The organism is Stenotrophomonas sp. LST15-1-1.1, assembly GCF_040815575.1.
In the GTDB taxonomy this organism is placed as follows: Bacteria; Pseudomonadota; Gammaproteobacteria; order Xanthomonadales; family Xanthomonadaceae; genus Stenotrophomonas; species Stenotrophomonas lactitubi_B.
This window is the reverse complement of record NZ_JBFPNJ010000034.1, coordinates 113,424-170,032: the sequence shown is the minus strand read 5'-3', so window position 1 is coordinate 170,032 and position 56,609 is coordinate 113,424. Positions and strand designations below refer to the sequence as shown.

The following is a 56,609-nucleotide window of genomic DNA, read 5'->3' as shown; positions in this document are numbered from 1 at the left end:
TGGTCGGCTGGTTCGGCTTCGAATGCATCGGCTATATCGAGCCGCGCCTGGCCTCGCCGGCCGGCCGTGACGAACTGGGCACCCCGGACATCCTGCTGCTGCATTCCGATGAGCTGGCGGTGTTCGACAACCTGAAGGGCCGGCTGTACCTGATCGTGCATGCCGATCCGCGTGTCGAAGGCGCCTTCGAGCAGGCCCAGGCCCGCCTGGATGCACTGACCGCCAAACTGCGCGCGCCGGGTGCCGGCTATCCGGCACCGCTGACCAGCGACGTGCTGGACGAGTCCGATTTCGTTTCCGGTTTCACCCGCGAAGGCTTCGTCGACGCGGTCCAGCGCAGCAAGGAATACATCCGTGCCGGCGACATCTTCCAGGTGGTGCTCAGCCAGCGCCTGAGCGTGCCGTTCAAGGCGCGCCCGGTGGATGTGTACCGCGCGCTGCGTGCACTGAATCCGTCGCCGTACATGTATTTCCTGGACGTCGGCGACCTGCAGGTGGTCGGCTCCTCGCCGGAAATCCTGGTGCGTCTGCAGGACGGTGAAGTGACCGTGCGTCCGATCGCCGGTACCCGCCCGCGCGGTGCCACGCCGGAGCTGGACCAGGCGCTGGAGGTCGAGCTGCTGGCCGACCCGAAGGAACGCGCCGAGCACCTGATGCTGATCGACCTGGGCCGCAATGACGCCGGCCGCGTGTCCAAGGCCGGCACCGTCGAAGTGGGCGAGCAGTTCGTGATCGAACGCTACAGCCACGTCATGCACATCGTCAGCGAAGTGACCGGGCAGCTGCAGCCGGGCCTGAGCTACGCCGACGTGCTGCGCGCCACCTTCCCCGCCGGTACGGTCAGCGGCGCGCCGAAGATCCGCGCGCTGGAAGTGATCCGCGAGCTGGAACCGATCAAGCGCAATGTCTACGCCGGCAGCATCGGCTACATCGGCTGGCACGGCGATGCCGATACTGCGATCGCGATCCGCACCGCGGTGATCAAGGACGGCCGCCTGTATGTGCAGGCCGGCGCCGGCATCGTCTACGACTCCGACCCGGACAAGGAATGGGACGAGACGATGAACAAGGGCCGCGCGTTGTTCCGCGCCGTCGCCCAGGCCGCCAAGGGCCTGTGAGTTTCCCTGTGCTGTGGCCTGAGCCGCAGCACCCTTCGCTGTTTCCATTCAAGACAAGGAGTACCGCATGAAGCTGCTGAGCGTTCTGCTGTGGTCGTCGCTGCTGGCCACGATGGCCCCGTCTGCGTGGGCGCAGGCCAACACCATTCCCTCGCAGCCGCACCTGCTGGTGAAGGGCGAGGCGCGCCGTCTGGTGATGCCTGACCGGTTCGGCCTGCAATTGAACATCGAAGAGACCGATATGGATGCCGATGCCGCGCGTCGCCGCGTGCAGGACAACGTCGCCCGCGTACTGGCGCTGTTCAAGCAGCACAAGGCCGTGGAAGGCAGCGTGCGTGCGGACAACCTCCAGATTGGTCCAGCCACCCGCTACGAGCAGAGCCGGCAGGTCTTCATCGGCACCCGCGTGTCGCGCCAGCTGCGTGCGAGTTTCTCCAGCGTGAAGGCGATGCAGGACGTGCTGGGTGCGCTGAAGGCCAACGAGAACGTGCAGGTCAGCAGCGTGGCCCCGACCTACTCGGGCGAAGTGGCGCTGAGACGCGAGCTCAAGGGCGAGGCGGCCGCCAAGACCCGCGAGTCTGCGCAGGGCCTGGCCAAGGCCTATGGAACCAAGGTGCGTGGCCTGTACAGCATCTCCGATGTGGCACCGGACTTCGCCTATGGCATCCGGGCCGGGCAGTGGCCACAGCTCGGCGGGGATGGCGAGTACCTCGACCGGATCTCGGTGACCGGCAGCTACGCGCCGGCCTCGGCGCCTGCGCCCGCTGCACCGGAATCGATCGAAGCCGGCCCCATTACCTACACCGAAAACGTGTACGCCATTTTCCTGATAAGCGACGGAACCTGACCATGTTGTGGATGATCGACAACTACGACAGCTTCACCTACAACCTCGTGCAGTACCTGCAGACGCTGGGTGCCGAAGTGAAGGTGGTGCGCAACGATGCGATGAGCGTGGACGAGATCGCCGCGCAGAAACCCGAGCGCATCGTCATCTCGCCCGGCCCGTGCACGCCCAACGAAGCGGGCGTGTCGCTGGAGCTGATCCGGCGCCTGGGGCCGACCACGCCGATCCTCGGCGTGTGCCTGGGCCACCAGGGTATCGGCCAGGTCTACGGCGGCACGGTCATCCGTGCCGGCAACATCATGCACGGCAAGACCTCACCGATCCGGCACGAAGGCAAGGGCGTGTTCGCCGGCCTGCCGGATGGCTACCAGGCCACCCGCTACCACTCGCTGGTAGTGGACAAGAACAGCCTGCCCGACGCGCTGGAAGTGACCGCGTGGACCGAGAACGAGGATGGCTCGATCGAAGAGATAATGGGCCTGCGCCATCGCCAGTTCCCGGTCGAGGGCGTGCAGTTCCATCCCGAATCGATCCTCACCGAACACGGCCACGCCCTGCTGCGAAATTTCCTGCAGCGCCCGGCTGCCTGATCCAAGGAGTATTCCGATGAGCTTCTCCCCCCAGGAAGCCCTGCAACGCACCATCGAGCATCGCGAGATCTTCTTCGACGAAATGGTCGACCTGATGCGGCAGATCATGCGCGGCGACGTCTCGCCGATGATGACCGCCGCCATCCTCACCGGCCTGCGGGTGAAGAAGGAAACCATCGACGAGATCGCTGCCGCCGCAACGGTGATGCGCGAATTCGCGCTGGCCGTGCCGGTCGCCGATACCACCCACCTGGTCGACATCGTCGGCACCGGTGGCGATGGCTCGCATACCTTCAACATCTCCACCTGCGCGATGTTCGTTGCCGCTGCCGCCGGCGCGCGCGTGGCCAAGCACGGCAACCGCAGCGTGTCGTCCAAGTCCGGCAGTGCCGATGCGGTCGAAGCACTGGGCGCGGCGATCGAGCTGCAGCCTGCGCAGGTGGCCGCGGCCATCGAACAGACCGGCATCGGCTTCATGTTCGCGCCGATCCACCACCCGTCGATGAAGGTGGTGGCGCCGGTGCGTCGCGAGATGGGGGTGCGCACCATCTTCAATATCCTCGGTCCGCTGACCAACCCGGCCAATGCGCCGTCGGTGCTGATGGGCGTGTTCCACCCCGATCTGGTGGGCATCCAGGCGCGCGTGCTGCGCGAACTGGGCGCCGAGCGCGCGATGGTGGTGTGGGGCCGCGACAACATGGACGAGATCTCGCTGGGCGCGGGCACCCTGGTGGGTGAGCTGCGTGACGGCAAGGTGCGCGAGTACGAGATCCACCCTGAAGACTTCGGCATCGCCATGTCGGCCAGCCGCAACCTGCGCGTGGACGGCCCGGAACAGTCCATCGCCATGCTGCGTGCGGTGCTCGACAACGAGCCGGGCCCGGCACTGGACATCGTCGCCCTGAATGCGGGCGCGGCGTTGTACGTGGCCGGCGTGGCCAGCGATATTGGCGACGGCCTGGCCCGCGCCCGCGCCGTCATTGCCGATGGCAGCGCCCGTGCCCGCCTGCAGCAGTATGTCGACACCACCCGCGCGCTGGTTGCCTGAGCACGCGGTTCAGCCTGACCCACCCGATGGCCGATAATGGTCGTCCTCACCGCCCCAGCACCGACCCGACGACGATGAGCGATATCCTGCAGACGATCCTGGCCCGCAAGGCCGAAGAAGTAGCCCAGCGCCGCGCCCAGCGCCCGCTTGAGGAGCTGCAGGCGGCGCTGGCCGAGGCGCCGCCGGTGCGCGGCTTCGTGCGCGCGCTGCAGGCTGCCGTCGCCAATGGCGATCCAGCGGTGATTGCCGAAGTGAAGAAGGCCAGCCCGTCCAAGGGCGTGATCCGCCCCGACTTCCGCCCGGCCGACATTGCGGTCAGCTATGAGTTCGGCGGCGCCAGCTGCCTGTCGGTGCTGACCGATGTCGATTTCTTCCAGGGGGCCGACGCCTACCTGCAGCAAGCGCGCGAAGCCTGCACGCTGCCGGTGCTGCGCAAGGACTTCGTGATCGACGCCTACCAGGTGGTCGAGGCGCGCGTGCTCGGCGCCGACTGCATCCTGCTGATCGTCGCCGCGCTGGACGATACGCAGCTGGCCACGCTGTCCGAACTGGCGATGTCGCTGGGCATGGACGTGCTGGTGGAAGTGCACGACATCGACGAGCTGGAGCGCGCGCTGCAGGTGCCGGCGCCGATGATCGGCATCAACAACCGCAATCTGCGCACCTTCGAGGTGTCGCTGCAGACCACGCTGGACATGCGCCTGGCCGTGCCGCGTGACCGCCTGCTGGTCACCGAGAGCGGCATTCTCGGGCCGCAGGATGTGGCGTTGATGCGTGATGCCGGCATCCACTCGTTCCTGGTCGGCGAGGCCTTCATGCGCGTGGAAGAGCCGGGTGAGGGTCTGCGTCAGCTATTCTTCGCAGCATGAAAACGTACTATCCAACGCCGCGCGAGGATGCGCCGCTGGTGGTCTTCGACTTCGACCACACCCTGTATGACGGCGATTCGGGTACCCACCTGTTCGCTTCGCTGATCAAGCGCAACCCGCTGCGGATGCTGGCGGCGCTGCTGGTCACCCCGATTGCCGGGCCGATGGTGGCGATGCTGCCGACCCGCCGTGCAGGCATCTCGGTCTATGTCTGGATCGGCAGCTTCGGCCTGCATCGCGCGCGCGAGTTCAACAAGGTGATCGATGCCTACGTGCTGCGCAACGAGGCGCAGATGCGCGCCAAGCTGCTGCCACAGGCGCTGGAGGTGTTCGCCGCGCACCGTGCCAAGGGCGATCGCGTGGTGGTGGCCACCGGCGCACCGCCGGAGCTTGCGCGCGCGATCCTGGCCTTTGTCGCCCACCAGGACGTACCGGTGATCGGCACCGAAGTGGGGCCGCGTCTGGGCGGGGTAGGGCCGACCCGCCACTGCCACAACGAAGAGAAGATGCGCATGCTGCGCGAGCGCGGCTACGGCGACATCGATATCGCTTACTCCGACAGCACTGCCGACCTGCCGCTGCTGCTTGCGGCGAAAGCGCCGGTGGTGGTCAACCCGAAGCCTGCCAAGGTGGAATTCTTCCGTCGCGTGCTGCCGGCCGGTACCCGCATCCTCAACTGGGGTTGCGTGGACCGCGGTGGCGACAAGGCATAGTCCGGGGTCAGATCCCCGCAGGGGCTCTGAACCCATCGCACTACCGGATCCCGCCCGGCGAACGCTCAGCGGTACAGGTACCCGAACACGGCATGGCCCACCTGGAACAGGCTGATGCCCAGCACCAGCACACCGACCGCGACCAGTACCCAGCGTTCCTTCACCCGCTTCACCAGCACTGCCGCCACTGGCGCGGCCATCATGCCGCCGATCAGCAGGCCGGCGACGATCTGCAGGTGCTGCACCCCCATCGACAGCAGGAAGGTCGCTGATACCGTCAGCGTGACCACGAATTCCGCAGCGTTCACCGTGCCGATCGTGGTCCGTGCCAGGCCGCCGCGGGCGAGCAGGGTGGAGGTCGCCACCGGGCCCCAGCCGCCGCCGCCGCTGGCATCGAGCAGGCCGGCGAAGAACCCCAGCACCGGCACCCGGCGGATCTCGCCCTTGGGCATCCAGCGGCCGGCCGCGCGGGCCAGGATGATGATGGCCAGCACCAGCAGGTACAGGTAGATCAGCGGGCGGATCAGGTCGCCAGGGACCTGTGTCAGCACATACGCGCCGAGTGCGCCGCCCAGGGCGCCGGGCAGGGCGAGGCGAAAGAACAGGCGCTTGTCGACATTGCCGGCGACCAGATGCGACACACCGGAGGCCCCGGTGGTGAACACTTCAGCGGTATGGACGCTGGCGCTGACCTGTGCGGGAGGCAGCCCCATGCTGAGCAGCACAGATGAAGAAACCAGTCCGAATGCCATGCCCAGCGCACCATCGACCAGCTGTGCGCCGAGGCCGATGAGGATGAACCACCAGAATTCGCTGCTCAGCTCCATGGACCGAGCCTAGCGGAAGCGGGTGTGCGGGACATGCGATGGTACGTCGCACGTACGGCGATCCGCCGGGCATGGCCCGGCGCTATCGTGGTGGAGGCCTTGGGGTAGCGCCGGGCCATGCCCGGCGGACATCTGTCGATCAACGGGTGCCGTACAGCACCACGGTCTTGCCGCGGGCGTGCAGCAGGCCATCGGTCTGCAGCTTCTTCAACACCCGGCCGGCCATTTCGCGCGAGCAACCGACCAGACGGGCCAGTTCCTGGCGTGAGACGCGCAGCTGGCTGCCCTGCGGGTGCGTCATCGACTCCGGCTCCTGCGCCAGATCGTGCAGGGTGCGCACGATACGGTCGGTGACATCCAGGAAGGCCAGGCGGCTGGCCTTGCGGCTGGTGTCCAGCAGGCGCTTGGAGATCTGCTGGCCCAGCGCGTATAGCAGGCGCGGGGCATCGGCCGACAGCGGGCCGAGGAACAGCTGATGCAGGCGCTCGTAGCTGATTTCGGCCAGCTCACACGCGGTGCGGGTACGCAGGATCACCTCGCGGCGGTCCGACTCCACGAACAGGCCCATCTCGCCGACGAACTCACCGGCGCCGAAATAGCCCAGCACCAGTTCACGGTCCTCTTCCTCCTCGGCCATGATCGAAACCGAGCCGCTGATGACGTAATACAGGGTGCCTGCCGGGTCACCGGGTCGGAAGACGTCGGTACGGGTGGGATAGCGCCGCCTGTGGCTGTGTGCCAGGAAGCGGTCGATTGTTGCGATGTCCAAGGCCAATGGGCTGCTAGCTAGGCGCACGGTTGACACGATAGGGGCGCTCCCTCTGCGCATGAACGGATTCACGGGGTCGATAGCGGAGCTTAACCAGCGCAATTGTTAAGGGCAAACAGTGTGCCAGAACCTGAGCGTCTTCACGTTCCCCCTGGAGACACTTATGCCGCATAATTCCCCCTTTCCCTTCTTACACAGGAATCGACCGCCGTGGTCAAGCCGTTGCCTCGCCTGAGGTTGCAGGGTTTCAACAACCTCACCAAGGCGCTGAGCTTCAACATCTATGACGTGTGTTACGCGCGCACCGAAGAGGAGCGTCAGCGTTACATTGAATACATCGATGAAGAGTACAACGCCGACAGGCTTACTCAAATCTTGACCGATGTCGCTGAGATCATCGGCGCCAACATCCTCAACGTGGCGCGCCAGGATTACGATCCGCAGGGTGCCTCGGTGACGATCCTGATCTCCGAAGAGCCGGTGATCGACAAGAAGCAGGCCGGCAAGGAGTTGATTTCCGATGCCGTGGTCGCGCACATGGACAAGTCGCACATCACCGTGCACACCTATCCGGAAACGCACCCGCAGGAAGGCATTGCCACCTTCCGCGCCGATATCGACGTGGCTACCTGCGGCGTCATTTCGCCGTTGAAGGCACTGAACTACCTGATCGAGAGCCTGGAATCGGACATCGTGATCATGGACTACCGTGTCCGTGGCTTCACGCGTGATGTGAAGGGCAAGAAGCACTACATCGATCACAAGATCAACTCGATCCAGAACTTCCTGGCCAAGAACATCAAGTCGCGTTACGAGATGTTCGACGTCAACGTCTACCAGGAAAACATCTTCCACACGAAGATGCACCTGAAGGACTTCGACCTGGACCAGTACCTGTTCGAGGAGAAGGCCAAGAACATCTCGTTCAAGGAACGCATGAAGATCGAAGCGCTGCTGCGTCGTGAGATCGAAGAGCTGTTCCACGGCCGCAACCTGGCTGAGTGACCCATGCGCGATGCCGTCAGGCATCGCCACCCAGGCGGGACGCCCCGCCCCGTGGAGCCTGCGCTTGGCGCAATCTTCAGTTCCACGGCGATGTACCGACCTACGGCCCGGTGTGAAAACACCGGGCCGTTTCGTTTTTCTCAAAAAAGGTAAGGAGCCCCCACCCATGCCCTGGATCTATCTGCTGCTGGCCGGTCTGTTCGAGATCGGATTCGCCCTTGGAATGAAGTACTCCGAAGGTTTCAGCAAACCCGTGCCGACTGCCCTGACGGTGGTGTCGGCCCTGATCAGCCTGTACCTCATGAGCCAGGCGATGAAGAACATTCCGGTCGGCACGGCCTATGCGATCTGGACCGGTATCGGCGCCTTGGGCGTGACGGTGCTGGGCATCTATCTGTTCAACGACAGCGCCTCGCCGGCACGCCTGGCCTGCGTGGGCCTGATCGTGGCCGGTGTGATCGGACTGAAGCTGGTGTCACCCAACTGAAAGGTGGCCCGACCAACGGTCGGGCCCCACCGTGTGGTTGGGTCGGGCCCCACCGTGTGGTTGGGTCGGGCCCCACCGTGTGGTTGGGTCGGGCCCCACCGTGTGGTTGGGTCGGGTCCCACCGTGTGGTTGGGTCGGGCCCACCGTTGGTGGGGGCTTCCCCTCAAATGCGGTAGGCAATGGTCTTCATCACCCTGGAGGCCAGCGCCATCGCGCCGGGAATCGGGAACGGCAGGCGGCGTGCGCCGGCCTGCTCGGCATGCTCGGCATGCCGGGCCTCGTCTTCCTTCATCACCCGGATGACCGCGCGGCTGCGCAGATCGCCGGCTGGCAGGTCGACCAGGTGTTCGTCCAGATGGGCTTCCACTTGGCGCTCGGTCTCGACCACGAAGCCCAGGTTCCAGCCGTCGCCGCGCAGCCCGGCCAGGGTGCCGATGGTGTAGCTGCCGGCGTACCAGAGCGGATTGAACAGGCTCGGGCGGCTGTCCAGTTCGCCCAGCCGGGTGGCGCACCAGGCCAGGTGGTCGGTCTCTTCCTGGGCCGCTTCCAGCAGATGCTCGCGGGTCGCCGGATCGCGCGCCACCGCGGCCTGGCCGAAGTACAGGCCCTGGGCGCAGACCTCGCCGACATGGTTGATGCGCATCAGCCCGGCCGCGTGGCGACGCTGCGCGCTGTCCATGCCGGGCTCGCCGGTGTCCGTGGCCGGATAGGGACGGCTGGCCGGCGGGTTGCCGAACACCGTGTCCAGGGCGCGCTGCGCCTCGGTCAGCAGATGGTCCAGCGGGGTGGTCTGGCGAAGCACGGTCATGGCGGCACGGCGTGGAGCGGGGGAGAACCCGATTCTCGCCCGGCCCCGGTCCCCTGCCAACCCGGGGCGGAAGCCGGGTTGCACCCGCCAGCCAAGCTGCGTACAATGCCGCCCCTTACGCTCCACCTTTCACAACGCGTGGCAGAGTTCCGGCGAGTCCTTCGCCGCAATGAGCCCGACCTAACCAAGAGTTCTTCATGAGCACTTTCACTGCCAAGAACGAGACCGTCCAGCGCGACTGGTACCTCGTCGACGCCGAGGGCAAGACCCTGGGCCGTCTCTGCACCGAGCTGGCCCGCCGTCTGCGTGGCAAGCACAAGCCGGTCTACACCCCGCACGTTGATACCGGCGACTACCTGGTCGTCATCAATGCAGAAAAGATTGTCGTCACCGGCAAGAAGCTGCAGGACAAGATGTATCACCGTTTCACCGGTTACATCGGCAACCTGAAGACCGAATCCCTCGCCCAGGCGCTTGAGCGCCACCCGGAGCGCGTGATCGAGACCGCCGTCAAGGGCATGCTGCCGAAGGGCACGCTGGGTCGCCAGATGTACCGCAAGCTCAAGGTCTACGCCGGCACTGAGCATCCGCACGCCGCACAGCAGCCGCAGGTTCTGGATATCTAATCATGGCTATCACTCAAAACTACGGCACTGGCCGCCGCAAGTCCTCCACCGCTCGCGTGTTCCTGCGCAAGGGTTCGGGCAACATCTCCGTCAATGGCCGTCCGCTGGACGAGTTCTTCGGCCGTGAGACCGCTCGCATGATCGTGCGCCAGCCGCTCGAGCTGACCAAGAACACCGAGAGCTTCGACATCCTGGTCACCGCCGCTGGCGGCGGCACCACCGGCCAGGCCGGTGCGATCCGTCTGGGCATCGCCCGTGCTCTGGTCGAGTACGACGAGACCCTGAAGTCCGAGCTGCGCAAGGCTGGCTTCATGACCCGCGACGCCCGCGAAGTCGAACGTAAGAAGGTCGGTCTGCACAAGGCCCGCCGCGCCACCCAGTTCTCCAAGCGCTGATCTGCTGCGCCTGGTTGGGCTCCCTCGGAGGCCCGCTGGCTGGAAAAGCAAAAGCCCGGCTTCGGCCGGGCTTTTGTCGTTCTGGGGGTGTGCATTCCGGGTTGCCGGCCAGCGGCCAGCACTCCCCGTGGTTCCGCATACCCGACCCTGGAGTTCTGTCTGGAGGAGAGCCCCCTTGATGTTCAAGGGGGTGCGCCGACAGGCGCGGGGATAAGGTGGAATGCGTGACCAGATTAAACGCAAAAGGCCAGATCTTTCGATCTGGCCTTTTGCGTTTAATTTGGCTGCCCCTGATGGATTCGAACCACCGATGCCTGAGTCAGAGTCAGGTGCCTTACCGCTTGGCTAAGGGGCAATGTAACGTGTAACTATTTTCTCACTTTTCACATTGAAAAACAACTTCAACGTGGTGGCTATGGGTGGACTCGAACCACCGACCCCAGCATTATGAGTGCTGTGCTCTAACCGGCTGAGCTACATAGCCTTGGTGAGCCCGCTATTCTGCTGATGTGTACGAGGACTGTCAACACCTTTGTATCGTGCTTGTGGCCCGACAGACGGCATGGGATAGTCCCAACCAGTAGATTTTCTTAGGAGTCCGCATCGTGATCGATCCGGACGGCTATCGACCGAACGTCGGCATCGTGCTGATGCGGCAGGACGGGCAGGTGTTCTGGGCACGACGTGTGCGCCGGGATGGCTGGCAGTTCCCGCAGGGTGGCATGAACACCGACGAGACGCCTGTCGAGGCCATGTATCGTGAACTGCAGGAAGAGACCGGGCTGTTGCCGGAGCACGTTGAAGTGCTTGGGGCGACACCGGGCTGGCTGCGTTACAAGCTGCCGGCGCGTGCCATCCGCCGCAATGAACGCCAGGTCTGCATCGGCCAGAAGCAGGTCTGGTTCCTGCTGCGCCTGACCGGTGACGAGGCCCACGTCAGCCTGGACCATACCGACTCTCCCGAGTTCGATCATTGGCGCTGGGTCGACTTCTGGTACCCGGTGGAGCATGTGGTGGTGTTCAAGCGTGGCGTCTATGCGCGTGCTCTGCGACATCTGGCGCCGTTGGCCCAGGGAGTGGCGGGGCAGGGCATCAGTGCCATGCCCAAGAGCGCTGCCGAGGCCTGGATGCCTGGCCACGCCGCCGGCCATGACAGGCCCAGGAAGCGCACGCCCATGCGCGGCGGGTACTGGCCGCGGAAAGCCAAGGGTGAACCGGGGGCGGTTTGACGCGCAGGCTGCGCAATGAGCGGATCGATCGGTCGCAACACAGCGCTGCCGGCTATTTCCGGCAGGGACTGGTTGTCCGCTTGGCAAGCCTCCCCTGGCTGCTGTTGAGCGTGGTGGTTCTCGGCGACATCGCATGGATGCCGCTTGCGCTGGGGGTATGCGTCGCCTTCGCGACCTGTGCATGTGCGCTGTTCCTGGCGGATCACCTGCTTCGGCTGAGAGCAGCAGGTGGGGGCGTGCAGTGGCTGATCGTCTTCTTCAGTGCACCGGTGCTGGCACTTGGCCTGCTGCGTCTGTAGCCCGTTAGGGCGGGCGGGTTCGGCTGGACGCTGAACCATATCGAGAATGGTTCAGGTCTCTGATTGACAACCATTCTCGTTTCCATTGGAATAGCGACCAGGCCGCTACTGGCCTGCTGCCCTGGTTCCCGCCCGTGTACGTCTGCATCTGCAACGGTGTTACCGACCACCAGATCCGCGAAGCCGCCAGCCATGGCGTCACGTCGGTGGCCGAGCTGACCATGCGTACCGGATGCGGCGCTACCTGCGGTTCCTGCCTGGACATGGCCGGCGACCTGCTGGCCAAGGCACGTGCCACCCACGATCTGCCGCTGCCGGTGTTGGGTCTGGCGCAGGTCGCCTGAGTCGTTTCGCGGCGCGTTGACGCCGCGCTCTCCTGGTCTTCATTGCTGGCTGCACTGGCCAATGCGCACGATTCGCGTTCCTTCACGCGCGCGCGCAAGGCGTTACAGTGCCCGCGATTTCAGCGTGCAGGAGCATCCCCATGAAGGGCGACACCAAGGTCATCGAATTCCTCAACAAGGTCCTCTACAACGAGCTGACCGCGATCAACCAGTACTTCCTGCACGCCAAGATGCTGAAGAACTGGGGCATCAAGGAACTGGCCGAACACGAGTACAAGGAATCGATCGAAGAAATGAAGCATGCCGACATGCTCGCCGATCGCATTCTGTTCCTCGAAGGCCTGCCGAACTTCCAGGCGCTGGGCAAGCTGCGCATCGGTGAGAACCCGACCGAGATCCTGCAGTGCGATCTGTCGCTGGAACGCGACGGCGTGGTCACCCTGCGCGAAGCGGTGGCCTACGCTGATTCGGTCGGCGACTACGTCAGCCGCCAGCTGTTCGTGAAGATCCTCGACTCCGAGGAAGAGCACATCGACTGGCTGGAAACCCAGCTGGAACTGATCGAGCGCATCGGTGAGCCGAAGTACCTGCTGAGCAAGCTCGAAGAGTGATTCAGCGCGCCTGGCCGGCGAGGTAGCCAGTCAGCGCCACGCGCGCGCGGGCGAACTCCGCCACCAGCAGCGCCACTGCCACGGCGGGGCGCTGCAGGCTGCCACTACGGGCTTCGTGTTCGATCCGCCGCGCCACTGCCGACAGCGACAGCGCACCGACGTTGGCGCTGGACGATTTCAGGCTGTGCGACAGCGCCTGCAGACGTTCGATGTCGTTGCCCTGCGCTGCCTGCTGCAACTGCTGCACCAGCTGCGGCGCGTCTTCCAGGAACACCGCCACGATCTGCGCAGCGGCATCACCGATCACCGCATGCAGTTCATCCAGCACGCTGCGATCAAGCACCGGCTGTGGAGTCGGGGTCGAGCGTGCCGGGCCATCGTGTGAGCTTTCGCTGTCGACCACGCTCGGCGCTGCGGGCGACCGTGCCGGTTCCGGCAGCGCTGCATGTCCGCGATCCGCGGATACCCGGCCCCACCGTTGCAGCAACGCATGCAGTGCTTCGCGCGCGATCGGCTTGGACAGATAGTCGTCCATGCCCGCCTGCAGGCAGCGCTCGCGATCACCGGCCATGGCGTTGGCGGTCATCGCGATGATCGGCAACCGCGTGCTTCCCGCTTCGGCTTCCTCGCTGCGCCAGCGCTGTGTTGCGCTGTAGCCATCAAGCACCGGCATCTGGCAGTCCATCAGCACGACGTCGATCCCACCTTCGCGCAGCAGTGCGAGCGCCTGCTCGCCGTCCGCGGCGTTGCGCACCTGGCACTGGAAGACCCGCAGCAGGTGCTCGGCCACCATCCGGTTGACCGTGTTGTCCTCGACCAGCAGGACACGCAGATCCAATGACGGCAATGTGGCGGCCGGCGTCGCGTCCTCGGCGTTGGCCAGCAGCGCTGTTGGACGCGCGGTGGCGGTTGGCTGCGCCAGCAGCGCGTGCAGGGCGGCATCAGTGAATGTGCTGTGCAGCTGCTGCTGGCGCGGCTTCGCTGCAACCGCATCATCCTGCAGCCACAGTACCTGCAGTGCATCGTCGGCACCGCGCTCGGCCAAGGCCCGCTGCAGGGCCGCCTCGCCAGTGCGGCGATGGCGCGCGTCCACCAGCAGCCATGCCGGTGTGCTCTGGCCCGGACGTGGCGCCACGCGCAGGCGTTCCACTACTTCATCGATGCTGGCCAGCAGCTGTACCTGCAGGCCATGGTGCGCGGCGATGCGCTCGATGCGTGGCTGCAGCTGTGCATCGGCGGTGTACAGCAGCAGCGCTGCCGGCGCGCGTGCCAGCGCAGGTAGATCGCCGGGGACCTTCAGCAGCGGTATTTCAAACCAGAAGGTGGCGCCCTGTCCCGGGGTGGAACGCACGCCGATGTCGCCCTGCATCAGGTCGGTGATGCGCTTGCAGATGGCCAGGCCCAGGCCGGTGCCACCGTAGATGCGGGTGGTGGACGCGTCGGCCTGGCTGAAGGACTGGAACAGCCGCGCCTGCTGGGCCTCATCGATGCCGATGCCGGTGTCGACCACTTCGAAACGCAGCTGGTGCTGGGCGGGGCCTTCGCCCAGCCGCTGCACGCGCAGCTGCACCTGGCCGCGTGCGGTGAACTTGATGGCATTGGCCAGCAGGTTGCCCAGTACCTGGCGCAGACGTACCGGGTCGCCACGTACCGGCAGGCGCACGGCCGGATCCAGCTGCAGGCTCAGTGTCAGGCCCTTGGCTTCGGCAGCACGCTGCAGCAGCTGCACCACGCCGTCGAGCAGTTCGCGCAGGTTGAAGCTGGTGATTTCCAGTTCCAGTGCCTGTGCTTCCAGTCGCGAGTAATCGAGGATGTCATCGACGATGCGCAACAGCTGCTGCGAGCTGGCCGAGGCAGTGGCCAGCATCTGCCGCTGGTCCTCGCCGAGCGGGCCACGGGCGATCAGCTCCAGCATCGGCAGGATGCCGTTGAGCGGCGTGCGGATCTCATGGCTCATGGTGGCCAGGAACTCGCCCTTGGCCAGCACGGCCGCTTCGGCCGCCTGCTTGGCCTGCAGCAGCTGATGTTCCAGCTGGCCCTGTCGCTCGGTGGTGCGCCGCAGCTGGTCGCGCTCGCTGATCAGGGTGATGCGGTCGCGCTGCAGTGCCGCCAGCGTGTGATTGCGCGAACGCAATCGCAGGCCCAGTACCAGCAGGGCGATGATGGCCAAGGCCAACACCGCCAGCAGCGCGACCGTCGGTGACACTCAGAGCACCGCGTTGTGGAAGTCGAAGTTCAGGTCGCTGCCGGCCGACTGCACCATGTTGCCCTGGATGTAATCGACACCGCCGACCCACATCGCGGCCGCGGCCTGCGGATCCTCGATCTGCTGGCCGATGATCTGCAGGCCGGCGGCATGCGCCTGCTCGATCGATTGGCGCAGTTCTTCGCGCGTATCCGGGTTGGAGTGGCTGCTGGAAAAGCGTGCGGCCATGCGCACGAACGACAGCGGCAGCTGGGTGAGCAGAGCAAGCGCTTCGCTGCCCGGTTCGAACTGGCTCAGGCAGAAGCGCACGCCGACGCTGGCCATGCGCTGGCAGAACTGCTGCAACGGCACGGTGTGGATCAGCGCATCGGGCAGGCGCACGTCGATCACCAGCGCGCTGCCGGGCAGGCGGCGTTGCTGCAGCGATTCCAGCAGCCAGTCAGCGAAGGCATCGCGCTGCAGGGTACGCAGCGACTGCGAAACGAACAGGTTCAGCGGTTGGGTGGCGTGGCGATACAGGTCGAGCAGGCCCATCGCATGCTCCAGCACCTGCTGGTCAAGATCGGCGATGCGGCCGGCAGCTTCGGCCGCCGGAATCACCTGACCGGCGGTCAGCACGCTGCCATCGGCACGGCGCAGGCGCAGCAGCAGCTGGTACTGCGCACTGCTGCCGCCGGCGACGGCGACGATCGGCTGGTAAGCGAGCTCCAGCTGGCCTTCCAACAGCGCCAGGTGTTCCTGTTCGGTCGTGATCTGGCGATGCACGTGGCCGGCCACGCCGGCACTGAGCAGGCGCGCCTGCAGGGTGGTGCGTTCGACCGCTTCCAGGGCGCTGCTGGCATCGTCGAAACCCGGCGACAGCGGCGCGTAGCCGACCACACCACGCAGGTGCACCGATTCGTCATCGCGGATCACGAAGGCGCGCGCGGACAGCTGCTCGCGCAGGGTGCCGGCGATCGCTTCCAGGCTTTCCTCGTCGATGTTGCGCGCCAGCAGCAGGAAGCTGTTGTCGTTCAGGCGCGCCAGCAGGTGCGGATGGCCGGCCTCGGCAAGGCGTTGCCCGGCCTGCACCATCAGCCGTTCGAAGGCCGCGTAGCCGTAGCGCTCGCGCAGGCCCAGAGCGCTGGAGATTTCGACGAAGAACACGCCACCGCGTTCGTGCTGGGCGAGCGTCGCGTTGAGCTGCTGCAGCACATGGTGGCGCGTGGGCAGTCCGGTTTCCGGGTTGCTGGTCGCCGGTGCGCCATTGGCACCCGGTAGGGTGGCGGCCTGCGCGCGTGCGCGGCGGATACGGTTGGCCACTGCGGCGATCAGGTGGCGCGGCCGGATCGGCTTGCTCAGGTAGTCGTCGGCACCGCAGTCGAGCACCTCGAACTGGCGCTCCGGGTCCGGGTCGCCGCTGAGGAACACGATCGGCAGCAGCTGCATGCCGGGCTGCTGGCGGATCATCGCGGTCAGCCGCATGCCATCCAGCCCGGGCAGGTGCAGATCCATCAGGATGAGGTCGGGACGCTGCTCGCGGATGGCCTGCTGCACGCCATCGGCATCGCCAAGCACGATCGCCTGCATGCCGGCGCCGTGCAGCACGCTCTGCGCGAACAGCGCCTGGGCACGGTCGTCTTCGACGATCAGCACGCGGTAGGGCGAGTCGGCGTCGACAGGCGCCATGTCACTGTTGCCGGCCTCCGGCAGTGTCGCGGTGGAGGGCAGGGGCGGCGGCGGAGCCAGCCGGGTACCGTCGCTGGGTGCTGACAGGGTGGATGCCTGTGGCATGGCCGGTACTGCCTCGGCAGGCGTCGCCGCAGCCAAGGGGGCGGCCCAACGTTGCCAATGATCGGCCGGAGGGGTTTCAGCGCGTCCCGGGCGGGGGCCCGCGGCGGATTCGTTTGCGGCCATCGATGCTCCTGGTGTTCGCGGCCATTATGCGACAAGCCTGCCGATCAGCCGGTACGGGGTTGTCGTTGTCCGTCGTCGCTGCCACCACGTGCCAACCAGCGCACGCTTTTCCACAGGGTGCGCCAGACCAGCCAGACCAGCAGTGCGCCGGCCAGGCTGCAGGCCAGCACCACCACCAGCGCGATCCACGGATGCGCCAATGCGAGCGCCAGCCCGCCGATCACCACGGTATCTTCGGCCGCAGAGGCGACCCAGTTGCTGGCCGGTTCCGGCGACGTGTTGAGCAGGGCGCGGGTGCCGGCCTTCAGGCCGTGGCTGGCCAGTGCAACGCCCGCGCCCGCCACCAGTGCACCGGTACCCAGGTCGCCGTCCGGCGACAGTGTCGCTGCCGCGAGGAAGGCGCCGGCGGGCACGCGCGCCAAGGTCTGCACCAGGTCCCAGGCTGAATCCACGCCGGGAATCTTGTCCGCGAAGAATTCGGCGATGGCCAGCGCTGCCGATGTGCCCAGCACCCACCACGATTCGGTGGCCTGCAGCGCCGGAGGCAGGTCGACCCAGCCGAGCAGGCCGGCGATGCCGACGCCAAATACGGTGAGGTAGACGCGGATGCCGGCCAGCCAGGCCAGCAGGATGCCGATCACGAACAGGTGGGCTTCGGTCATGACGGGCTCCGGCGGCGGAACTGTGCGGGGTGCCACACTATCGACGATGGAGTGGCTGAATGCCACCGCCCGCCGCCGGCCGGCACGGGGGAAACCTGCCGTTCCTGTCATACACTAGCCCGTCGTTTGCCCAAGGGGCCGTACTGGCGTCGCCACTGCGATGCCACGGAGACTACCCATGAACAACCGCCCTCCCATGCGTGTGCAGGTCCGCCTTCCCGGTTCGCCGCACCCCCCTGCCGACCGCCGTCGCCTGCTGGTGATCGCGGGCATCTGGCTGCTGAGCCTGGTGCTCGCGGTGCTGGGGGGCTGCTGGCTGGGCGCACCGCGCGGTGAACAGGGACAGCGTGTGCAGGCGGCCGAGAAGCGCGCCGATACCCTGCAGACCCAGCTGACCGAGCTGCAGCAGAAGCAGGCCACGCTGGAAGCGTCGGACCGCATCAGCCGCGCCGCCAACAATGAAGTGCAGTCCTCGCTGGCCGAGCGCGATGAAGAGATCGCCGGCCTGCGCGCTGATGTCGCCTTCTACGAACGCCTGGTGGGATCGACCAGCCAGCGCAAGGGCCTGAACACCCATTCGATTGAATTCAGCCCGGAATCGGCCGGCACCTGGCAGTACAGCGTGGTGCTGACCCAGAACCTCAACCGCGGGGCGATCAGCCAGGGGCAGATGCGTTTCACGGTGGAAGGCGTGAAGAACGGCAAGCTGGCCACCATCAGCTGGGACGAGCTGCACCAGCGCAGCAAGGTGCCGGGACAGGATTACTCGTTCCGGTACTTCCAGCAGCTCACCGGCAGCGTGATGCTGCCGGCTGACTTCACCCCGCAACGGGTGAAGGTGACATTGGGGAGTGGTGCGGGGGGCACCACGCAGGTATTCGACTGGAAACAGGCCGGCGCACCGGCCAGCAAAGGGGAGTAGGCAGATGTTCGGAAGCAGCAAATCGAGCCGTGATGGCCAACTGGTGGTGGATGCCCTGATCGGCAACCAGGTGGTGATCCGTGGCGATGTGGAATTCAGTGGTGGTCTTTACGTGGAAGGTCGCATCCACGGCAAGGTGATCGCCCAGGAGGGCGCCAGCGCGGCGACCCTGACCCTCGCCGAGCACGGCGTGATCGAAGGCGAGATCCGTGCCCAGGTGGTGGTCATCAGTGGCCGCCTGGACGGCGACGTGCATGCCACCGAGAAGGTTGAACTGACCCCGAGTGCCCGGGTCAACGGCAACGTTCATTACCAGGTGGTGGAAATGAATGCGGGCGCCCAGCTGAACGGCCGGCTGATCCATGCCAGCGCCCCGATGCAGGCCCTGCCGGCGCCGGAAGGCGAAGCGTCCGCTGACGGCAAGGGCGACACCGCTGCCCGCCGCAAGCTGGCCGAGGCGATGGCTTGAAAGCCATCGCCCGCGCCCCCATGCTGAGCCCATGAACACGCTCGTCTCCCTCCCCGGCGCCACGCCGGCCGCCGCGCCCGACTACCAGTCGCTGGATCGGCCGCTGAACTTCACCGAGGCCGCTGCGGCCAAGGTCAAGGAACTGATCCAGGACGAGGGCAACCCCGACCTGTCGTTGCGCGTGTACATCGAGGGCGGCGGCTGTTCGGGCTTCCAGTACGGGTTCGAGTTCGATGAGAACCGTGCCGGCGATGACCTGGCGGTGCAGACCAGCGGGGTCACCCTGCTGGTCGATCCGCTCAGCCTGCAGTACCTGATGGGCGCCGAGGTGGATTACACCGAGAGCCTGACCGGTGCGCAGTTCGTGATCCGCAATCCGAACGCCAAGACCACCTGCGGCTGCGGCAGCAGTTTCAGCATGTAACTGCAGGGCGTGGGGCATGCGCCCTGCACGGTGCCGTCGGTAGATCCACGCCATGCGTGGATGGCCTTTTCTGCACCCACAGGCGGTTTTCCGCAACGTCTGCGGCTTGCCACCCGCATCGATTGGCGGCAGGCTAGCTGGATGCTCACTTCTCCTTCGCCGCTTTCCGGTTTTGCCTTCGTGGGTGAACCGTTGGAGCGCGCCGATGCCATGCGCGAAGATGCCGATGCTCTGGCGCGCCTGTGGCCGGATGCGCGCATTCTTGTCCTGGACCAGGACGGCACCGCCTTCACCGGTGACGACGACCAGCCACTGGCGCTGACCGGCGCTGATGTCGGTGGCGGGCCCGGTGTGGCGATCTTCCTCGGCCTGCGTGGCGAGCAGGCGTGGTTCTCGGTGGAAGCTGCCAGCGTGACCGTCACCGCCCCACGCCGCCTCGATCTGCGCCAGGCCGCGTTGCTGTGGACCGTGGCCGATGCCACCGCCTTCAGCTACGCCCGCGGCATGTCCTACTGGCAATCGCGTACCCGCTTCTGCGGGGTCTGCGGCACGGCCGTGACGTTCGCCCGTGGTGGCTTCGTCGGCCGCTGCCCGCAGTGCGCGACCGAGCACTATCCGCGCGTTGATCCGGCAGTGATCGTCGCGGTGGAGAACCAGGGACGGCTGCTGCTGGGCCGCCAGTCCAACTGGGCCCCGCGCCGCTATTCGGTGCTGGCCGGCTTTGTCGAGCCGGGCGAGACCTTCGAGCAGACCGTAGCGCGCGAAGTGCACGAAGAGAGCAAGGTGCGGGTGACCGCCTGCCAGTACCTGGGCTCGCAGCCCTGGCCGTTCCCCGGTGCGTTGATGGTCGGTTTCCGTGCGCAGGCACAGGACGACGTGCCGACCGTGGACGGTGAGCTGGAAGACGCGCGTTGGTTCAGCGCCGAGGAGGTGGGTGCGGCCCTCGCGCGCGACGTTGAGGACGATGGTGAAGGCATCCGTCTGTCACCGCCGATCTCCATTTCGCGGGGCTTGATCGAGCATTGGTACCGCCAGCAACCTGCGTCCGGCGGCGTCAGCATTGCCGCCACCTGAACACGCTGCCGGTTACAGTACGGTTCACCGCTGACGGCGACGCTGCGACAGGTAAGGTAGCGACGCCGAACGCTTGCTCGTAGGGAGACCTGCCATGTTCACCACCCTGGTCGCCGTGTTGGTGGCACTGGCCCTCGGCCATGTCGCCCCGGCCGCTGCCGCGTCGCTGCGCCGTTTCGACGGCTTCCGGCGCTGGCTGGGCTGGCTGGACGCGCACGGTGGTCGGGCCTGGCAGGGGGCCGCCGGTGTGGCGCTGGCGATCGTACCGCCACTGCTGCTGATGGCGTTGGTCGCCTGGCTGCTGCGCGGGGTGCTGTTCGGCCTTCCGGCGCTGCTGCTGGGCGTGGCCGTGCTGGCCTGGTGCTGGGGCCCACGGGATCTGGACCGCGACATTGAAGCGATCATCGATGCCGATGATGCACCGACCCGGCAGGCGGCGGTACGCAACCTGCAGTCGGCCGGTGGCAGCCTGCGCGAGGATGTTCCTTCGCTGGTCGAGGCGACCGTGCTCAACGCACTGCGGCGCTGGTTCGCGGTGCTGTTCTGGTTCCTGCTGCTGGGGCCGGTGGGTGCGCTCGGTTATCGCCTGCTGGCATTGATGGCGGAAAGCCCGATGCGCGCGCGCGTGCCGGTGGAACCGCTGGCGCTGGCGCAGCGGCTGCTGGGCTGGATCGAGTGGCCGGTGGCGCAGTTGATGGCGTTCTCGATGGCCCTGGTCGGCAACTTCGACACCGCCTGGAAGGCATGGCGGCAGGCGCATGGTGAGCGGTTGGCCGGCGGCATTGGTTTCCTGGGCGCGGTGGCGCGTGCCAGCGTCAATGCCGAGTTGCGCGAAGATGCGCATGATTACACCGAAGCCGGCCTGCTGCCGGTGTGGCAGCGGTTGCCGGACCTGCGCGATGCGATGAGCCTGGTGTGGCGGATGCTGCTGCTGTGGCTGGCGGTGCTGGCGTTGCTGGTGATCGCAGGCTGGGTGACGTAGTTGCTTTGCAGGGCTTGCAGCCCTGCACCTGCAGAGGCCAAAGCCAAAGCCAAAGCGGCTCTGGGTTGCTGAGGGTTGGGCGGGGCGGTGTGGGACAGCAGGACACGCCGTGAACCCCCAGACCGGCCCAGCCGCTAGCGGCTGGGCGTTCGGGCGCTTGCGAAGCAGTGCTTCGCAAGCAAAGCGCCCTCACCCATGGGGGCTCGATGGCGCCTTGCTCGTGTGCGCTGTCCTGCGCACACGGCAAGACCGGGGTTGGGCCTCCTGCCCAACCCGCCCGAGGCATGCCTCGGGCCCATGGCGCCAACGGTCCCGCAGCCCCACACTGCCCCACCCCCGACAGGTTCCGGCGGCTGTTGGTAGGTGTCGACCTTGGTCGACACGGTAGATCCACGCCATGCGTGGATGCAGAGCGAAGCGATCCGCTTCCGCTTTTGATCTTCTCTTTCTTTTCCGTGGTGGACGCGCACGGAAATTGTCCGTGGCCGGGCGGGTGGGTTGCGCAGGGGCGTAAGCCGCATGGATGCGGCGACCGAGCTTACATGGACGTACTTGCAGCGGCCCCTGCGCAGCCCACCCGCCCGGCCAACCCCCACGGCTTCTGCCTTCAACGACCACCACGAGGGGCTGCGCCGTTGGCGGGAAACTACACCGGAGCCAGCGCGGTGAACGGCGCCCACGGCAGGTTGCGCAGCACGGCATAGCCCGGCAGCAGCCACAGCCAGAACGTCGGGCTGGCCAGTATCCGCATCAGAGGATCGAGCACGCGCGGGCGCACGCCAGCCATGTTGAGCAGCATCAGGAACAGGAAGGGCAGGCTGATGACCAGCAACGGGTTCATCGCCATCGCGCCGGGCAGGTCGAAGTGGACCAGTGAATACAGGCAGCGCGTGCTGCCGCAGCCGGGGCAGTAGAACCCGGTCAGTGCATATAGCGGACAGCCCGGCAGCGGATTGCCGGAGACGTACGGATTGACGTGGCGCAGGACCACGGCGGCACCTGCCGCCAGGCCGGATGCGGCCAGCAGGGGAGCCCAGCGGGCCAGGCGGGAACGCGCGGGAAGTGCGGACATGCGGGAGCGGGATCCGGCGCGTGGCCGGACCCCGTCGCGGGCATCAGTAGCTGCCGTTGCCGCCGCTCAGGGCGCCCAGGCCGCCAACGGCCATGATCAGGATGACGTACAGGACGCCAACCACGACTGCAGCGATGGCCGACCAGATGGCCCACTTCTTGGCCTTGTCGGCCGATTCACGGGCACCGGCGAGGTCGCCGGCTGCCAGCTTGCCGTTGACCTGGGCGGCGTAGACGATCGACACGATGCCGGCCGGCAGGCAGCAGAACAGGGTGGACAGGATGGCCCAGACCAGATTGTTGGGGACCTGCGGGGTACTGGTGTTCATGGTTCAAGCTCCTCGATGGGTGGTAGTGGTGAATCAAAGGTCGGATAGAGCGCCCAGCACGGCCAAGCCGCCGAACAGCCCGAACCACAACAGCAACAGGACCGGCAGGGCGACGGCCGAAGCCACCGCCCACCAGCCCGCCTTGCGCGACGCGCTGTAGGCCCCCGGCAGGTCACCGGCCGCGCGGCGACCATCGACCTGGGCGGCATACACGATCGACACCACGCCCAACGGCAGGCAGCAGAACAGCGTCGTCAGGATCGCCCAGACCAGATGGTTGGGGATGTAGACCGGACGGCTGAGCGGTGGCGGTTGATTCAAAGCAAGACTCCATTCCTTGGCGGTCGGCGTGTCGTAGACAGGCCGAACCTCCCCCCTGTGGGTGCGTAATCTACCGCAACCTGCGACGCATGTATGCGGTTACAGCCAGATCCCGTCGCCTTTGGCGCTTGACGGGACAAGAAAAAGCCGGCGCTTGGCGCCGGCTTTCAGGGCACGCTTCGGCGTGATCGGCCCCTCAGGCGAGATCGCCGCGCAGGGTACGGACCTGGGCCTCCAGGGCGGCGGCATCGGTGGACTGGCCATCCACCGCCGGTGCCGCGACCACCTCTACGGTCGCCCGGAACCGGCGCGGCACGCGCATGCGGCCCAGGCGGGTGTCGCGGCGGCTCCACATGCTCGACCACATGCCGCGCAGGGCCATCGGCACCACCGGCACCGGGCGGCGTTCGAGGATCTTCTCAACGCCGGATTTGAACGCTGCCATCGTGCCGTCGCGGGTCAGTGCGCCTTCCGGGAAGATGCACACCAGCTCGCCCTCGGCGAGTGCGGCATCGACCTCATCGAACGCACGCTGCATCAGCGCCGGGTCTTCGCGCGCACCGGCGATCGGAATCGCCTTGGCGGTGCGGAAGATCCAGCGCATGACCGGGATGTTGAAGATCTTGTAGTACATGACGAAGCGCACCGGGCGCGGAATCGTCGCCGACAGGATCAGCGCATCCATGTAGCTGACGTGGTTGCAGACCAGCAGCGCGGCGCCTTCATCGGGCACGTTGCCCTCGATGCCATGCGGGCGCAGGCGATACAGCGTGCGCACCATCACCCAGCTGAGGAAACGCATCAGGAATTCGGGGACGATGGTGAAGATGTAGATCGCCACCACGGCGTTGGCGATGGCCAGTGCCAGGAACAACTGTGGGATGGTCCAGCCGAGCAGGCGCTGGGTGAGCAGGCCAAGTACCGCCGCAGCGACGATGAAACCGGAGTTCTGGATGTTCAGCGCGGCGAACACGCGCGACATCTCCGACTTCGGCGTGCGGCTCTGGATCAACGCAAACAGCGGCACCACGAAGAAGCCGGTAAACAGGCCGATGCCGAGCAGGTCGATGATGATGCGGATGCTGCCCGCCTGGTGTACGAACTGGGTGACCGACAGGCCCTGCGCAGTGGCTTCACCGGCGCGCGCGAAGTACAGGTCCAGCAGGAACGCGGTCATGCCGAACGCGCCCAGTGGCACCAGGCCGATCTCCACCGTGCGCGCCGACAGTTTTTCGCACAGCAGCGAACCGATGCCGGTGCCCACCGAGAACAGCGCCAGCGCGAAGATGTACAGGGTGGGCTCGCCACCGAGGTTGGTGACCGCATAGGACGGCAGCTGCGCGGTGAGGATGGTGCCGACGAACCAGAACCAGGACACCCCGAGGATGGCGTTGCGTACCGATTTCTGTTTCCTGGCCATGCGCAGCACCGCCAGCGATTCGGGGATCGGATTCCAGTTGATCTTCAGATCAGGGGCGCCGGCATCGACCTTGGGGATCATGCGCGCGGCGAGGTTTCCGCAGATCGCCAGCGCGATGACCGCCGTGGCGGCCACGATCGGTCCATGAGTGCCGGCCAGGGTGAACACCAGGCCGCCGACGATCATGCCGGTCAGGATCGACATCGACGTGCCCATCTCGACCAGGCCATTGCCACCGGTCAGTTCTTCCGGGCGCAGTACCGAGGGCAGCACCGAGTACTTCACCGGACCGAACAGGGTGGATTGCAGGCCCGTGCAGAACAGGGCCACCAGCAGCACCGGCAGGCTCTCGGTGAGAAAGCCCACCGCCGCCAGCGTCATGATCACGATCTCCATGGTGGTGGTGATCACGATCAGTCGCGACTTCTCCAGCTTTTCCGCGATCTGCCCGGCCAGGGCGGAGAACAGGAAGTAGGGCAGGATGAACAGCGCCGGCGCCAGGTTGGTGTACAGCGTGCGCTCGCTCTCGGCCACGCCGAGGTAGAACAGCAGGCCGATGATCGCCTGCCGGTACACGTTGTCGTTGAAGGCACCCAACCCCTGCACGATGAAGAACGGCAGGAAACGGCGCTGGCGCAGCAGGGCGAACTGGTTGTGACCGGACATGGAACCTCCTTGGACCGGCGCAGCCTAGCATTCCTGCCCATCTGTCGGGACCGTGGCGGCATGCATCCACGCATGGCGTGGATCTACTCAGACCCCATCGGTGGGTGCGGACCGTTGGTCCGCACACCTGAGAACCTCAGACGATATCGTCGACCACGCCGCCATCGACCCGCAACGCTGCGCCGGAGGTGGCAGACGCCTGCGGCGAGGCGAGGTAGACCACCATGTTGGCCACTTCCTCGACCGTGGCCGCGCGCTGGATCACCGACGCAGGGCGATGGGCCATCACGAACTCACGGCCGATCTGTTCCAGCGGCTTGCCGGTGCGCGCGCGTTCTTCTTCGAACATCGTTGCGAAGCCGTCGGACAACGTAGGGCCGGGCAGCACCGCATTGACGGTGACGCCGCTGCCGGCCACGCGCTTGGCCAGGCCGCGCGACAGCGACAGCTGCGCGGTCTTGCTGACGCCGTAATGGATCATGTCGGCGGGGATGTTGCGTGCCGATTCCGAGGAGATGAACAACACTCGGCCCCAGCCGGCGTCGACCATCGCCGGCAGCAGGGCGCGCGACAGGCGCACGCCGGACATGACGTTGGTCTGCCAGTACTGCTCCCAGGTGGCATCGTCGGTCTCGAAGAAGTCCTGCGGGCCGAAGATGCCGGCATTGTTGACCAGGATGTCGACCTTCCCCGGCAGGCCGGCCAGCAGCGTGTCGACACCGCTGGCGTCGGACAGGTCGGCGGCCACGCCCAGCACATTGGCCCCGGGGAGGGCAGCCAGCAGGCGCTGGCGCGCACGTTCCACGCTGTCGGCACTGCGGCCATTGAGGATGACCTGCGCGCCGGCGGCGGCGAGCCCCTGTGCGATGGCGTGGCCGATGCCGGCGGTGGACGCGGTGACCAGCGCGGTGCGGTCGTTGAGTTCGATCTTCATGGGGGAGATCCTGCGTGGGCGACACGGCAGTATCGGCGCCCGGGCGTGATCGGAATGCCTCTGTGGACGCAACACGATGTTGCACGGCCGTCAGCCGCACCCGTAGATCCACGCCACGCGTGGATGCCGTCAGCTCAAACCACGCACGGCACCATTCGCCGCCGCTCTCACCTTCGGCAGCATCCGCAGCACCAGCGCCATCTGCGTGCGGATCAGCTGCAGTTTCGGCGGCATCGTGTCATCGAGCTGCTCCAGTTCCGCAGCCACCGCACGATCGGCGTCGTTGTCCTCCTCCGACACCGGCTGCTGCGCAGTCAATGCCGATGCCAGCTGCTGCAGTGCCTTGCGCACCCGCTCGCCAGCGGCCAGCGCCAGTGGATCGCCCGCGTAGCTGTCGACCTGGTCGCGGTGTGCACCCAACGCCGACAGATGCCCGAGCAGGGTGTTGGACAACGCCAGGAAGTGGAAACCGGAATCGAGGTTGCGGCGCACGTGGCCCGGTTCGCGCAGCATGTTCGACAGGGCGGTGGACAGCGCGGCATCGGCGTTGTGCATGTCGCGGCGGGCGATGCGGTAGGCCAGATCGTCGCGCATGCCGCTGCGGTACTGGCCCAGCACCGATTCCAGATAGCGGGCGGCGGTATCCAGCACCCGCGCCAGCACGCGGTGCAGCTGTCGACCCTGCCAGTCCGGCAGGATCAGGAACGCGGCCGCTGCGGCGATCGCGCAGCCGAGGATCGTATCGACCATGCGCGGCACAATCAGCACGAAGCCGTCGCCGATCAGGTTGAAGCAGGTCAGCGCCATCACCGTGATGGCCGCTGAGGCGACCAGATAGCGGTCGGAACGGGTGAAGAAGAACAGCAGCGCCGACAGCAGCGCGATCAGCAGCTGGATCTCCAGCAGGGGGAACAGCTGCAGCAGCGCCCAGGTCAGTACCAGGCCGGCCAGCGTACCGACGATGCGCTGGGCCAGGCGCTGGCGGGTGGCGCCGAAACTGGGCCTGCACACGAACACGATGGTCAGCAACACCCACGAGCCGTTCTGTGCATTGAACAGATGGACGGCAACGAAACCGGCGATCAGTGCCAGCGCCATGCGCAGGCCATGGCGGAACAGCACCGAGCCCGGGGTGAGCTGCTGGCGCAGGCGCACGCCCATTTCGCGCAGCGTGTGCGGGTTGCTGTCGCGCAGGCGGGTGTCGACGTTGTCCAGGCTGGCTTCGGAACGTTCGGCATCGAGCAGGCGGCGCTCGATGCTGCGCAGGTTGTGTACCAGCAGGTCCAGCGAGCCGAGCAGGCGCTGCCATTGCGGACGTTGCTGGTCGCGCAGGTAGGTCAGCGCATCGGCCAGATCGCGCCCGGCCTGCTGGTTGCTCTCGCCGTAGACGAACGGGCGGCGCAGCCGGATCGCTTCGCCCAGCCGTGCACACGCCTGGCCCTGCAGGTCGAGCAGGCGCTGGCAGCGGTACAGCACGTCGCTGTGGAAGAACGCATCGACCAGCGCGCCGTACGGATAGTGTGAGGAGCTGGCGCGCTCATGGAAATCCTGTGCCATGTAATACAGGCGCAGGTACAGGCCGGAGTTGACGCCGGGCCGGCCGGAGCGACCAAAACGCGCCAGGATCGCCGTCTTAGCCTCGTTCAGCGCGCCGACCACGCGGCGGTTCTGTTCGGCCAGGTCGAGCTGGCGGCGCTGCAGGTCCGCCTCGCGCACGGGTTCGAACAGGGCGGCCTTGAGCTGCAGGTAACGGCCCAGTTCCACGTACAGGCGGGCCACGCGCTCGCGTACCGGCCGGTTGGCGAACAACGTGGTCCACAGGATCGACAGCAGCCCGTACCAGACCGCACCCGCCAGCAGGTGGCTGACCGCGTCCAGCGCACTGTGCAGGTCGTGGGCGCCATGCTGTTCCAGGCCGATCATGGTGTAGATGGCCAGGGTGACGGTGGCCTGGGCGATGGACGCGTAGCGCTCGCCGAGTGCGCCGAGCAGTGTCAGGCCGAACGTGGACAGCGCCAGGGCCGTGATGAAGATCCACGGCCAGGGGAACAGCCAGATCACCGAGGCCGCCGCCAGGCAGAAGCACAGCAGCGACAGCAGCACGGCCTTGGTCCGGCCCCACCAGTTGTCATCGGTCTCGGCAATCGCGCTGGCGATGATGCCGAGGAACACACCGGGCAGTGCAGTCAGCGCATCCAGGTGCCAGCACACGGCCAGGGCCGCTGTCAGGGCAATGAACACCCGCAGGCCATAGCTGGCCTTCTCGTGGGCCCACAGACGACTGAGGCGGGATTCGCGTGCGGACATGCAGGCTCGGCGGAAGGATCGACCACCATTATTGCGGGCCGCGCGTGAAATGGTAGATCCACGCCATGCGTGGACGATTTTCCGTTCGATACCCGGTAGTGCCGGCCGCCGGCGGGCTCCTCTTGAGCCCGGACGAAGGTGCGAGGAGCCGGCCAGCGGCCGGCACTACCGTTTGCCGGTCGCTTACATGTCGAACCGCACGCTCAGCGCGAAGGTGCGCGGCAGGCCGACGCCCGCATTCGACCAGTACCTGCGGTTGGCCAGGTTCTCCACACTGGCACGCAGGGTCACCGGGTGACCGGACGCCAGCAGGCGGTAGCCGATGCCGGCATTGACGAGCGTGTAGTCGGGCAGCTTCAGGGTGTGGTCGGCGTCATACCAGACATCGCCGTAGTAGCGCACGGCGGCGTAGGTCTCCAGCCCTTCCACCCACGGCAGCTGGTAGGTGGCGTGCAGAACGCCGCTCCAGCGTGCAGCACCGACGGTGCGGTTGCCTTCCTGCGCTGCGCTGCCCGGTGACAGCTTGTCGTAGGTCGGGTCAAGCCAGGTCACGCCACCACCGACGGTCAGCGCATCGCTCAGGTGCAGGTCGGCGCTGGCCTCGATGCCTTCGTACAGGGTGATGCCATCCTGCACTAGGCGCTTGCCCGCATCGGTCAGCTGATCGATGTTGGCGCCACGCTCCAGACGGAAGGCAGCGACGTTCGCGTTCCAGCGATCCGCTTCAACCTTGGCGCCGATCTCGTACTGCTTGCTGATGGTGGGGTCGAGCACATCGCCGGCATTGACGTAGCTGTTGCCCACGCGGCCGCCGGCTTCCAGCGACTCGATGTAGCTGGCATACAGGGTGACGGCCTCGCTGGGCTTGAACATCACCGCGTAGGTCGGGGTGACCGGGTAGGTGTGGTAGGCGCCCTTGGTCTCGAAATCGTTGTAGCGCCAGCCGGCCAGCACCGACCAGCCATGGCCGAGGTCGACGGTATCGCTGACGAACACGGCCTTCTGCACGGTTTCGCTGCCACGGGTCATCACCCGCGAACCGACTGCGTCGTGGCGGATGTCATGGCGCTGGTACAGGTTGGCGCGGCCGATCAGGCTGAACTCGTAAGGACGGTCCCAGCCCAGCCCGGTCTGGTGGCTGACGCCGGCCACCAGCTGGTGCCGCAGCGGGCCGGTGCCGAAGCTGCCCTGCACCAGTGCCTGCGCCAGCTTCCACTCGCTCTTGCCGCCGAGCTCGTAGACGTTGACGTCGTAGTCGCCGTTGAGGTCGTCGATGTAGGCGAAGATCTTGTTGACGTCGTTCCACGAGGTGGTGACGCCATAGCTCAGGTTGGCCTTCCAGTCGCTGTTGATCTGCCAGTTCAGTGCGGTGGACAGCAGGCTGGAGCGGGTGTCGTAGTAGGTGCCAGGCACGCTGTTGTCGACATCGCCGGCGATCGACCGCGGCAGCGACGTCAGGCCACGGAAATAGTACTGCGGTGATTCCTCGCGCAGATCGCGCGACTGGAACACGCCGTCGAAGGTCCAGGTGAGCGCATCGCTCAAGCGCGCGTCCAGCGACAGTGCGCCGACCTTGCGATCGACATGGCCACCGTTGAAGGTTTCGCCCTTTTCCTGGTAGGCGTTGAAGCGGTAGCCGAACATCTGCTCGTTGCCGAAGCGGCCGCCGACGTCGATGCCGCCGCTGACGATGCCCTGCTCGCGCCAGCCGAGCTGGGCCGAGAAGGTCGGCACTTGGGTCGGCTTCTTGGTGATGTAGTTGACGATGCCGCCTGGTGCGCCGAAGCCGTACAGGAACCCGCCGGGGCCCTTCAGCAGGTCGACCTGTTCCATCACTTCCAGCGGCCACTCGGTGCCCCAGGACGAGACCTGCAGGCCGTTGACCCGGTAGCTGTCGAAATTCAGGTCGATGCCGCGGTTGCGGATCGGCGAGCTCCAGCCGCTGGCATAGGCGCTTACCTGCGTGGTGACCGAAGGATCGAGCAGGAACGCCTCGCCCAACGACACGACCTGGCGCTGTTCGATCTGTTCCCGGCCGACAGCGGTGATCGCGAACGGGGTATCACGCAGGGCGCGATCGCCGAGGGCGCCAGCCTCGGTGTGGGTACGCTCGGCGATGACCTTGACTGCGTCCAGATCGGTGGTGCTGCGGGATTCGGCCGGGGATTCGGCGTGGGCAGTGCAGGCGGCGGACAGCGCGACGGCCAGCACGGCCATGCGGGGGGAGCGGATGGGCAACATCGATGGAGATCCTCGGCGGGCGGCCACGGGCCATCCGCCCATGCAGGGGGGGAAAGGTCGGTGGCTGGGATCACACAGGCGTGCCGGCAACGGCAGCGGGGCGCCGCAAGGGGGCGCAGGACCATGGCTGGATGAGAATTGTTCTCTTTTCGTTACAGCGCGTCAAATGCCATCGGGGTGCGGACCAACGGTCCGCACCCACCTGAGGCAGGTGTTGCAGTACATCCACGCCATGCGTGGATGGGCCTTGCTACGCCCGCTGCGCGCGTTTGAGCAGCTTCGCTTCACGCCTGCGCGCGCGCCGCGCCTTCCAGCGCTCGGCCAGGCACGAGAAGATCACGTACAGCGCCGGTGTGCTGAGCAGGGTCAGGCTCTGCGAGAACAGCAGGCCGCCGATCATCGCGATGCCCAGCGGGCGACGCAGTTCCGACCCTTCACCCAGGCCGATCGCCAGCGGCACCGCCGCCAGGATCGCCACCATCGTGGTCATCATGATCGGGCGGAAACGCACGATGCTGGCTTCGCGGGCAGCATCGCGCGGGGTCAGCCCATGTTCGCGCTGCGCCACCAGGGCGAAGTCGATCATCATGATCGCGTTCTTCTTGACGATGCCGATCAGCAGCACCAGCGCGATCATCGAGATCACCGACAGCTCGGTGTTGGTGCCGAACAGCGCCAGCAACGCACCCACGCCGGCCGCCGGCAGGGTAGACAGGATCGTCACCGGGTGGATCAGGCTTTCGTACAGGATGCCCAGCACCAGGTAGACGGTGAGGATCGCCGCCAGCACCAGGATCAGCATGTCGCTGGGGTCGGAATTGAAGCCGAAGCCCGCGTCGTCGGCCAGGCGGATGTCGCCGGGCATGCGCATGCCCGCCACGGTGCTGTCGATGATGGCCTTGGCCTCGCCCATGCTGACGCCGGGAGCGAGGTTGTAGCTCAGGTCCATCGTCGTGTACTGGTTTTCATGGGTGATCTGCGAGGGCGCCAGGCCCGGCGCCTGTCTGGCCACCGCCGTGATCGGCACCATCTCGCCATTGCGTGCGCGCACATGCACTTCGTCCAGCGCCGCGGGCGTGGCGGTCTGCGATGGCAGCGCATTGACCACCACGCTGTACTGGTTGATGTCCGAGTAGATGGTGGAGATCTGGCGCTGGCCGAAGGCGCCGTACAGCGCACCGTCGATGGCGCCGACCGAGATGCCCAGGCGCGCGGCCTTGGCACGGTCGATCTCGATGTTCTGGCGCAGGCCGGCATTGTCGACGTCGGTGCCGACATCACGCAGCTTCGGGTTCTTCTTCAACGCCGCCTGCAGCTTGGGCAGCCATTCCTGCAGCGCGGCCAGATCGTTGCCCTGCAGCGAGACGCGGTACTGCGCGCCCTGGCTGTTGCCACCACCATCATTGCTGGGCAGGTCCTGGATCGCGCGCAGGCGCAGCTGCAGGTCCGGGTAGCGGTCGGCCTTCGCACTCAGTCGTGCCAGTGCGTGTGCGGTGGTTTCGCGGCGGCCTTCCTTGCGCGACTTCAGTTCGACGTTGAACTGCGCGCTGGAGCCCTGGCGGCCACTGCCCAGGCGTACGCCCACGGTCTTCACCGCCGGGTCGGCCATCAGCATGTCGGTGATGCGACGCTGGCGGCTGACCATGTCTTCGAAGGACACCGTCGCACTGGAGTTGGCGCGGCCCCAGATCAGGCCGGTGTCCTGCGGCGGGAACGCCCCCTTCTTCACCGCACCGAACAGGAAGATGGTGACGCCGATCAGGATCAACGGCGTCAACGACAGCAGCAGCGCATGGCGCAGCGAAAAATCAAGGAACACGGTGTAGATGCGCAGCATCCGCTCGTGACCGGCATCGAGCCAGCGGCCGAAGCGCGACGGCGCCGCCTTGTGGTCGTGTGCGCTGAGGAAGCGGCTGCACAGCGCCGGGGTCAGCGTCAGTGAAACGATCATCGACACCACGATCGCCGCCACCAGGGTCACGGTGAACTCGCGGAAGAACGCGCCCATCATGCCGCTGGCGAACAGCAGCGGGATGAACACCGCCACCAGCGAGGCGGTGATCGAGACGATGGTGAAGCCGATTTCGCGCGCACCGGCGAAGGCCGCCTGCATCCGCGGCATGCCCTCGTCGAGGTGGCGCATGATGTTCTCGATCACCACGATCGCATCGTCCACCACGAAGCCGATCGCGATCACCAGCGCCAGCAGGCTCAGGTTGTTCAGGGTGAAGCCCATCACGTACATCACCAGCGCGGCACCGGCCAGTGACAGCGGCACGGTGACCGCAGCGATCAGTGTCGGCGCCAACCGGCGCAGGAACAGCGCCATCGTCAGCACCACCATCGCCAGGCTGATCAGCAGGGTGATCTGCACTTCGTGCAGCGACGACCGGATGGTCGGGGTGCGGTCGAAGTAGGGCGTCATCGTGGTGCCCGGCTGCAGGTAATCGCGCAAGGCGGGAATCTGCGCTTTCACCCGGTCCACGGTCTCGACGATGTTGGCGCCGGCACGGGTGAACACATACATCACCACGGCCGGTTTGTGGTCGAACCACGCGGCCTGGTAGGCATCCTGCTGGCCGTCGTAGACGTTGGCGATGTCCTTCAGGCGGATCACCCGGCCATCGCCCTGGGTCTTGACCACCAGATCGGCGAAGTCGGCCGCGCGCGCGACCGAATCGTTGGCGATGATCGCCGTGGTGGTGTTGCCATCGCTGAGGAAGCCGGTGGGCGAGGTCACGTTGGCCGCGCGCACGGCATTGCGCAGGTCGTCGGCGGTCAGTCCCAGCGCGTTCATCAGGCGCAGATTGACGTCCACGCGCACTGCCGGCGTGGAGGCACCAGCGATGTCCACCGAGGCGACACCACCGATCTGGCGGATGCGCTGGGCCAGCAGCGAGTCGGCGACGTTGTACAGCTCATCGGCGGACTGCGTCTGCGACGTCAGCGCGATGGCGATCACCGGGTCGTCGTTCGGGTTCGCCTTCTGGTACATCGGCGAGCCCATGCCCGAGGGCAGGTCGGCCTGCGCCGAATTGATCGCCGTCTGTACGTCCAGCGCGGCTGAATCAATGTCGCGGTCGCTCTGGAAGATCATGAACACCAGCGAGCTGCCTTCCGAACTCGACGAGCGCATGCGGTCGATGCCCGGCAGCTGGCCGAGGTGGCGCTCCAGCGGTGCGGTCACCGTGGACGCCATGGTCGCTGCGTCCGCACCGGACTGGCTGGCGTGCACGAAGATCACCGGGATCTCGATGTTCGGCAGTGCCGACACGCCCAGCCGCAGGTAACAGATCACGCCGACCATGAACAAGCCGATGGCCAGCAGGGCGGTGCCGATCGGGCGGCGGATGAAGGGGCCGGACAGGTTCATCGTGCAGCCCGCCGAAGGTGCGGGACCAGGGTCATGCCTGCGGCTCCTGCACCGTGCCATCGCGCAGCGCGCGCTGTTCACGGCGACGGGCAAGCCATTCCGAGAAGCGCTCCATGTAAAGGTAGATCACCGGCGTGGTGTACAGCGTCACCAGCTGCGACAGCAGCAGGCCGCCGACGATGGCGATGCCCAGCGGACGACGCAGTTCCGAGCCGATGCCGGTGCCCAGCGCCAGCGGCAACGCGCCGAGCATGGCCGCCGCGGTGGTCATCATGATCGGGCGGAAGCGCAGCAGGCAGGCGCGGCGGATGGCCTCGCGCGCGTTGGCGCCGGTGCGCCGCGCCTCGATGGCGAAGTCGACCATCATGATGCCGTTCTTCTTGACGATGCCGATCAGCAGCACGATGCCGACGATGCCATCCACCGACAGGCTCAGGCCACAGACCATCAGTGCCAGCAGCGCGCCGACGCCGGCCGGCGGCAGGGTAGAGATGATCGTGATCGGGTGGATGTAGCTCTCGTACAGCACGCCCAGCACGATGTAGATCACCACCAGCGACGCCAGCAGCAGCCACACCACGTCGGTCTGGCTGCCGGTGAACTCGGCGGCCTTGCCGATGAACTGCGCATGCACGTGCGCCGGCATGTCCAGGCTGGCCTTGGTCTCTTCGATGGCCTTGACCGCATCGGACAGCGAATAGCCCGGGGCGACGTTGAACGATACCGTCACCGCGGGCAGCTGCTGCTGGTGGCTGACCAGCAGCGGCGCGCTCGACACCTTGGCCTCGGCCAGCGCCGACAGCGGGATGATGCTGCCGGCACCGACGGTGATGCCGGTGTTCTGCGCACCGATACCGGTGGCCGTCGACGAGTTGGACGAGGTGACCTGGCCGAAGCTGGTCGCGTTGGTGCCGGTCAGTGCGCCGGCGCCGTTGGAGGCGACCGCCAGCTGCTCCATCAGCGCGGTGCTGGTGCGGAACTGCGGCGCCACTTCCAGCACCACACGGTATTGGTTGAGCTCGGTGAAGATGGTCGAGATCTGGCGCTGGCCGAACGCATCGTAGAGTGTGTCATCGATGGTCTGCATCGGCACGCCGAGCACGCTGGCCTTGTCGCGGTCGATGTTCAGTTCCAGTGCGCGGCCCTGGTTGGACAGGTTGTTGTCGACGTCGGCCAGTTCCGGGCGCTGGCGCAGCGCCTGGGTCAGGCGGTTGGCCTGCAGTGCAACCTCCACGCTGTCCACGTCCGACAGCGAGTACTGGTACTCGGTGGCGGCCACGCGGGTGTCCAGGGTCACGTCCTGTACCGGCTTCAGGTACAGCGCCACGCCGGGAATGCCAGCGACTGACTTCTGCAGGCGCGGCAGGATGTCATCCAGTCCATCGCGCTCGCCGCGCTCTTTCAGCACGATCGACAGCTGGCCCTGGTTGAGCGTGGGATTCATGCTGCCGGCACCGATGAAGGCCGACACGCCGGTCACGTCCGGGTCCTTGCGCAGCGCTTCGGCCACCTGCTTGGTGCGCTGCTCCATCTGCGGGAACGCGATGTTCTGGTCGGCCTGGACCACGGCGGTGATCAGGCCGGTGTCCTGTTCGGGCAGCAGGCCCTTGGGAATCAACACGTACAGCAGCACGGTCAACACCAGCGCGGCAGCGGCCACGGCCAAGGTGAGGGGCTGGTGTTCCAGCACCCAGTCCAGGCTGCGCTCGTACAGGCCGACGGTGCGCGTCCACAGGTTCTGTTTGCCGGCCGCAGCGGCACGTTCGTGCGCGTCCTCGCCCTCCGGCAGCGCATCGGGCTTGAGCAGGTAGGCGCACATCATCGGGGTGAGCGTCAGCGAGATCAGCATCGACAGCACCACGGCGATGCTCAGCACCCAGGCGAACTCGTGGAACAGGCGGCCGGTGACGCCGGGCATCAGCAGCAGCGGCAGGAACACCGCCACCAGCGAAACCGTCAGCGACAGCACGGTGAAGCCGATCTGGCGCGCGCCGATCTCCGCCGCTTCCTTGCCACTCTTGCCCTGCTCGATGTAGCGCACGATGTTCTCGATCATCACGATCGCATCGTCGACCACGAAGCCGGTGGCCACCACCAGCGCCATCAATGAGAGGTTGTCCAGCGACATGCCGGCAAAGGCCATCACCGCAAAGGTGCCGGCCAGCGACAACGGCACCGCCACCGAGGGAATGATCGTGGCCCAGAACCGGCGCAGGAACACGAAGATCACCGCCACCACCAGGCCGATGGTCAGGATCAGGGTGAACTGCACTTCATGCACCGAGGCGCGGATGGTCTCGGTGCGGTCGGAGAACACGTCCAGGTGCACGTCGGCCGGCAGCACGCCCTGCAGCTGCGGCAGCAGCGCGCGGATGCGCTCCACGGTCTGCACGATGTTGGCGCCCGGCTGGCGGCGCACTTCCAGCAGCACCGCCGGCTTGCCATCGGCCCATGCGGCCAGCTGGTCGTTCTCCACGCCATCGATCACTTCGGCCACGTCGGACAGCCGCACCGGGCGGCCGTTCCTGTAGCTGATGATGGTGTCGCGGTACTCGGCGGCGCTGGCCAGCTGGTCGTTGGTGCCGATGCTGTAGGACTGGGTCTTGCCGTTCAGCGAGCCCTTCGGCGCGTTGACGTTGGCCTGGGTGAGCGCGCTGCGCAGCTCTTCCAGGGTCAGGCCCATGTTGGACAGCTGCGCCGGATTGACCTGGATGCGCACGGCCGGACGCACGTTGCCGGCGATCGACACCAGGCCCACGCCCTGCACCTGCGACAGGCGCTGGGCGAGGATCGAGTCCGCGTAGTTGTTGACGTCGCGCAGCGGCCGCGTATCGGAGGTCAGCTTGAGGGTGACGATGGCCGCGTCGGCCGGATTCACCCGGTTGTAGACCGGCTGGTACGGCAGCGACGAGGGCAGGGTGGCCTGGCGGATCGCCGCCTGCACGTCCTGCGCGGCGATGTCGATGTCGCGGTCCATCGAGAACTGCAGGATGATCGTGGACAACCCCGCCGAGGAATCGGAGGTCATCAGTTCCAGCCCGGAGATCTGCCCGAACTGGCGCTCCAGCGGCGTCGTCACCAGCGAGGCCATGGTGGTGGCGTTGGCACCGGGGTACTGGGTAGTCACCACCAGGCTGGGCGCATCGATTTCCGGCAGCGCCGACACCGGCAGCTTGCGGTAACCGAGGATGCCCAGCAGCAACAAGCCCGCCATCAACAGCGAGGTGGCAATCGGGCGGCGGATGAAGATCGTCGAAAAGCCCACGGACTGATCCTTGCTGGCACTTCAATGGCAGCGCCGGCGGGATCGCCGGCGCGGGGAAGAGCAGGGGCCTGCGCTCAGCGCGGGCCACCACCGCGGCGACCGCCGCCACTCTTCTGTTCGGCGGCCTTCAGTTCGGCCTCGGTCGGTGCAGCCGGCGTCTCGCCCGGCTTCAGCGCGGTCACCTTGCTGCCCGGCTTCAGGCGGAACTGGCCTTCGCTGACCACGCGCTCGCCACCTTTCAGGCCTTCGGCGATCTGCACCTGGCTGTCGCCCACTTCCACGCCACTGCGCACAGTCTGCATCTTCACCGTGTTGTCGCCCTGCACGACGTAGACGTACTCGCCGTCCGGGCCACGCAGCACTGCCTGGGTGGGGATCACCACGCCGCCGCCGATGGTGCGCAACTGCATGCGCACATTGACGAACTGGCCCGGCCACAGGCCGTTGTCGGTGTTGTCGAACACCGCACGCGCCTTGAAGGTGCCGCTGTCGGCGCTGATCAGGTTGTCGACCACGTCCAGCTTGCCGTCGCCGCTGAGCACGTGCGAATCGGCGCGGTCCAGCGCGGCGACCGGTACGCTGCCGGCGGCCTGCGCCTGGCGCACGTCGCCGAGCTGGCGCTCGGGCAGGTTGAACAGCACGTGGATCGGATGGATCTGGGTCAGGGTGACCAGTGCGGTGCCGGCGTTGACCACATTGCCGGCGTCGACCGCGCGGATGCCGGCGATACCGGTGATCGGCGCGGTGACCTTGGTGTACTGCAGCTGCACCTGCGCCGAACGCATGCTGGCTTCATTGGCCGCCACTGCGCTTTCGTACTGTGCCACCTGGTTTCGTTGTGTATCCAGATCGGTCTTGGCCACGAACTGGCGGTACTCCGGCGCGTTCGAGCGCTGGTAGTTCGAGCGCGCGGTGGCCAGCAAGGCTTCGTTCTGGCGCTTGGAGGCGACGGCCTGGTCATAGCTGGCCTGGGCGGTGCGCGGGTCGATCACCGCCAGCACGTCGCCCTTCTTCACTTCCTGGCCTTCGCGGAAATTGAGGCTCATCAGCTGGCCGCCCACCTGCGGGCTGACCGTCACGGTGTTCATCGCGGTCACCGTGCCCAGCGCGCTGGCATACACCGGCACGTCCTGGCGCGCGGCATCGACCACGGTCACCGGCACCGGGCCGGCATCGGGATCTTCACCGCCCTGGCGGGCGCCTGCTTCCTGCCCGGCGGCCTTGTCCTTGCCGCCACCGAGTACGCGCAGGCCGACCACGGCCAGCACCAGTACCGCCACGACCAGCAGCACGATCTTCCAAACACGTGACATTCAAGACTCCAAGAGGGCTGGACGGGGTGGCACCCCGGGTGGCAATGCGCAAAGCATACCTGTGGCCCACCGGGTTTCCTGCATGACGGATGGGACGGGCGCTCAGACCGGCGGGCGACGGTGGAGGTTCCCGTAGCGACGAGGTTGCCCTACATTCAGGTGCAGACCCCTTCCGTGGAGATCGAGATGCGCCGTTCGTTGCTGCTGTCCGCCCTGCTGCTGGCCCTGCCGGCCCTTGCCCATGCCGAGGACGCCCAGCGCCCGGAAGTGACCGCTGCCGCGCAGCGCCTGCAGGCCAAGGTGGTTGAATGGCGACGCGATTTCCATCAGCACCCGGAACTGTCCAATCGCGAGGAGCGCACCTCCGCCGAGGTCGCCAAGCGCCTGCGTGCGATGGGCCTGAAGCCGAAGACCGGCATCGCCCACCACGGCGTGGTGGCGATCATCGAAGGCGGCAAGCCCGGCCCGAAGATCGCCCTGCGCGCGGACATGGACGCACTGCCGGTGACCGAGCAGACCGGCTTGCCGTTCGCCTCCAAGGCCACTGCGCAGTACCGCGGGCAGACCGTAGGCGTGATGCACGCCTGTGGTCATGACGCGCACACCGCCACCCTGCTGGGCGTGGCCGAAGCGCTGGTGGCGATGAAGAAGGATCTGCCGGGCCAGGTGATGCTGATCTTCCAGCCGTCCGAGGAAGGTGCGCCGCCGCCGGAAGAGGGCGGTGCTGCGCTGATGCTGAAGGAAGGCCTGTTTGCAGACTTCAAGCCGGAAGCCGTGTTCGGCCTGCATGTGTTCTCCAGTGTGCAGGCAGGGCAGATCGCAGTGCGCGGTGGCCCGCTGATGGCCGCGTCCGATCGTTTCGGCATCAAGGTGATCGGCCGCCAGACGCATGGCTCGGCACCGTGGAACGGCGTTGACCCGATTGTGGCCACTGCCGATCTGATCGGCACCGCACAGACCATCGTCAGCCGCCGCGCCAACCTCTCCAAGCAGCCAGCGGTGCTGACCTTCGGCGCGATCAACGGCGGCATCCGTTACAACATCATTCCCGATGAAGTGGAGATGGTCGGCACCATCCGCACCTTCGATGAAGGCATGCGCCAGCAGATCTTCGCCGACCTGCGCAACGTGGCCGAGCATACGGCTGCCGCGCACGGGGCCAAGGCGGTGACCGACATCTACGAATCGGAAGGCAACCCGGCCACGGTGAACGACCCGGCGTTGACCGCGAAGATGCTGCCGAGCCTGCAGGCAGTGGTGGGCAAGGACAACGTGTACGAGCCGCCGCTGCAGATGGGCGCGGAGGATTTCTCGCTGTACGCCAAGGAAGTGCCGGGCATGTTCTTCTTCATCGGCTCGACCAGCGTGGGCATCGACCCGGCGACGGCGCCGGCCAATCATTCGCCGAAGTTCCTGCTGGATGAGAAGGCGCTGGATGTCGGATTCCGCGCGCTGCTGCAGGTGAGCCTGGATTATCTGCACGGCGGCGGCACCCCGGCTGGTTGAGGGTTGCAGGCAGGGCTTGCAGCCCTGCATCCGCCGAGGCAACGGCAACAGCCGGAGCAACGGCAAAAGCTGGCTATTCGTGGGATGGCGGGGTGGATCCGGTTGCGGGGGACGCCGTAAACCCATCCCTGGGGGCTTGGCCGCGGCATCCATGCCGCGGACACCCCCGCAACCGGACCCACCCCGCCTTCGACAGATTTCCGCGATCTGTCCGAACGGCATCACTGCTTTGGTAGGTGTCGACCACGCGGCTGTTGGTGGGTGTCGACCTTGGTCGACACGGTAGATCCACGCCATGCGTGGATGGCAGGCATCTGGAAGGTCTGAAGAATCAGCTTTTGATTTTGATTTTTCTGATCTTTCCCGTGGTGGCGGCTGCGCGCAGGAAACTGTCAGAGGCCGGGTGGGTAGGCGGGGCGGGGGTGTCCGCGGCATGGATGCCGCGGCCAAGCCCCCAAGGACGGGTTTACGGCGTCCCCCGACCCGTCTACCCACCCGGCCAACTCCCAGAACTGTGCTTTGGGGTCCACCACGGAGGGGCTCCGCCGTTGGCCGACCCGGCCGAAGGCCCGCCCTGCGCGCGATACAATAAGCACCATGAACACCCCACAGGATTCCAGCCTCGGTCGCGAGGTCAGTTACCCGTCGCAGTACGATCCCGGCCTGCTGTTTCCCATCCCCCGCGTCGGCGCCCGCGCCGAGATCGGTCTGGACGAGGCCGCGCTGCCGTTCGTCGGCCACGACCGCTGGCACGCCTTCGAGCTGAGCTGGCTCGACCCGCGCGGCAAACCGCAGGTCGCCGTCGCCACCGTGCAGGTGCCGTGCACCTCGCCGCGGCTGATCGAGTCGAAGTCGTTCAAGCTGTACCTGAACTCGCTCAACAGCACCCGCCTGGACAGTGCCGACGCCCTGCGCGAGCGCCTCGTCGCCGACTTGTCGGCCTGCGCCGGTACCCCGGTCCAGGTCACGTTCGGGCTGCCGGCGCTGCGCGAATCGCCGCTGGGCGAGTCGATCGATGGCCTTGAGGTGGACATCGACTGCTATGGCCCGCCGCAGGCGGACTACCTGTCGGCCAACGCCGACGCACTGGTGGAGGAGACCCTGGTCTCGGCCCTGCTGAAGTCCAATTGCCCGGTCACCGGTCAGCCGGACTGGGCCACCGTCAGCGTGCGCTATCGCGGCCCGCAGATCGATCGTGCCGGCCTGCTGCGCTACCTGGTCAGCTACCGCGAGCACGCCGAGTTCCACGAGCAGTGCGTCGAGCGCATCTTCAGCGAAGTGTCGGCGCGCTGCCGGCCGCAGTGGCTGGAAGTGGAAGCCCGCTATACCCGTCGCGGTGGCCTGGACATCAACCCGTGGCGCGCCAGCCCCGGCATCGCCACCCCGGCCGCGACCTACCGCGAACTGCGGCAGTAACCGCCGCAGGCGGTTACTGGTAACGCCGGGCCATGCCCGGCGAGCCCATCGGCGGCGTCCCGCCCCGATTGTTCAGCCGCCCCGGGGGCGGGCTTCACATCGGCACCATCCCCATTTAACAACCTCTATGACACCGTGCCAGCCATGTAGTCATACAGACGGGAGTGTGTGGATGAGTACCGAGAAGAAAGCCGATTTCTCCGGCGTCAGTGGCAGCGTCGACAGTACCGCCCAGCAGGTCCCCAAGGCGGACTTTTCCGGCGTCAGTGCCTCGGTGGACAGTACCGCCGAGGTGGTCAGCGGTGGCACCTACACCGTGCAGAAGGGTGATTCGCTGTCGAAGATCGCCAAGCAGCACCTGGGCGATGCCAACGCCTGGAAGAAGATCTTCGAAGCCAACCGCGATGTGCTCGACGACCCGGACAAGATCTTCCCGGGCCAGACCCTGAAACTGCCGCCGAAGTAATACCGGCGATCCAATCGCCGTCCGAACAATCCTTGGAGGAATCCCGAATGATCAAGACGACCCCGCTTCAGAATGCCCTGCTGGCCGCGCTGCTGGGCAGTGTCGCCCTGGTGGGCTGCAAGAAGAAGGAAGAAACCGCAGACAACAATGCCGCTCCGGCAGCGACCGCGCCGGCCGAAGCGCCCGCTCCGATGACCGGCGCGCCGCCGCCGATGGCTGCATCGGCCGTTGCTGTGTCGGCCGTCACCGTCGGCAAGTCTGCCGCTGCTGACAAGTCGGTGACCACCGCTGCCCTGTTCGCGCCGAAGGACGATGTCATCGTCTCGGTGAAGACCGATGGCGCAGCCAACAATGTCACCGTCGGCGCCAAGCTGACCTTCCAGGATGGCCAGGTGGCCGGTGAGCAGAACGCGACCCTGAACACCAGCGGTGCCGAGACCACCAACATCACCTTCAAGAATGCCAATGGCTGGCCGGCCGGCAAGTACCGCGCCGAAGTCATGGTTGATGGTAAGGCGGCCGGAACGCCGCAGGAGTTCGAGGTCAAGTAAGTCCGCCGACTCTCTCCCGGTTGGACTCACGATGGACGCAGCCGCGAGGCTGCGTCCTTTTTTGTTTGTGGCTTTCGCGCGAAGGCTCCATCCACGCATGGCGTGGATCTACTGACGCCCCGCACCCGGTGCGTCCATCCACGCCATGCGTGGATGGATCACAGCGTTGCCGGGGTGCAGTACCGCCGCGTATGGCGCGGCTTTGCCCCGCGCGGCTGAAAACGCGACAATGCAGGGGTTTCTCCGGCGCGCGCCCACCCTGACGGCGGCGGAGGAAAGCGACACGGTTGCACGTGGCCCGGCGCTGGCGCCGGCCTTCCCCTGAGCACTGCTACAGAGTCCAAGTCCCCCATGTCCAAGATCCTCTACACGCTGACCGACGAAGCACCGTTCCTGGCCACCCAGTCGCTGCTGCCGATCGTCGACGCCTATACCTCCACCGCTGGCATCGCAGTGGAAACCCGTGACATCTCGCTGTCCGGCCGCATCCTGTCGCTGTTCCCGGAACTGCTGAGCGATGCGCAGAAGGTCAACGATGACCTGGCCGAGCTGGGCCAGCTGGCGACCACCCCCGACGCCAACATCATCAAGCTGCCGAACATCTCCGCCTCGGTGCCGCAGCTGAAGGCAGCCATCAAGGAACTGCAGGACCAGGGTTATCCGCTGCCGGATTACCCGGAAACCCCGGCCGACGACCAGCAGCGCGACTACAAGGCGCGCTATGACAAGGTCAAGGGCAGCGCGGTGAACCCGGTGCTGCGCGAAGGCAACTCCGACCGGCGCGCGCCGCTGTCGGTGAAGAACTACGCCCGCAAGCACCCGCACCGCATGGGCGCCTGGGCGTCCGATTCGAAGTCGCACGTCGCGCACATGGCCGCCGGTGATTTCTACGGCAGCGAGAAGTCGGCCACGCTGGCCAACGCCGGGTCGCTGAAGATCACCTTCCACGGCAACGACGGCAGCACCGTGGTGCTGAAGGAACAGACCGCGGTCAAGGCCGGTGAGATCGTCGATGCCGCTGTGATGAGCCGCAAGGCGCTGGCCGCTTTCATCGGCGAGCAGATCGCCGATGCCAAGGCCCAGGGCGTGCTGTTCTCGCTGCACCTGAAGGCGACCATGATGAAGGTCTCCGACCCGATCATGTTCGGCGTGGCGGTCAACGAGTTCTACAAGGACGTGCTCGCCAAGCATGCCGACGTGCTCAAGCAGGCCGGTTTCGATGCCAACAACGGCATCGGTGATCTGGCCGCGCGCCTGCCGTCGCTGCCCGAAGCCACCCGCACCGCCATCGAAGCCGACCTGGCTGCCGAGTACGCACAGCGCCCGGGCGTGGCCATGGTCAACTCGGACAAGGGCATCACCAACCTGCACGTGCCGAGCGACGTGATCGTCGACGCCTCGATGCCGGCGATGATCCGCGACTCCGGCAAGATGTGGAACGCCGAAGGCAAGCTGCAGGACACCAAGGCCGTCATTCCGGACCGCTGCTACGCCGGTGTGTACCAGGCCGTCATCGACGACTGCAAGGCCAACGGTGCCTTCAACCCGGCCACCATGGGCTCGGTGCCCAACGTCGGCCTGATGGCGCAGAAGGCTGAAGAATACGGCTCGCACGACAAGACCTTCCAGATCGCTGCCGATGGCGTGGTCAAGGTCACCGACGACGCCGGCACCGTGGTGTTCGAACACGCCGTGGAAGCCGGCGACATCTGGCGCATGTGCCAGACCAAGGACGCGCCGATCCAGGACTGGGTCAAGTTGGCCGTCGAGCGCGCCCGCCTGAGCAGCACCCCGGCCGTATTCTGGCTGGACGCCGCCCGCGCCCACGACGCGCAGGTCATCGCCAAGGTCGAGACGTATCTGAAGGACCACGACACCAACGGCCTGGACATCCGCATCCTGCCGCCGGTGGAAGCGACCGCGTTCTCGCTGGCCCGCATCCGCAAGGGCGAGGACACCATTTCGGTGACCGGCAACGTGCTGCGCGATTACCTCACCGACCTGTTCCCGATCATGGAGCTGGGCACCAGCGCCAAGATGCTGTCGATCGTGCCGCTGATGGCCGGTGGTGGCCTGTTCGAGACCGGCGCCGGTGGTTCGGCCCCGAAGCACGTGCAGCAGTTCGTCGAAGAGGACTACCTGCGCTGGGATTCGCTGGGTGAATTCCTGGCCCTGGCCGCGTCGCTGGAGCACCTCGGCAATCGTTACGACAACGCCGCTGCCCGCGTGCTGGCCAAGGCACTGGACGAGGCCAACGGCCAGTTCCTGGACAACGACAAGTCGCCGTCGCGCAAGCTGGGTGGCATCGACAACCGCGGCAGCCACTTCTACATCGCGCTGTACTGGGCACAGGCGCTGGCTGCGCAGAACGAAGACGCTGCACTGCAGGCACGCTTCGCTCCGCTGGCCAAGGCACTGGCCGACAACGAGCAGAAGATCGTTGACGAGCTGATCGCGGTGCAGGGCAAGGCCGTGGACATCGGTGGCTACTACCGTCCGGACGTGTCCAAGGCCGCTGCCGCGATGCGCCCGAGTGCGACCTTCAATGCTGCGCTGGAGCAGCTGCGCGGCTGATCCGTGGCCGTCTGGTTGTGACCTCGAAACCCGCGCCTCGGCGCGGGTTTCTTTTTCTGCCAGCCTGGGCTCGGATCCCTCTGCAGCGCAGAGGGCTCTGACCCCACCCATGGCGTAGGTCCACTCGCGCCCAGAACCGTGAAATCCGTCATCTGTCGGAATGCCGTCAACACGGCATGAAACTTGCCCGCGATGGCCGTCGCAGAACGGATGCGTGCGTGTTTGCCACTGCCACCAATATGAGCAGTCGATCACGACGATGGCGGCAAGCCATGGCCTAGCCTTGGCGATGCGAGACCGCCGGGGAGGTGGTCGCACGGGGAACACGGATGGCACGCGTGCTCGTAGTGGGAACCGATATCCAGGGCGAACAGGCCCTGCTGCAACGGCTGCGGTTGGCCTCGGCACTGCCCGACGGGCAGATCCGCCGCAGCCAGGACCTGGACGACTGCGACCTGCTGGTGATCCGCGATACGCCGGCACTGCGCAACGCGGCATTGCGCATGCGCCAGCAGCGCCCGCGCCTGCACTGCTGGATCGAGGACCTGGGTGGCCAGTTGCGCGAGGGCGATGGCGGCCAGGACATATTGGATGATGGTGCGATAGGACGGGCACTGCGCGGCATGCAGGCCGGCACCGAAGCGACACCGATCCGCCTGGCAGATGGCGCGCACGCGATCACCCGTCTGCTGCGCGAGCGCCTGCCATTGCGGCAGGGCCAGGCGCTGTTGGGCGAGGGCGCAGAGCCGCTGCTGCTGCTGGATCTGGAACAGGACCAGGCAGTGCTGCTGCACGAGCCGGCCACGGCGCTGGTGGAACGGCTGGCGCAGGGCTTCGAGCATCTGTATCTGGATGCGCTGCTGCCGGCGCAGCTGCAGGCACTGGCAGGAGACCGCGCTCGCCTGCCGCTGCGTCCGTTGCTGTGGCAATGGGCGCAGCGCAGCCGCCACTGGCAGGCGTTGGATGAGCGCCTGCGCGGGGCCTCGGTGAAGCTGCTGCGCTGGCCGGATTTCCGCGTGCTCGGCCACGATCACGATGGCTTCCGTCTGTGTTCGCTGCTGCTCAAGCGTGCCTGCACAGTGGACGAATGCGCGATGCTGCTGGATCTTCCCGCCGCCGCCGTGCGCGATTTCATCCACGCCGCCTACCTGTGCGGTTATGCACAGCTGCAGGTTGCGCCTGTCGCACCGCTGGCGGGCGTACGCGCCAGCACTGCCGACACCGGCCTGCTGGCACGACTGTGGCGGACGCTGCGCGGGAGTGACCGCGATGCGTGAGCACAAGGTGGTGGTACTCGGTGGCATGGGCAGCGGCAAATCGACATTGGTACGCAGCATCGCCGCCGGTGCGGTGGTCGATACCGATGTAGCCAACAGCGACCGCGCGGGTGCGGACAAGGCGTCGACCACGGTGGCGCTGGACTACGCCGATATCGACCTGCCCAACGGCGAAAGGCTCCGTCTGTATGGCACGCCTGGCCAGCAGCGCTTTGACTTCCTGTGGCCGATCCTGCTGCAGGGCGCACGCGGTGCCGTGCTGCTGCTCGACGCGCGCCGGGCCGGGGTGGCTGCTGAACTGGACGCCTACCTGCAGGTGCTGCGCCCGTTCGGTCCGGCATTGGCCCTGGTGGTGGCGGTGACCCACCTTGACCAGGTGCCGGCGGCGGCACTGGATGACTGGGCCGAGCGCGCCCGCCTCGATGACCAGCCGCTGCCGTTGCTGGCGGTGGACGCCCGTGACCGCGAACAAGGACTGCTGCTGATGGACGTACTGATGAGCGAAATGGAAGCGCATGCACTGGTGGCCGCACATGGCTGATGGACAAGGCGCGCCGTTGCCCGACGCCCACCAGCGTGAGCGCCTGCAGCCGTTGCTGCAGGGCCTGCAGCAGCGGGTGGAAGGGGTGCGGACCGTGGTGCTGGCCAGCGTTGATGGCTTTGCCCTGGTCAGCGCCGGTGCGGAAGGGCGCGGCGAGCGACTGGCGGCGATGACCAGCGCAATGCTGGCCCTGGCTGCGGCGGTGGGGCGCGAGCTGGCACTGGGCGATCTGCAGACGCTGATGCTGGAGGCCGCTGGCGGCAAGGTGCTGATGCTGGCCATCCAGGCCGAAGGTCGAGCACCGCTGCTGCTGATGGCCGCCTGTGACCAGCGCAGCGTGATCGGCCAGGTGCTGTGGCAGAGCAGGGAATGTGGCCAGGCGATCCTGGCCGAACTCAGCGGATCGTGAGCCCGGCCGCAGGGGAACGAGGGGCTCGAACCAACATTGAGAGGGGTGCGACGTGGCTGGACTGAATGATTCGTTGACTGCACTGATGGGTATCGATGGCGCGCAGGCCGTGGCGCTGGTCGACTACGAAAGCGGCATGCTGCTGGGCGAAGCCGGTTCGGGCATGGACATGGAAGTGGCTGCCGCCGGCAATACCGAAGTGATCCGCGCGAAGATGAAAACCGCCGCCTCGCTCAACCTCAACGATGGCATCGAGGACATCCTGATCTCGCTCGGAAAGGCGTATCACATCATGCGCCCGGTGGCGAAGAAGAAGGGTCTGTTCTTCTACATCGTGCTGGACCGGACCAAGTCCAACCTGGCCCTGGCGCGGCGCAAGGTGCAGGACGTGGAGGCCGAGCTGGCGATCTGAACCGGCTCGATGGCGTCGATCCCTGGCTGCTGCACGGCAAGCCAGGGATCGTTCCGGTGCGATGTCACGTCGAAGGTAGCAGAAGCGTGCGTACGAACGTCAGCGCCTGCTTGTCGCGCGCAGCGAAGTATCTGGGCGCGTGCAGGGGAAGCCAGGTTTCGTTGAAGTGCCGGCGGAAGTCTTCGTAGAGCTCGTTCGGATAGAGCTTTGCCTGCACGTTGCGGCCGTCTGGATAGCTGTGCTCATAGGTGTCGAAGGTGTTGGGCTCGATGCCCTTGTGATCGCGCAACCACTTGCAGAACAACCGACCCTCGGAGATGTCCGGCACCAGCTCCTGTGGCAGCGTATAGCCTGCCTGCTCCAGTGGCGCGATCAGGTTCAGGGTCAGCTCGTTCAACATCGAGAAATGCGTGTAGGGCACTTTCGAGCGGTTCTGCATGTAGCGGTCGATGTGTGCGGGCATGACCGCGTTCGCCCGGCCCTGCTGCCACTCCACCACCCATTGCGACACCTTCACCGCGAATCTGCGTGACAACCATTGGCCGAGATTGATGGCCAGGTAAGGGTGGATCCAGGTGCCCTGCATCGCCGCATTACCCCCGGACACCACATGGATGAGCTGGTCCTCCGCAAGGCCCGTCTGCGCGGTCAGTTCCTCGATGAACTCCCCGGTCGATTTCAATGCACGGTAGTCGGACCAGCGCTTGTTGACGGACTGGCACAGCGCCGTTGCACTGATGTAGCCGTCGCGGGCGCGCTGCGGGATTACGTTGCCTTCCTCCATGCGTGGGATCAGGGTCATTTGCTGCATGCGTCACCTCATGCCGTTATGGGCCTGAGAGCGTAGGCAATGCAGTGGCCCGGGGTCTGTAGGAATGGTTGCGTTTGTCCGGCTCGCTGAGGCAGGAACGGCCGGGCAGGGCTCGGCGCTACACAAGCCACCCCACGCCAGCGTATGGTGGAGCCGGTCCTCCCGGGTGAGCTGTGCATGTCCAAGCCTGACATCGCTGCCGAGCTGGCGCCGCGCATTGCCGGTGCCATCCGCGATGGTTTCGAGCAGTACCACACCCGTTTCGCGGTGATCACGGCCCGCGCGCGGAAGCGCTTCGAGCAGCGCGACTGGGCAGCGGCGCTGCACGATGCCGTGGAGCGCATTGCCCTGTACGACCTGTGCATCGCCGAGCAGATGGATGCGCTGCGGCGGCTGGCCGGCGACGCCGTCAGCGAACGTGCGCTGTGGCTGCAGGTGCACGCGCACTACAGCGCCCTGCTGCAGGGCCTGATCGACGCCGAACTGTACAAGACCTTCTACAACACCCTGTCGCGGCGGCTGTTCGCCATCCGCGGCGTGGATCCGGACGTGGAGTTCATCGCTTTCGATGTCGAGCCTTCCGATGCGATCACCCATCCGGTAGCGCGGCATACCTATGCCGTTTCGCCAACGCGGCCGGTGGAGGCGCTGCAGCGCGTCCTGGCCGACTACCGCTTCGATGTTCCGTATGCGCACCAGCTGCGCTGTGCCGCTGCCATCGCCGTGCGCCTGCAGGACGATCTGGCGCACTGGGGCGACACCCCGGTGCGCAGCATCGAACTGCTCGATACCGTGTTCTACCGCGAGCGTCGCGCCTATCTGGTCGGCCGCGTGTTCGGCGAACACCGTTTCTCGCCGTGCGTGATCGCGCTGGTCAACGACGACCAGGGCCTGCGCGCCGATGCCGTGCTGACCCGGCGTCGCGATGTGGCTCACCTGTTCGGCGTGTCACGCAGCTATTTCCAGGCCAACCTGGCCACCGTTGGCGACGCGGTGGTGTTCCTGCGCAGCCTGTTGCCGGGCAAGCCGATCGACGAGATCTACACCGTGCTCGGGCGTGCCAAGCAGGGCAAGACCGAGCGTTACCGGACGTTCTTCCGCCACTTCAATGAACACCCGAACGAACGGCTGGCACACGCCGAAGGCACGCCGGGCATGGTCATGGCGGTGTTTACCCTGCCCAGCTATCCGCTGGTGTTCAAGCTGATCCGCGACCGCTTCGCCTGGCCCAAGGCGATGTCGCGGCAGCAGGTGGAGGAAAAGTACGCCCTGGTGTTCAACCTCGATCGCGTCGGTCGCCTGCTTGACGCGCAGCCCTACCGGCACCTGCGTTTCCCGCGCGAACGCTTTGCCCCCGCCTTGCTGGACGAGCTGCTGCAGCAGTGCGCGCAGAGCGTGCGCGTGGATGGTGACGAGGTGGAGATCGCGTTGTGCTACGTGCAGCGCCGCTTCCGGCCACTGAACCTCTACCTGCGTGAGCAGGCCGGCGAGGCCGTGCGTGCAGCCGTACTCGACTACGCGCAGGCGATCACCGACATGGCGCGCAACAACATCTTCCCCGGTGACATGCTGCCGAAGAACTTCGGCGTGTCGCGCCACGGCCGTGCCGTGTTCTACGACTACGACGAGTTGTGCCTGGTCAGCGACTGCGTGTTCCGTGCCTGGCCCACGCCATCCTCACCGGAAGAGGCGATGGCCGATGAGCCCTGGTTCCATGTCGGTCCGCGCGATGTGTTCCCGGAGAGGTTCGGGCCATTCATGGGGTTGCCGGCACAGGAGCTGGCAGCGGTGCGCGAGCACTATCGGCATCTGTTCGACCCCGCCTGGTGGCAGGGGCTGCAGGCGCGCTTTGCGGCGGGTGACTATCCGGACACGCCACCGTACTCGGCTGCGCAGCGGTTGGCGTGATCGACTGTACCGACGGCGGCGTCTACAGGGGTGATGCTGCACCCCGGGCCCTGCGACTGCCCACCACCGCTCAGGCAGCAGGCCTGAATCAGGGCCATGAGGCATGATGTCCGTCGGCGTGAATCCGCTGCGAAGATGCGCTAGGGTCGGTCACTCGTACATGCACAAGGAGCAGGTGTGATGCGTTCTTCTCTTTTCCTGGCGTTGGCCCTCGCCGTGGGTGGCGGTGCCGCCCTGATCGACACCGCCGATGCGCAGACCGCGCGCGAGGTACGCAGGCAGGCCGAGGCCAGCATGACCCTCAGCGGCGTCATCGACATCGGTCGCGAAGGCCAGGTTGAAGGGTTCCAGCTCGATCACCGCGAGAAGGTTGACGCCAGCGTAGCGGGCTTTGTCGACAAGGCCGTACAGGGCTGGCGTTTCGAGCCAACGCTGATCGACGGCAAGGCGGTACCGGCCCGTACCTCCGTCCGCCTGCGGCTGATTGCCGACAACATGGAGGCCGGCAGCATGCAGGTACGGGTCGCTGACGCGCGTTTCGGCAAGCTCAGCGACTCCAAGGGGCCGAGCACCGATGATGTCACCGGGGCAAGGATGCGCGCGCCGGTCTACCCACCGCAGGCGGCATCGATCCGCGGCCAGGGCACCGTGCTGCTGCTGGTCAGGGTCGGGCGGGATGGCAAGGTCGCGGACGTGATCGCCGAGCAGACCAACCTGACCGTGGTCGGCCCCGAGCGCACGATGAACCAACTGCGCGATGTGCTGGCCAAGGCCAGTGTCAGGAACGCCCGCGACTGGACCTTCAACCCGCCCACGACCGGCGAGGACAAGGACCGGGACTTCTGGACCGTGCGCGTACCGGTCAATTATTTCTTCGACAAACAGAGCGAGCGCTACGGTCGCTGGGCTGCCTACATCCCAGGCCCGCGCCAGCGGGCGCCGTGGAAGACCGGCGAGGAAAGCCTTGTTGCCGGGACCGACCTGCTGCCCGAAGGCGGTGTGTACATGGTCGGACGCGCACAGGAAGGCCCGCGCCTGCTCACCCCGCTGGGCTGAGGCGTCATTGCGGAATGCACCGGGCCTGTCCCGGTGCATTCCGCTTCAATCGATGTGCTCAATCGGCGTGTGGGTACACGACCACCCGGTTGCGGCCCTGCTCCTTGGCCAAGTACAGGGCCTTGTCGGCCAGGCGCATTGCCTGTTCCGGATCGGTGTGGAAACTGGGGAAATGGGCCACACCCAGCGACACGGTGATGGTACCGACCGGCGCGAAGGGTTCATCGGCGATGGCCTGGCGCAGGCGCTCGCCGGTCTGCCGGGCCGCTTCGATGCCGACGCCCGGCAGCAGCACCAGGAACTCCTCGCCACCGGCGCGGCACAGCACGTCGGTCTCGCGCGAATGGCGGCGCATCTGTTCGGCGATATGCACGATGGCCGCATCACCGACGTCGTGACCGTGGCTGTCGTTGATCGACTTGAAGCGGTCGATATCCAGCGTCAGGATCGCAAACGGCAGGCCCTGCACCTGCAGTGCGTCGAGCGCCTGCTGCAGCCCGCGACGGTTGAGCAGGCCGGTCAGCGGATCGGTGCGGCTGGCGCGGTTGAGGGTGCCGATCCGGTCCTGCAGCGCATTGAAGCTGTACAGCACGGCCTGTTTCAGCTGCGCCACTTCGAAGTACCAGGCTTGGATGCCGTTGACGTGACTGATCGCGTTGCCGGTGTCTTCGCCGTCCTGCACGTTGCGCGCCAGCTGCCACAGCGGCAGCGAAATGCGCCGTGCGAACCACCAGGTGATCAGCAGCGACAACACGCCCAGCGGAATGGCATTCCAGATCACCGCCGACATCAGCCGTGACAACGGCTGCAGCGTCGCCTCGGTCGGGCGCTGCGCGACGATGCCCCAGCCGGTCGCCGCGACGGGCGCGTAACCGGCCAGCATCGCCACCTGGTGGTTGTTGCGCACCTGCTGCGCACCGCGCTGGCCGCGCATCACCTCTTTCACCGCCGGGTTGTTCAACGCATAGGTGCCCACTTCCTTGGGGTTGATGTGATAGATCAGGCGGCCATGGCGGTCCACCACATACAGGTACGAGCCGTCGCGGTAGTAGTGCGTACCCAGCAGGGTGTTGAGCGCACTACGCTGGCGCAGGTACAGGGTGCCGCTGACATAGCCGCGGTACTGGCCGCTGCGGTCGAATACCGGATGCGAGATCGAGATCAGCAGCTTGCCGGTGGCCGACTGGTAGGGATCGCTGATCATCGGCTCGCGCCGATCGAGTGCTGCCTTGCTGCCGGCGCTGCGCAGGATCTCGCCCTGCAGCTGCAGGCTCTGCGGCGAGGTGGCGATCACCCGTCCATCGCTGGCCACCACCAGCGAAGAATTGAAGCTGCTGGACTGCAGCTGCAGGCGACTGGCCTCATCCTGTGCCTGGGCAGGGTCCATGTCGCTGTTGCCAAGCCGGTTGGCGGCATAGGCCAGCTGCTGCTGCGCGGCCAGCAGGAAGTTCTGCGTGGTCTCGGCCAGCTTGGTGGCGTACACACGGTTGGCTTCCAGGGTGTTGCCCACCAGCTGGTCGCGCTGCACGCGATAGCTGGCCAGCAGCGTATTGGCCAGGGCGATGACGGCGCTGAGCAGGGCCAGGGCAAGGATCAGCTTGCCCAGGTTGAGGCGGGGGGACAGCGTGCGCATGCGGTTGAAGAATCGGGCAGGGCTGGACCCGCCGGATCCTCCGGATGGGGCAACAGCGGGAATCGGCGGCCCGGCCAGCGCGGTCGGGGCGGAGAGTCAGGCATTTGTCCCGCAGATTATCGCCAAAACGCCGGGCCGCGAAGTGAAGTCGTCTGTCGTGCCGCCGCACTACGAAAAAGCCCCGCATGGCGGGGCTTTTCCGTAGTGCATCAATGCCGCGCGATCAGCGCTTCATCGAACCGAAGAACTCGTCGTTGGACTTGGTGTTCTTCATCTTGTCCAGCAGGAATTCCATCGCCGTCATTTCATCCATCGGATGCAGCAGCTTGCGCAGGATCCAGATCTTCTGCAGCAGCTCCGGCTCGATCAGCAGGTCTTCGCGACGGGTGCCGGAACGGTTGATGTCGATGGCCGGGAACACGCGCTTTTCAGCGATACGACGGCTCAGGTGCACTTCGCTGTTGCCGGTGCCCTTGAACTCTTCGTAGATCACCTCGTCCATCTTCGAGCCGGTATCGACCAGCGCGGTGGCGATGATGGTCAGGCTGCCGCCTTCTTCCACATTGCGCGCGGCACCGAAGAAGCGCTTGGGGCGATGCAGGGCGTTGGCGTCCACACCACCGGTCAGCACCTTGCCCGAGCTCGGCACGACGTTGTTGTAGGCACGTGCCAGGCGGGTGATCGAGTCGAGCAGGATCACCACGTCCTTCTTGTGCTCGACCAGGCGCTTGGCACGCTCGATGACCATTTCGGCCACCTGCACGTGGCGCGCGGCCGGTTCGTCGAAGGTCGAGCTGATGACTTCGCCGCGCACGGTGCGCTGCATTTCGGTCACTTCTTCCGGGCGCTCGTCGATCAGCAGCACGATCAGGTGCACGTCCGGATGGTTGGTGGTGATGGCCGTGGCGACCTGCTGCATCATCATCGTCTTGCCGGCCTTCGGCTGGGAAACGATGAGCGAGCGCTGGCCCTTGCCCTGCGGTGCCATCAGGTCGAGGATGCGGCCGGTGATGTCTTCCGAGGAACCGTTGCCGCGCTCCAGGGTGAAGCGGCGACGCGGGAACAGGGGGGTCAGGTTCTCGAACAGCACCTTGTTCTTCGACGCTTCCAGCGGCTCACCGTTGATGGTGTCCACGATCGACAGCGCGAAGTAGCGCTCGCCGTCCTTCGGGAAGCGGATGCGGCCGGACAGGTGGTCGCCGGTACGCAGGTTGAAGCGGCGGATCTGGCTGGGCGAGATGTAGGTATCGTCCGGGCCGGCCAGGTAGCTGGCCTCGGCCGCGCGCAGGAAGCCGAAGCCGTCCGGCAGGATTTCCAGCACACCGTCGGCGGCAACGCCGTCGCCGTGGCGGGTCAGCACCTTCAGCAGCGCGAAGATCACGTCCTGCTTGCGGGCACGGGCCACGCCTTCGGAAATCTGCAGCTGCTCGGCGATCTCCAGCAGCTTCTGCGCCGGCATGCGCTTGAGGTCGCTCAGCGAATAGACCGGGAAGCCTTCGGGCACGTTGGCGTGTGGACGCGGTACGAACGGCTGCTGTTCGCCGTTGTCGTTGGGCATGCCGTCATCGCGGAAGCGACCGCCGTTGCCACCACCGCCACCACCGCCGCCGCCATTGCGATCACGGTCGCGGCGGTTGCGGAAACGGTCACGGCGGTTGCCCTGGCCCTGCTGGCCGCCCTGGTTGTAGGGGTTCTGGTTCTGGCCACCGCCCTGGTTGTTCTGCTGCGACTGCCGCGGCTGGCCGGATTCGCGGCCCTCGCCACCTTCGCCGCCGCCACTGCTGGCAGGGGCCTCGGTGGCGGGTGCGCTCGGCGCGGAAGGCGCTGCGGCCGGTGCCGGCGCTTCGGGCGCGGCTGCCAGCGGCAGGGCAGGCTGCGCCGGAGCGGCGCTGGTTTCGGCGGCGGCCGGAGCGGCAGCCTTGGTTACGCGGGCTTTGCGCACGCGCTTTTCGGCGGGCGCATCTGCGCTACCGGTTTCGGGAGTGTTATCGGACAAGAGCGTTATTCCTCGCTTGAAGGTGCGAGCGCCCGGCTGGGGCGGCGAACATTGGGAATGGGTCTGGAAGAAACTGCGTCCAGAAGATGCGGCACGCGAACGCGGCCGGATGTGCCGACACTATCATCGGCCCGCGGCGCCACGCAAGGGTCGCCGGATACGGTATTCAGTCAGGCGCCGGGGCGCCCGCCCGGCAGCCGTGGGAAACGGCTGCCGGTAACGCGCAGGATCAGGCCAGGGCCTTGTCCAGCAGGCCGGCCAGCTGGGCCTTGCCAACGGCACCAATCTGCTCGCCGACCTTCTCGCCGTCCTTGAAGACGACCAAGTAGGGAATCGAACGCACGTGGTACTTGGCGGCCAGCGCGCGGTTGTTGTCCACGTTGACCTTGGCGATCTTGGCGCGGCCCTGGTAGGCATCGGCCAGTTCGTCCAGCGCCGGGGCGATCATCTTGCAGGGGCCACACCATTCGGCCCAGAAATCGACCAGCACCGGTTCCTTGGAATTCAGTACGGCGCTATCAAAGTCGGCATCGCCGACGTGTACAACCTTGTCGCTCATCTTGGTTTCTCGTCTTGGATTGCACCCGGCCAGGCCGGAGGTGGGTGAACTGGGCCATGCCCGGTGGCGTGACCCTCGTCGTTGCCTCGCGGCGGACTGCCACGGTGCGTTCGGCGGGATGCCTGGACGCTCACGGCCGGCAGTGTACCCCTATCGCAGCGCGCGGACAGGTGCTGGCTGGAACCCAGCGTATCGTGATCGGGGCTGAGCACGGTATGTGTCCGATTTCACTGTCCATGGCTGAAATGGGGGTGCTGGCGGGATAGGCCATGGGGGGCCGGCGCCGCTGTTCAAGCGCGGTACTGCGGGGTGAAGAGGTCTGTCTCCGTAAGCTCTGAGACGCCTGATTCCGGTTTGCCGGCCCGAGTGCGGTAAACTGGGGCATTGTGCGGCGCGCGGACCCGAGGGGTCCCGGCCAGCCCGACCCGCCGCAGGGGCCGCAGTTTGCGACGGAGCCCCAGACAGATTTCAGTGCCGCCGCCCGCAGGCGCGTGGCCATACCAAGACGGACACATGAGCGACAAACCGCTGACCGATTTGACTTTTTCCTCCTTCGATCTGCATCCGGCCCTGCAGGCTGGTCTTGAAGGAGCCGGATTCACCCGCTGCACGCCCATCCAGGCGCTGACCCTGCCGGTCGCGCTGCCCGGTGGCGACGTCGCCGGCCAGGCCCAGACCGGCACCGGCAAGACGCTGGCCTTCCTGGTCGCTGTCGTGAACCGCCTGCTGACGCGCCCGGCGCTGGCCGATCGCAAGCCGGAAGATCCGCGCGCGCTGATCCTGGCCCCGACCCGCGAGCTGGCCATCCAGATCCACAAGGATGCGGTCAAGTTCGGTTCGGACCTCGGCCTGCGTTTCGCCCTGGTGTACGGCGGCGTGGATTACGACAAGCAGCGCGAACTGCTGCAGCAGGGCGTGGACGTGATCATCGCCACCCCCGGCCGCCTGATCGACTACGTCAAGCAGCACAAGGTGGTGTCGCTGCACGCCTGCGAGATCTGCGTGCTGGACGAAGCCGACCGCATGTTCGACCT

51 protein-coding genes and 2 tRNA genes (2 of these 53 cut by a window edge) are annotated in these 56,609 nt (G+C 66.4%); 31 read left to right on the top strand and 22 right to left on the bottom strand.

Going from position 1 to position 56,609, the window contains the following annotated elements; all coding sequences use genetic code 11:
* From trpE to MRBLST15_RS20820, 6 genes are all read left to right on the top strand, one after another.
* Positions 1-1,118, top strand: the 3' portion of a protein-coding gene (trpE, locus tag MRBLST15_RS20845) for an anthranilate synthase component I (protein ID WP_191077716.1). The gene continues 358 nt to the left of window position 1, outside the view; only the last 1,118 of its 1,476 coding nucleotides appear in the window; its start codon lies beyond the left edge, outside the window; the stop codon is at positions 1,116-1,118.
* 67 nt (positions 1,119-1,185) lie between these two features.
* Complete coding sequence (locus MRBLST15_RS20840; protein ID WP_236511906.1) at positions 1,186-1,965, top strand: SIMPL domain-containing protein; 780 nt, start codon at positions 1,186-1,188, stop codon at positions 1,963-1,965.
* 2 nt (positions 1,966-1,967) lie between these two features.
* The gene (locus tag MRBLST15_RS20835) at positions 1,968-2,555 is read left to right on the top strand and encodes an anthranilate synthase component II (protein ID WP_025874614.1); all 588 of its coding nucleotides are present in this window, start codon (positions 1,968-1,970) and stop codon (positions 2,553-2,555) included.
* A gap of 16 nt (positions 2,556-2,571) precedes the next feature.
* Positions 2,572-3,603: an anthranilate phosphoribosyltransferase gene (gene trpD, locus MRBLST15_RS20830; protein ID WP_089237368.1), complete on the top strand. Its 1,032-nt coding sequence runs from the start codon at positions 2,572-2,574 to the stop codon at positions 3,601-3,603.
* A gap of 74 nt (positions 3,604-3,677) precedes the next feature.
* The gene (gene trpC / locus MRBLST15_RS20825; protein ID WP_205405210.1) at positions 3,678-4,472 is read left to right on the top strand and encodes an indole-3-glycerol phosphate synthase TrpC; all 795 of its coding nucleotides are present in this window, start codon (positions 3,678-3,680) and stop codon (positions 4,470-4,472) included.
* Entirely contained in the window at positions 4,469-5,185 is a 717-nt protein-coding gene (locus MRBLST15_RS20820) for a haloacid dehalogenase-like hydrolase (RefSeq protein ID WP_099819691.1), read from the top strand. Before trpC ends, MRBLST15_RS20820 begins: the two co-directional genes overlap by 4 nt.
* A gap of 65 nt (positions 5,186-5,250) precedes the next feature.
* Here MRBLST15_RS20820 and MRBLST15_RS20815 read toward each other — a convergent pair whose 3' ends face one another.
* Both MRBLST15_RS20815 and crp read right to left on the bottom strand, forming a co-directional pair.
* Complete coding sequence (locus tag MRBLST15_RS20815; RefSeq protein ID WP_099820428.1) at positions 5,251-6,012, bottom strand: sulfite exporter TauE/SafE family protein; 762 nt, start codon at positions 6,010-6,012, stop codon at positions 5,251-5,253.
* 139 nt (positions 6,013-6,151) lie between these two features.
* Positions 6,152-6,841: a cAMP-activated global transcriptional regulator CRP gene (crp, locus tag MRBLST15_RS20810; RefSeq protein WP_089238148.1), complete on the bottom strand. Its 690-nt coding sequence runs from the start codon at positions 6,839-6,841 to the stop codon at positions 6,152-6,154.
* A gap of 150 nt (positions 6,842-6,991) precedes the next feature.
* On the opposite strand from crp, the gene speD reads away from it, so the two are divergent.
* Together speD and MRBLST15_RS20800 are read left to right on the top strand one after the other, a co-directional pair.
* On the top strand, positions 6,992-7,786 hold the full coding sequence (gene speD / locus MRBLST15_RS20805; protein WP_025874620.1) for an adenosylmethionine decarboxylase: 795 nt from the start codon (positions 6,992-6,994) through the stop codon (positions 7,784-7,786).
* A gap of 166 nt (positions 7,787-7,952) precedes the next feature.
* Positions 7,953-8,273 carry a DMT family transporter gene (locus tag MRBLST15_RS20800; protein ID WP_099820429.1) on the top strand — a complete coding sequence of 107 codons (321 nt, stop codon included), beginning with the start codon at positions 7,953-7,955 and terminating at the stop codon, positions 8,271-8,273.
* Positions 8,274-8,436: 163 nt separating this feature from the next.
* Here MRBLST15_RS20800 and coq7 read toward each other — a convergent pair whose 3' ends face one another.
* Positions 8,437-9,081 (bottom strand): 2-polyprenyl-3-methyl-6-methoxy-1,4-benzoquinone monooxygenase, encoded by a 645-nt coding sequence (coq7, locus tag MRBLST15_RS20795; protein ID WP_033832396.1) that lies wholly within the window; start codon positions 9,079-9,081, stop codon positions 8,437-8,439.
* Positions 9,082-9,278: 197 nt separating this feature from the next.
* Between coq7 and rplM the strand changes: the two genes are divergently transcribed.
* Positions 9,279-9,707 (top strand): 50S ribosomal protein L13, encoded by a 429-nt coding sequence (gene rplM / locus MRBLST15_RS20790; protein ID WP_025874623.1) that lies wholly within the window; start codon positions 9,279-9,281, stop codon positions 9,705-9,707.
* Positions 9,708-9,709: 2 nt separating this feature from the next.
* Complete coding sequence (gene rpsI, locus MRBLST15_RS20785) at positions 9,710-10,102, top strand: 30S ribosomal protein S9 (RefSeq protein ID WP_367787791.1); 393 nt, start codon at positions 9,710-9,712, stop codon at positions 10,100-10,102.
* A gap of 281 nt (positions 10,103-10,383) precedes the next feature.
* Here rpsI and MRBLST15_RS20780 read toward each other — a convergent pair.
* Both MRBLST15_RS20780 and MRBLST15_RS20775 read right to left on the bottom strand, forming a co-directional pair.
* Positions 10,384-10,457: transfer RNA gene (locus tag MRBLST15_RS20780), tRNA-Gln, on the bottom strand.
* A 52-nt stretch (positions 10,458-10,509) separates the two neighbouring features.
* A tRNA-Met gene (locus MRBLST15_RS20775) sits at positions 10,510-10,586 on the bottom strand.
* Between the two features lie 121 nt (positions 10,587-10,707).
* Here MRBLST15_RS20775 and MRBLST15_RS20770 point away from each other — a divergent pair.
* The 4 genes from MRBLST15_RS20770 (at position 10,708) to bfr (ending at position 12,585) form a co-directional block, all read left to right on the top strand.
* Positions 10,708-11,331, top strand: a complete 624-nt coding sequence (locus MRBLST15_RS20770; RefSeq protein WP_025874624.1) for an RNA pyrophosphohydrolase — start codon at positions 10,708-10,710, stop codon at positions 11,329-11,331.
* Complete coding sequence (locus MRBLST15_RS20765; RefSeq protein WP_367787788.1) at positions 11,328-11,630, top strand: hypothetical protein; 303 nt, start codon at positions 11,328-11,330, stop codon at positions 11,628-11,630. Before MRBLST15_RS20770 ends, MRBLST15_RS20765 begins: the two co-directional genes overlap by 4 nt.
* A 134-nt stretch (positions 11,631-11,764) precedes the next feature.
* Positions 11,765-11,974 carry a (2Fe-2S)-binding protein gene (locus MRBLST15_RS20760; RefSeq protein WP_089237360.1) on the top strand — a complete coding sequence of 70 codons (210 nt, stop codon included), beginning with the start codon at positions 11,765-11,767 and terminating at the stop codon, positions 11,972-11,974.
* Positions 11,975-12,114: 140 nt separating this feature from the next.
* A complete protein-coding gene (bfr, locus tag MRBLST15_RS20755) occupies positions 12,115-12,585 on the top strand; it encodes a bacterioferritin (protein WP_025874625.1) in 471 nt (156 codons plus the stop codon).
* A 1-nt stretch (position 12,586) separates the two neighbouring features.
* Here the strand turns inward: bfr and MRBLST15_RS20750 are convergent, their stop codons facing one another.
* The 3 genes from MRBLST15_RS20750 to MRBLST15_RS20740 are packed head-to-tail and all read right to left on the bottom strand — an operon-like array spanning position 12,587 to position 17,349.
* Positions 12,587-14,791 (bottom strand): hybrid sensor histidine kinase/response regulator, encoded by a 2,205-nt coding sequence (locus MRBLST15_RS20750; RefSeq protein WP_312704651.1) that lies wholly within the window; start codon positions 14,789-14,791, stop codon positions 12,587-12,589.
* The gene (locus MRBLST15_RS20745; RefSeq protein ID WP_367787783.1) at positions 14,792-16,687 is read right to left on the bottom strand and encodes an EAL domain-containing protein; all 1,896 of its coding nucleotides are present in this window, start codon (positions 16,685-16,687) and stop codon (positions 14,792-14,794) included.
* A gap of 44 nt (positions 16,688-16,731) precedes the next feature.
* Positions 16,732-17,349, bottom strand: a complete 618-nt coding sequence (locus MRBLST15_RS20740) for a DUF4126 domain-containing protein (protein ID WP_025874628.1) — start codon at positions 17,347-17,349, stop codon at positions 16,732-16,734.
* 178 nt (positions 17,350-17,527) lie between these two features.
* Here MRBLST15_RS20740 and MRBLST15_RS20735 point away from each other — a divergent pair, with 178 nt between their 5' ends.
* The 5 genes from MRBLST15_RS20735 to ampE all read left to right on the top strand — a co-directional run bounded on the left by MRBLST15_RS20735 (position 17,528) and on the right by ampE (position 21,220).
* A complete protein-coding gene (locus tag MRBLST15_RS20735) occupies positions 17,528-18,271 on the top strand; it encodes a DUF6776 family protein (RefSeq protein ID WP_265953305.1) in 744 nt (247 codons plus the stop codon).
* 4 nt (positions 18,272-18,275) lie between these two features.
* On the top strand, positions 18,276-18,740 hold the full coding sequence (locus tag MRBLST15_RS20730; protein ID WP_025874630.1) for a bactofilin family protein: 465 nt from the start codon (positions 18,276-18,278) through the stop codon (positions 18,738-18,740).
* A 31-nt stretch (positions 18,741-18,771) separates the two neighbouring features.
* Complete coding sequence (gene erpA / locus MRBLST15_RS20725; protein WP_025874631.1) at positions 18,772-19,164, top strand: iron-sulfur cluster insertion protein ErpA; 393 nt, start codon at positions 18,772-18,774, stop codon at positions 19,162-19,164.
* 141 nt (positions 19,165-19,305) lie between these two features.
* Entirely contained in the window at positions 19,306-20,238 is a 933-nt protein-coding gene (gene nudC / locus MRBLST15_RS20720; protein WP_312704653.1) for an NAD(+) diphosphatase, read from the top strand.
* Positions 20,239-20,332: 94 nt separating this feature from the next.
* A complete protein-coding gene (ampE, locus tag MRBLST15_RS20715; RefSeq protein WP_340568720.1) occupies positions 20,333-21,220 on the top strand; it encodes a regulatory signaling modulator protein AmpE in 888 nt (295 codons plus the stop codon).
* Positions 21,221-21,866: 646 nt separating this feature from the next.
* On the opposite strand, the gene MRBLST15_RS20710 is transcribed toward ampE, so the two are convergent.
* The 10 genes from MRBLST15_RS20710 to MRBLST15_RS20665 form a co-directional block, all read right to left on the bottom strand.
* Positions 21,867-22,292, bottom strand: a complete 426-nt coding sequence (locus tag MRBLST15_RS20710; protein WP_265953512.1) for a DUF2752 domain-containing protein — start codon at positions 22,290-22,292, stop codon at positions 21,867-21,869.
* 43 nt (positions 22,293-22,335) lie between these two features.
* Positions 22,336-22,620 (bottom strand): CD225/dispanin family protein, encoded by a 285-nt coding sequence (locus MRBLST15_RS20705; protein ID WP_265953513.1) that lies wholly within the window; start codon positions 22,618-22,620, stop codon positions 22,336-22,338.
* A gap of 33 nt (positions 22,621-22,653) precedes the next feature.
* Complete coding sequence (locus tag MRBLST15_RS20700; RefSeq protein ID WP_089237339.1) at positions 22,654-22,941, bottom strand: CD225/dispanin family protein; 288 nt, start codon at positions 22,939-22,941, stop codon at positions 22,654-22,656.
* 196 nt (positions 22,942-23,137) lie between these two features.
* On the bottom strand, positions 23,138-25,027 hold the full coding sequence (locus tag MRBLST15_RS20695; RefSeq protein WP_265953514.1) for an MFS transporter: 1,890 nt from the start codon (positions 25,025-25,027) through the stop codon (positions 23,138-23,140).
* Positions 25,028-25,163: 136 nt separating this feature from the next.
* The gene (locus tag MRBLST15_RS20690) at positions 25,164-25,961 is read right to left on the bottom strand and encodes an SDR family NAD(P)-dependent oxidoreductase (protein ID WP_367787773.1); all 798 of its coding nucleotides are present in this window, start codon (positions 25,959-25,961) and stop codon (positions 25,164-25,166) included.
* 129 nt (positions 25,962-26,090) lie between these two features.
* Positions 26,091-28,268, bottom strand: coding sequence for a YccS family putative transporter (gene yccS, locus MRBLST15_RS20685; RefSeq protein WP_367787770.1), 2,178 nt, complete (start codon positions 28,266-28,268; stop codon positions 26,091-26,093).
* A 183-nt stretch (positions 28,269-28,451) separates the two neighbouring features.
* Positions 28,452-30,509, bottom strand: coding sequence for a TonB-dependent siderophore receptor (locus tag MRBLST15_RS20680; RefSeq protein WP_367787767.1), 2,058 nt, complete (start codon positions 30,507-30,509; stop codon positions 28,452-28,454).
* A 250-nt stretch (positions 30,510-30,759) separates the two neighbouring features.
* On the bottom strand, positions 30,760-33,882 hold the full coding sequence (locus tag MRBLST15_RS20675; RefSeq protein ID WP_367787764.1) for an efflux RND transporter permease subunit: 3,123 nt from the start codon (positions 33,880-33,882) through the stop codon (positions 30,760-30,762).
* Between the two features lie 31 nt (positions 33,883-33,913).
* A complete protein-coding gene (locus MRBLST15_RS20670; protein ID WP_367787761.1) occupies positions 33,914-37,147 on the bottom strand; it encodes an efflux RND transporter permease subunit in 3,234 nt (1,077 codons plus the stop codon).
* 74 nt (positions 37,148-37,221) lie between these two features.
* Positions 37,222-38,460 carry an efflux RND transporter periplasmic adaptor subunit gene (locus MRBLST15_RS20665; protein WP_367787758.1) on the bottom strand — a complete coding sequence of 413 codons (1,239 nt, stop codon included), beginning with the start codon at positions 38,458-38,460 and terminating at the stop codon, positions 37,222-37,224.
* A gap of 186 nt (positions 38,461-38,646) precedes the next feature.
* Here MRBLST15_RS20665 and MRBLST15_RS20660 point away from each other — a divergent pair, with 186 nt between their 5' ends.
* The 9 genes from MRBLST15_RS20660 (at position 38,647) to MRBLST15_RS20620 (ending at position 47,612) form a co-directional block, all read left to right on the top strand.
* Positions 38,647-39,966, top strand: a complete 1,320-nt coding sequence (locus MRBLST15_RS20660) for a M20 family metallopeptidase (RefSeq protein ID WP_367787755.1) — start codon at positions 38,647-38,649, stop codon at positions 39,964-39,966.
* A gap of 597 nt (positions 39,967-40,563) precedes the next feature.
* A complete protein-coding gene (gene queF / locus MRBLST15_RS20655; protein WP_367787752.1) occupies positions 40,564-41,382 on the top strand; it encodes an NADPH-dependent 7-cyano-7-deazaguanine reductase QueF in 819 nt (272 codons plus the stop codon).
* Positions 41,383-41,554: 172 nt separating this feature from the next.
* Positions 41,555-41,848 carry a LysM peptidoglycan-binding domain-containing protein gene (locus MRBLST15_RS20650; protein WP_025878595.1) on the top strand — a complete coding sequence of 98 codons (294 nt, stop codon included), beginning with the start codon at positions 41,555-41,557 and terminating at the stop codon, positions 41,846-41,848.
* A 47-nt stretch (positions 41,849-41,895) separates the two neighbouring features.
* Positions 41,896-42,399: a hypothetical protein gene (locus MRBLST15_RS20645; protein ID WP_265952171.1), complete on the top strand. Its 504-nt coding sequence runs from the start codon at positions 41,896-41,898 to the stop codon at positions 42,397-42,399.
* A 351-nt stretch (positions 42,400-42,750) separates the two neighbouring features.
* The gene (locus tag MRBLST15_RS20640) at positions 42,751-44,973 is read left to right on the top strand and encodes an NADP-dependent isocitrate dehydrogenase (RefSeq protein WP_367787747.1); all 2,223 of its coding nucleotides are present in this window, start codon (positions 42,751-42,753) and stop codon (positions 44,971-44,973) included.
* A 329-nt stretch (positions 44,974-45,302) separates the two neighbouring features.
* A complete protein-coding gene (locus tag MRBLST15_RS20635) occupies positions 45,303-46,250 on the top strand; it encodes a hypothetical protein (protein ID WP_367787744.1) in 948 nt (315 codons plus the stop codon).
* The gene (locus MRBLST15_RS20630; RefSeq protein ID WP_312705991.1) at positions 46,243-46,791 is read left to right on the top strand and encodes a GTP-binding protein; all 549 of its coding nucleotides are present in this window, start codon (positions 46,243-46,245) and stop codon (positions 46,789-46,791) included. Before MRBLST15_RS20635 ends, MRBLST15_RS20630 begins: the two co-directional genes overlap by 8 nt.
* On the top strand, positions 46,784-47,200 hold the full coding sequence (locus tag MRBLST15_RS20625; protein WP_367787741.1) for a roadblock/LC7 domain-containing protein: 417 nt from the start codon (positions 46,784-46,786) through the stop codon (positions 47,198-47,200). Before MRBLST15_RS20630 ends, MRBLST15_RS20625 begins: the two co-directional genes overlap by 8 nt.
* 52 nt (positions 47,201-47,252) lie before the next feature.
* Positions 47,253-47,612 carry a hypothetical protein gene (locus MRBLST15_RS20620; protein ID WP_025878601.1) on the top strand — a complete coding sequence of 120 codons (360 nt, stop codon included), beginning with the start codon at positions 47,253-47,255 and terminating at the stop codon, positions 47,610-47,612.
* Positions 47,613-47,676: 64 nt separating this feature from the next.
* Here the strand turns inward: MRBLST15_RS20620 and MRBLST15_RS20615 are convergent, their stop codons facing one another.
* The gene (locus tag MRBLST15_RS20615) at positions 47,677-48,423 is read right to left on the bottom strand and encodes a KilA-N domain-containing protein (protein ID WP_265952177.1); all 747 of its coding nucleotides are present in this window, start codon (positions 48,421-48,423) and stop codon (positions 47,677-47,679) included.
* 177 nt (positions 48,424-48,600) lie between these two features.
* On the opposite strand from MRBLST15_RS20615, the gene aceK reads away from it, so the two are divergent.
* Positions 48,601-50,331 (top strand): bifunctional isocitrate dehydrogenase kinase/phosphatase, encoded by a 1,731-nt coding sequence (gene aceK, locus MRBLST15_RS20610; protein WP_265952178.1) that lies wholly within the window; start codon positions 48,601-48,603, stop codon positions 50,329-50,331.
* 180 nt (positions 50,332-50,511) lie between these two features.
* Entirely contained in the window at positions 50,512-51,387 is an 876-nt protein-coding gene (locus MRBLST15_RS20605) for an energy transducer TonB (RefSeq protein WP_367787736.1), read from the top strand.
* Between the two features lie 58 nt (positions 51,388-51,445).
* Here the strand turns inward: MRBLST15_RS20605 and MRBLST15_RS20600 are convergent, their stop codons facing one another.
* From MRBLST15_RS20600 to trxA, 3 genes are all read right to left on the bottom strand, one after another.
* Complete coding sequence (locus tag MRBLST15_RS20600) at positions 51,446-53,020, bottom strand: sensor domain-containing diguanylate cyclase (RefSeq protein ID WP_367787733.1); 1,575 nt, start codon at positions 53,018-53,020, stop codon at positions 51,446-51,448.
* Positions 53,021-53,243: 223 nt separating this feature from the next.
* A complete protein-coding gene (gene rho, locus MRBLST15_RS20595; RefSeq protein ID WP_367787730.1) occupies positions 53,244-55,016 on the bottom strand; it encodes a transcription termination factor Rho in 1,773 nt (590 codons plus the stop codon).
* Positions 55,017-55,245: 229 nt separating this feature from the next.
* Complete coding sequence (gene trxA / locus MRBLST15_RS20590; RefSeq protein ID WP_025878607.1) at positions 55,246-55,575, bottom strand: thioredoxin; 330 nt, start codon at positions 55,573-55,575, stop codon at positions 55,246-55,248.
* 513 nt (positions 55,576-56,088) lie between these two features.
* Between trxA and rhlB the strand changes: the two genes are divergently transcribed.
* Positions 56,089-56,609, top strand: the 5' end (the start) of a protein-coding gene (rhlB, locus tag MRBLST15_RS20585; RefSeq protein WP_367787726.1) for an ATP-dependent RNA helicase RhlB. 1,210 nt of this gene lie beyond the right edge of the window; 521 of the gene's 1,731 nt are visible here — the first part of the coding sequence; it begins with the start codon at positions 56,089-56,091; the stop codon falls past the right edge of the window.

What these genes read in the sequence shown, in the direction of transcription:
- MRBLST15_RS20695 (WP_265953514.1), bottom strand. Translation starts at nt 25,027, where the DNA reads ATGTCCGGTCACAACCAGTTCGCCCTGCTGCGCCAGCGCCGTTTCCTG.
- MRBLST15_RS20625 (WP_367787741.1), top strand. Translation starts at nt 46,784, where the DNA reads ATGGCTGATGGACAAGGCGCGCCGTTGCCCGACGCCCACCAGCGTGAG.
- MRBLST15_RS20800 (WP_099820429.1), top strand. Translation starts at nt 7,953, where the DNA reads ATGCCCTGGATCTATCTGCTGCTGGCCGGTCTGTTCGAGATCGGATTC.
- MRBLST15_RS20675 (WP_367787764.1), bottom strand. Translation starts at nt 33,882, where the DNA reads ATGAACCTGTCCGGCCCCTTCATCCGCCGCCCGATCGGCACCGCCCTG.
- MRBLST15_RS20645 (WP_265952171.1), top strand. Translation starts at nt 41,896, where the DNA reads ATGATCAAGACGACCCCGCTTCAGAATGCCCTGCTGGCCGCGCTGCTG.
- MRBLST15_RS20730 (WP_025874630.1), top strand. Translation starts at nt 18,276, where the DNA reads ATGTTCGGAAGCAGCAAATCGAGCCGTGATGGCCAACTGGTGGTGGAT.
- MRBLST15_RS20615 (WP_265952177.1), bottom strand. Translation starts at nt 48,423, where the DNA reads ATGCAGCAAATGACCCTGATCCCACGCATGGAGGAAGGCAACGTAATC.
- queF (WP_367787752.1), top strand. Translation starts at nt 40,564, where the DNA reads ATGAACACCCCACAGGATTCCAGCCTCGGTCGCGAGGTCAGTTACCCG.
- erpA (WP_025874631.1), top strand. Translation starts at nt 18,772, where the DNA reads ATGAACACGCTCGTCTCCCTCCCCGGCGCCACGCCGGCCGCCGCGCCC.
- MRBLST15_RS20630 (WP_312705991.1), top strand. Translation starts at nt 46,243, where the DNA reads ATGCGTGAGCACAAGGTGGTGGTACTCGGTGGCATGGGCAGCGGCAAA.
- ampE (WP_340568720.1), top strand. Translation starts at nt 20,333, where the DNA reads ATGTTCACCACCCTGGTCGCCGTGTTGGTGGCACTGGCCCTCGGCCAT.
- trpC (WP_205405210.1), top strand. Translation starts at nt 3,678, where the DNA reads ATGAGCGATATCCTGCAGACGATCCTGGCCCGCAAGGCCGAAGAAGTA.
- MRBLST15_RS20710 (WP_265953512.1), bottom strand. Translation starts at nt 22,292, where the DNA reads ATGTCCGCACTTCCCGCGCGTTCCCGCCTGGCCCGCTGGGCTCCCCTG.
- MRBLST15_RS20705 (WP_265953513.1), bottom strand. Translation starts at nt 22,620, where the DNA reads ATGAACACCAGTACCCCGCAGGTCCCCAACAATCTGGTCTGGGCCATC.
- trxA (WP_025878607.1), bottom strand. Translation starts at nt 55,575, where the DNA reads ATGAGCGACAAGGTTGTACACGTCGGCGATGCCGACTTTGATAGCGCC.
- trpD (WP_089237368.1), top strand. Translation starts at nt 2,572, where the DNA reads ATGAGCTTCTCCCCCCAGGAAGCCCTGCAACGCACCATCGAGCATCGC.
- MRBLST15_RS20660 (WP_367787755.1), top strand. Translation starts at nt 38,647, where the DNA reads ATGCGCCGTTCGTTGCTGCTGTCCGCCCTGCTGCTGGCCCTGCCGGCC.
- MRBLST15_RS20840 (WP_236511906.1), top strand. Translation starts at nt 1,186, where the DNA reads ATGAAGCTGCTGAGCGTTCTGCTGTGGTCGTCGCTGCTGGCCACGATG.
- MRBLST15_RS20820 (WP_099819691.1), top strand. Translation starts at nt 4,469, where the DNA reads ATGAAAACGTACTATCCAACGCCGCGCGAGGATGCGCCGCTGGTGGTC.
- MRBLST15_RS20740 (WP_025874628.1), bottom strand. Translation starts at nt 17,349, where the DNA reads ATGACCGAAGCCCACCTGTTCGTGATCGGCATCCTGCTGGCCTGGCTG.
- MRBLST15_RS20650 (WP_025878595.1), top strand. Translation starts at nt 41,555, where the DNA reads ATGAGTACCGAGAAGAAAGCCGATTTCTCCGGCGTCAGTGGCAGCGTC.
- MRBLST15_RS20635 (WP_367787744.1), top strand. Translation starts at nt 45,303, where the DNA reads ATGGCACGCGTGCTCGTAGTGGGAACCGATATCCAGGGCGAACAGGCC.
- MRBLST15_RS20815 (WP_099820428.1), bottom strand. Translation starts at nt 6,012, where the DNA reads ATGGAGCTGAGCAGCGAATTCTGGTGGTTCATCCTCATCGGCCTCGGC.
- MRBLST15_RS20640 (WP_367787747.1), top strand. Translation starts at nt 42,751, where the DNA reads ATGTCCAAGATCCTCTACACGCTGACCGACGAAGCACCGTTCCTGGCC.
- rplM (WP_025874623.1), top strand. Translation starts at nt 9,279, where the DNA reads ATGAGCACTTTCACTGCCAAGAACGAGACCGTCCAGCGCGACTGGTAC.
- nudC (WP_312704653.1), top strand. Translation starts at nt 19,306, where the DNA reads ATGCTCACTTCTCCTTCGCCGCTTTCCGGTTTTGCCTTCGTGGGTGAA.
- aceK (WP_265952178.1), top strand. Translation starts at nt 48,601, where the DNA reads ATGTCCAAGCCTGACATCGCTGCCGAGCTGGCGCCGCGCATTGCCGGT.
- rpsI (WP_367787791.1), top strand. Translation starts at nt 9,710, where the DNA reads ATGGCTATCACTCAAAACTACGGCACTGGCCGCCGCAAGTCCTCCACC.
- bfr (WP_025874625.1), top strand. Translation starts at nt 12,115, where the DNA reads ATGAAGGGCGACACCAAGGTCATCGAATTCCTCAACAAGGTCCTCTAC.
- crp (WP_089238148.1), bottom strand. Translation starts at nt 6,841, where the DNA reads ATGCGCAGAGGGAGCGCCCCTATCGTGTCAACCGTGCGCCTAGCTAGC.
- MRBLST15_RS20605 (WP_367787736.1), top strand. Translation starts at nt 50,512, where the DNA reads ATGCGTTCTTCTCTTTTCCTGGCGTTGGCCCTCGCCGTGGGTGGCGGT.
- MRBLST15_RS20735 (WP_265953305.1), top strand. Translation starts at nt 17,528, where the DNA reads ATGAACAACCGCCCTCCCATGCGTGTGCAGGTCCGCCTTCCCGGTTCG.
- MRBLST15_RS20600 (WP_367787733.1), bottom strand. Translation starts at nt 53,020, where the DNA reads ATGCGCACGCTGTCCCCCCGCCTCAACCTGGGCAAGCTGATCCTTGCC.
- MRBLST15_RS20835 (WP_025874614.1), top strand. Translation starts at nt 1,968, where the DNA reads ATGTTGTGGATGATCGACAACTACGACAGCTTCACCTACAACCTCGTG.
- yccS (WP_367787770.1), bottom strand. Translation starts at nt 28,268, where the DNA reads ATGTCCGCACGCGAATCCCGCCTCAGTCGTCTGTGGGCCCACGAGAAG.
- MRBLST15_RS20690 (WP_367787773.1), bottom strand. Translation starts at nt 25,961, where the DNA reads ATGAAGATCGAACTCAACGACCGCACCGCGCTGGTCACCGCGTCCACC.
- MRBLST15_RS20665 (WP_367787758.1), bottom strand. Translation starts at nt 38,460, where the DNA reads ATGTCACGTGTTTGGAAGATCGTGCTGCTGGTCGTGGCGGTACTGGTG.
- coq7 (WP_033832396.1), bottom strand. Translation starts at nt 9,081, where the DNA reads ATGACCGTGCTTCGCCAGACCACCCCGCTGGACCATCTGCTGACCGAG.
- MRBLST15_RS20680 (WP_367787767.1), bottom strand. Translation starts at nt 30,509, where the DNA reads ATGTTGCCCATCCGCTCCCCCCGCATGGCCGTGCTGGCCGTCGCGCTG.
- MRBLST15_RS20745 (WP_367787783.1), bottom strand. Translation starts at nt 16,687, where the DNA reads ATGGCCGCAAACGAATCCGCCGCGGGCCCCCGCCCGGGACGCGCTGAA.